The 42,514-nt window shown below is 75.9% G+C and carries 41 protein-coding genes and 1 pseudogene; 36 read left to right on the forward strand and 6 right to left on the reverse strand.

Annotated elements, in window-relative coordinates:
- The first annotated feature begins 139 nt into the window (after positions 1-139).
- The 6 genes from ftsY (at position 140) to J5O08_RS13710 (ending at position 7,757) form a co-directional block, all read left to right on the forward strand.
- Complete coding sequence (ftsY, locus tag J5O08_RS13685) at positions 140-1,339, forward strand: signal recognition particle-docking protein FtsY (protein ID WP_218707439.1); 1,200 nt, start codon at positions 140-142, stop codon at positions 1,337-1,339.
- Between the two features lie 201 nt (positions 1,340-1,540).
- Positions 1,541-2,848 carry an ammonium transporter gene (locus tag J5O08_RS13690; protein WP_218707441.1) on the forward strand — a complete coding sequence of 436 codons (1,308 nt, stop codon included), beginning with the start codon at positions 1,541-1,543 and terminating at the stop codon, positions 2,846-2,848.
- The gene (locus J5O08_RS13695) at positions 2,845-3,186 is read left to right on the forward strand and encodes a P-II family nitrogen regulator (RefSeq protein WP_147793882.1); all 342 of its coding nucleotides are present in this window, start codon (positions 2,845-2,847) and stop codon (positions 3,184-3,186) included. The genes J5O08_RS13690 and J5O08_RS13695 overlap by 4 nt, the downstream gene beginning before the upstream one ends.
- 19 nt (positions 3,187-3,205) lie before the next feature.
- Positions 3,206-5,002: a [protein-PII] uridylyltransferase gene (locus tag J5O08_RS13700; protein ID WP_218707443.1), complete on the forward strand. Its 1,797-nt coding sequence runs from the start codon at positions 3,206-3,208 to the stop codon at positions 5,000-5,002.
- A 27-nt stretch (positions 5,003-5,029) separates the two neighbouring features.
- The gene (ffh, locus tag J5O08_RS13705; RefSeq protein WP_217616047.1) at positions 5,030-6,634 is read left to right on the forward strand and encodes a signal recognition particle protein; all 1,605 of its coding nucleotides are present in this window, start codon (positions 5,030-5,032) and stop codon (positions 6,632-6,634) included.
- Between the two features lie 34 nt (positions 6,635-6,668).
- Complete coding sequence (locus J5O08_RS13710) at positions 6,669-7,757, forward strand: amidohydrolase family protein (RefSeq protein WP_218707444.1); 1,089 nt, start codon at positions 6,669-6,671, stop codon at positions 7,755-7,757.
- Positions 7,758-7,772: 15 nt separating this feature from the next.
- Here the strand turns inward: J5O08_RS13710 and J5O08_RS13715 are convergent, their stop codons facing one another.
- Positions 7,773-8,606, reverse strand: a complete 834-nt coding sequence (locus J5O08_RS13715; protein ID WP_218707445.1) for an alpha/beta fold hydrolase — start codon at positions 8,604-8,606, stop codon at positions 7,773-7,775.
- 357 nt (positions 8,607-8,963) lie between these two features.
- On the opposite strand from J5O08_RS13715, the gene rpsP reads away from it, so the two are divergent.
- The 13 genes from rpsP to whiG all read left to right on the forward strand — a co-directional run bounded on the left by rpsP (position 8,964) and on the right by whiG (position 19,571).
- Positions 8,964-9,395 carry a 30S ribosomal protein S16 gene (rpsP, locus tag J5O08_RS13720; protein WP_218707447.1) on the forward strand — a complete coding sequence of 144 codons (432 nt, stop codon included), beginning with the start codon at positions 8,964-8,966 and terminating at the stop codon, positions 9,393-9,395.
- Positions 9,395-9,634, forward strand: a complete 240-nt coding sequence (locus J5O08_RS13725) for an RNA-binding protein (protein ID WP_147793876.1) — start codon at positions 9,395-9,397, stop codon at positions 9,632-9,634. The genes rpsP and J5O08_RS13725 overlap by 1 nt, the downstream gene beginning before the upstream one ends.
- Before the next feature lie 136 nt (positions 9,635-9,770).
- Positions 9,771-10,346, forward strand: coding sequence for a ribosome maturation factor RimM (rimM, locus tag J5O08_RS13730; protein WP_218707449.1), 576 nt, complete (start codon positions 9,771-9,773; stop codon positions 10,344-10,346).
- A gap of 1 nt (position 10,347) precedes the next feature.
- Positions 10,348-11,130: a tRNA (guanosine(37)-N1)-methyltransferase TrmD gene (gene trmD / locus J5O08_RS13735; RefSeq protein WP_218707451.1), complete on the forward strand. Its 783-nt coding sequence runs from the start codon at positions 10,348-10,350 to the stop codon at positions 11,128-11,130.
- Between the two features lie 195 nt (positions 11,131-11,325).
- Positions 11,326-11,694, forward strand: coding sequence for a 50S ribosomal protein L19 (rplS, locus tag J5O08_RS13740; RefSeq protein ID WP_147793873.1), 369 nt, complete (start codon positions 11,326-11,328; stop codon positions 11,692-11,694).
- A gap of 130 nt (positions 11,695-11,824) precedes the next feature.
- Entirely contained in the window at positions 11,825-12,553 is a 729-nt protein-coding gene (gene lepB, locus J5O08_RS13745; protein WP_308281614.1) for a signal peptidase I, read from the forward strand.
- Positions 12,550-13,350 carry a ribonuclease HII gene (locus tag J5O08_RS13750; protein WP_217616042.1) on the forward strand — a complete coding sequence of 267 codons (801 nt, stop codon included), beginning with the start codon at positions 12,550-12,552 and terminating at the stop codon, positions 13,348-13,350. Before lepB ends, J5O08_RS13750 begins: the two co-directional genes overlap by 4 nt.
- A gap of 63 nt (positions 13,351-13,413) precedes the next feature.
- Complete coding sequence (locus tag J5O08_RS13755; protein ID WP_147793871.1) at positions 13,414-13,737, forward strand: DUF2469 domain-containing protein; 324 nt, start codon at positions 13,414-13,416, stop codon at positions 13,735-13,737.
- Between the two features lie 129 nt (positions 13,738-13,866).
- The gene (locus J5O08_RS13760) at positions 13,867-14,229 is read left to right on the forward strand and encodes a YraN family protein (RefSeq protein ID WP_218707455.1); all 363 of its coding nucleotides are present in this window, start codon (positions 13,867-13,869) and stop codon (positions 14,227-14,229) included.
- Positions 14,229-15,758, forward strand: coding sequence for a YifB family Mg chelatase-like AAA ATPase (locus tag J5O08_RS13765; RefSeq protein WP_218707457.1), 1,530 nt, complete (start codon positions 14,229-14,231; stop codon positions 15,756-15,758). Before J5O08_RS13760 ends, J5O08_RS13765 begins: the two co-directional genes overlap by 1 nt.
- Positions 15,755-17,122: a DNA-processing protein DprA gene (gene dprA, locus J5O08_RS13770; protein WP_218707459.1), complete on the forward strand. Its 1,368-nt coding sequence runs from the start codon at positions 15,755-15,757 to the stop codon at positions 17,120-17,122. The genes J5O08_RS13765 and dprA overlap by 4 nt, the downstream gene beginning before the upstream one ends.
- Before the next feature lie 512 nt (positions 17,123-17,634).
- Positions 17,635-18,522 carry a tyrosine recombinase XerC gene (locus J5O08_RS13775; RefSeq protein WP_308281615.1) on the forward strand — a complete coding sequence of 296 codons (888 nt, stop codon included), beginning with the start codon at positions 17,635-17,637 and terminating at the stop codon, positions 18,520-18,522.
- 20 nt (positions 18,523-18,542) lie between these two features.
- Positions 18,543-19,571, forward strand: a complete 1,029-nt coding sequence (gene whiG / locus J5O08_RS13780) for an RNA polymerase sigma factor WhiG (RefSeq protein ID WP_218707461.1) — start codon at positions 18,543-18,545, stop codon at positions 19,569-19,571.
- A gap of 60 nt (positions 19,572-19,631) precedes the next feature.
- On the opposite strand, the pseudogene J5O08_RS13785 reads toward whiG, so the two are convergent.
- Positions 19,632-20,150 (reverse strand): annotated as a pseudogene (locus tag J5O08_RS13785) (M23 family metallopeptidase); the annotation flags it as partial.
- Between the two features lie 461 nt (positions 20,151-20,611).
- Between J5O08_RS13785 and rpsB the strand changes: the two are divergent.
- The 8 genes from rpsB to dxr all read left to right on the forward strand — a co-directional run bounded on the left by rpsB (position 20,612) and on the right by dxr (position 27,725).
- The gene (gene rpsB / locus J5O08_RS13790) at positions 20,612-21,565 is read left to right on the forward strand and encodes a 30S ribosomal protein S2 (protein ID WP_218707462.1); all 954 of its coding nucleotides are present in this window, start codon (positions 20,612-20,614) and stop codon (positions 21,563-21,565) included.
- A gap of 43 nt (positions 21,566-21,608) precedes the next feature.
- Positions 21,609-22,454 carry a translation elongation factor Ts gene (gene tsf / locus J5O08_RS13795; RefSeq protein WP_147793865.1) on the forward strand — a complete coding sequence of 282 codons (846 nt, stop codon included), beginning with the start codon at positions 21,609-21,611 and terminating at the stop codon, positions 22,452-22,454.
- A 91-nt stretch (positions 22,455-22,545) separates the two neighbouring features.
- The gene (gene pyrH, locus J5O08_RS13800; RefSeq protein WP_147793864.1) at positions 22,546-23,265 is read left to right on the forward strand and encodes a UMP kinase; all 720 of its coding nucleotides are present in this window, start codon (positions 22,546-22,548) and stop codon (positions 23,263-23,265) included.
- Positions 23,266-23,331: 66 nt separating this feature from the next.
- Positions 23,332-23,889, forward strand: a complete 558-nt coding sequence (frr, locus tag J5O08_RS13805) for a ribosome recycling factor (RefSeq protein ID WP_218707463.1) — start codon at positions 23,332-23,334, stop codon at positions 23,887-23,889.
- The gene (locus J5O08_RS13810; RefSeq protein ID WP_218707464.1) at positions 23,889-24,746 is read left to right on the forward strand and encodes a phosphatidate cytidylyltransferase; all 858 of its coding nucleotides are present in this window, start codon (positions 23,889-23,891) and stop codon (positions 24,744-24,746) included. The genes frr and J5O08_RS13810 overlap by 1 nt, the downstream gene beginning before the upstream one ends.
- Positions 24,747-24,833: 87 nt before the next feature.
- Positions 24,834-25,958 (forward strand): 23S rRNA (adenine(2503)-C(2))-methyltransferase RlmN, encoded by a 1,125-nt coding sequence (rlmN, locus tag J5O08_RS13815; protein WP_217616031.1) that lies wholly within the window; start codon positions 24,834-24,836, stop codon positions 25,956-25,958.
- The gene (locus tag J5O08_RS13820) at positions 25,958-26,515 is read left to right on the forward strand and encodes a DivIVA domain-containing protein (protein WP_147793861.1); all 558 of its coding nucleotides are present in this window, start codon (positions 25,958-25,960) and stop codon (positions 26,513-26,515) included. Before rlmN ends, J5O08_RS13820 begins: the two co-directional genes overlap by 1 nt.
- Before the next feature lie 25 nt (positions 26,516-26,540).
- Positions 26,541-27,725 carry a 1-deoxy-D-xylulose-5-phosphate reductoisomerase gene (gene dxr, locus J5O08_RS13825; RefSeq protein ID WP_218707465.1) on the forward strand — a complete coding sequence of 395 codons (1,185 nt, stop codon included), beginning with the start codon at positions 26,541-26,543 and terminating at the stop codon, positions 27,723-27,725.
- A 122-nt stretch (positions 27,726-27,847) separates the two neighbouring features.
- Here the strand turns inward: dxr and J5O08_RS13830 are convergent, their stop codons facing one another.
- Positions 27,848-29,269, reverse strand: a complete 1,422-nt coding sequence (locus tag J5O08_RS13830; RefSeq protein ID WP_308281616.1) for an FAD-dependent oxidoreductase — start codon at positions 29,267-29,269, stop codon at positions 27,848-27,850.
- Positions 29,270-29,457: 188 nt separating this feature from the next.
- Here J5O08_RS13830 and J5O08_RS13835 point away from each other — a divergent pair, with 188 nt between their 5' ends.
- The 4 genes from J5O08_RS13835 (at position 29,458) to J5O08_RS13850 (ending at position 34,167) form a co-directional block, all read left to right on the forward strand.
- Positions 29,458-30,702 (forward strand): diguanylate cyclase, encoded by a 1,245-nt coding sequence (locus J5O08_RS13835; RefSeq protein ID WP_218707466.1) that lies wholly within the window; start codon positions 29,458-29,460, stop codon positions 30,700-30,702.
- Positions 30,703-30,716: 14 nt separating this feature from the next.
- A complete protein-coding gene (locus tag J5O08_RS13840; protein ID WP_218707467.1) occupies positions 30,717-32,033 on the forward strand; it encodes an RIP metalloprotease in 1,317 nt (438 codons plus the stop codon).
- Positions 32,034-32,116: 83 nt separating this feature from the next.
- On the forward strand, positions 32,117-33,253 hold the full coding sequence (gene ispG / locus J5O08_RS13845; protein WP_217616054.1) for a flavodoxin-dependent (E)-4-hydroxy-3-methylbut-2-enyl-diphosphate synthase: 1,137 nt from the start codon (positions 32,117-32,119) through the stop codon (positions 33,251-33,253).
- Between the two features lie 5 nt (positions 33,254-33,258).
- Entirely contained in the window at positions 33,259-34,167 is a 909-nt protein-coding gene (locus J5O08_RS13850) for a DUF4081 domain-containing protein (RefSeq protein WP_308281617.1), read from the forward strand.
- A 15-nt stretch (positions 34,168-34,182) separates the two neighbouring features.
- On the opposite strand, the gene J5O08_RS13855 is transcribed toward J5O08_RS13850, so the two are convergent.
- Entirely contained in the window at positions 34,183-35,364 is a 1,182-nt protein-coding gene (locus J5O08_RS13855) for an LCP family protein (protein WP_218707468.1), read from the reverse strand.
- Between the two features lie 91 nt (positions 35,365-35,455).
- Positions 35,456-36,361, reverse strand: coding sequence for an Fpg/Nei family DNA glycosylase (locus tag J5O08_RS13860; RefSeq protein ID WP_218707469.1), 906 nt, complete (start codon positions 36,359-36,361; stop codon positions 35,456-35,458).
- A 56-nt stretch (positions 36,362-36,417) separates the two neighbouring features.
- On the opposite strand from J5O08_RS13860, the gene J5O08_RS13865 reads away from it, so the two are divergent.
- Positions 36,418-38,229 carry a proline--tRNA ligase gene (locus J5O08_RS13865; RefSeq protein WP_218707470.1) on the forward strand — a complete coding sequence of 604 codons (1,812 nt, stop codon included), beginning with the start codon at positions 36,418-36,420 and terminating at the stop codon, positions 38,227-38,229.
- 331 nt (positions 38,230-38,560) lie between these two features.
- On the opposite strand, the gene J5O08_RS13870 is transcribed toward J5O08_RS13865, so the two are convergent.
- Positions 38,561-39,745, reverse strand: a complete 1,185-nt coding sequence (locus tag J5O08_RS13870) for a DUF4439 domain-containing protein (RefSeq protein WP_218707471.1) — start codon at positions 39,743-39,745, stop codon at positions 38,561-38,563.
- Positions 39,746-40,005: 260 nt separating this feature from the next.
- On the opposite strand from J5O08_RS13870, the gene rimP reads away from it, so the two are divergent.
- The 4 genes from rimP to J5O08_RS13890 form a co-directional block, all read left to right on the forward strand.
- The gene (gene rimP, locus J5O08_RS13875) at positions 40,006-40,584 is read left to right on the forward strand and encodes a ribosome maturation factor RimP (RefSeq protein ID WP_218707472.1); all 579 of its coding nucleotides are present in this window, start codon (positions 40,006-40,008) and stop codon (positions 40,582-40,584) included.
- 2 nt (positions 40,585-40,586) lie between these two features.
- Positions 40,587-41,708 (forward strand): transcription termination factor NusA, encoded by a 1,122-nt coding sequence (gene nusA, locus J5O08_RS13880; protein WP_218707473.1) that lies wholly within the window; start codon positions 40,587-40,589, stop codon positions 41,706-41,708.
- Positions 41,709-41,833: 125 nt separating this feature from the next.
- Positions 41,834-42,076 carry a YlxR family protein gene (locus J5O08_RS21680; RefSeq protein ID WP_374225980.1) on the forward strand — a complete coding sequence of 81 codons (243 nt, stop codon included), beginning with the start codon at positions 41,834-41,836 and terminating at the stop codon, positions 42,074-42,076.
- Between the two features lie 177 nt (positions 42,077-42,253).
- On the forward strand, positions 42,254-42,514 hold a 261-nt coding region (locus tag J5O08_RS13890), incomplete at its 3' end, for a translation initiation factor IF-2 N-terminal domain-containing protein (protein ID WP_218707476.1).

Raw genomic sequence — 42,514 nt, forward strand, 5'->3', positions numbered from 1 at the left:
GCCGCCGCCCGGCCGGCCCCGGCCGCGAGCGTCGCCGGTCCCGCGACGCCGCCGCCGACGGTCCCGCCGCAGCGCGGCGACGCCTGACCGGCGCCGCACCCGCGCCGCGCCCGGCCCGTCCGCCTGACAGACTGTCCCGGTGGACTCGAACGACCTCCTGAACCTGCTCCTCGTCGGCGTGCCGGCCCTGGCGATCCTCGGCGGCGGCGCGGCCGTCCTCCAGCGGCGCCGGAACGCGGGCGACCGCGACCGGACCGACGAGCGCCCCGCGGGGGGCTCCGGCACGGGCACCTCGACGCTCGAGCGGCCGGCCCCCGAGGCGACGGTCCCCGAGGCGCCGACCGCGCCCGGCGCCCCGGCGCCCGAGGACGCCGCGACCGCCCCCGCGCTCGAGGTCCCCGCCCCGACGGCCGGCCGGCTCACCCGGCTCCGAGACCGCCTGGCCCGCTCGGGCTCGCCGCTCGGCGCCCGCATGCTCCAGGTGCTGTCCCGCGACCACCTGACCGAGGACGACTGGGACGAGCTCGAGGAGACGCTCCTGCTCGCCGACGTCGGCGCCGGCCCGTCCGCCGACCTGGTCGAGTCGATCCGCACCCGGGCCCGCGTCCAGGGGCTCAAGGACCCGGCCCAGGTCCGCGCCCTGCTCCGCGAGCAGCTGCTGGCGCTGGTCGACCCGTCGCTCGACCGCACCCTGTCGACCGCCCCGCAGACCGGGGAGGACGGCGTGACCGTCCCCGCGGTCGTCCTGGTCGTCGGCGTCAACGGCACCGGCAAGACCACGACCGTGGGCAAGCTCTCCCGCGTGCTCGTCGCCGACGGCCGCACCGTGCTGCTCGGCGCAGCGGACACGTTCCGCGCCGCGGCCGCCGACCAGCTCGAGACCTGGGGCTCGCGTGTCGGCGTGCGCACGGTCCGCTCCGACCGCGACGGCGCCGACCCGGCGTCGGTCGCGTTCGAGGCGGTCCGGGAGGGCGCGGCCGAGGGCGTCGACGTGGTCCTGGTCGACACCGCCGGCCGGCTCCAGAACAAGGCCGGCCTCATGGACGAGCTCGGCAAGATCACCCGGGTCATCACGCGCACCGCGCCGCTGTCCGAGGTGCTGCTGGTGCTCGACGCCACCACCGGCCAGAACGGCATGAACCAGGCGCGCGTGTTCGCGGAGGTCGCCGGCGTGACCGGCATCGTGCTGACCAAGCTCGACGGCACCGCGAAGGGCGGCATCGTCGTCGCCGTGCAGCGCGAGCTGGGCGTGCCGGTGAAGCTCGTCGGGCTCGGCGAGGGTCCGGACGACCTCGCGCCGTTCGACCCGGAGGAGTTCGTGGACGGCATCCTGGGGTGACGTCCGCGGGCGCCCCGCCCCGCCCCCGCCGACCGGCCCGCGTCCCGCCCCCTGAGACGCGGGCCGTCCCGTAACACGATGTTGACGCGCGCGGACCGCTCGTCACACCGGTGTAACACCGGTGGCGCCGTCGCGAAACGGCCGCGCACGACTCTGGTCCCCGATCCGGCAGACCGGCCGGCGAGGGGAGAGGCGTTCCACATGGATCTGGACACCGGAGCGACAGCCTGGATGCTGACGTCAGCGTCCCTGGTGCTGCTCATGACGCCGGGACTGGCGTTCTTCTACGGCGGCATGGTGCGCGGCAAGTCCGTGCTCAACATGATGATGATGTCGTTCATCAGCATCGCGGTGGTCGCCGTGGTGTACGTGTTCTGGGGCTGGTCGATGTCCTACGGCTCGGACGTCGCGGGGATTTTCGGCAACCCGTTCGACCAGTTCGGGCTGTCGGGCGCGATCTGGGACGAGAACGGCGAGTACCTGATCGACGGGTACGGCGTGCCGGTCATCGTCGGCGTCGCCTTCCAGGTGACGTTCGCGATCATCACCGTCGCGCTGGTCTCCGGCGCGATCGCCGACCGTGTGAAGTTCGGCACCTGGGTCGCGTTCACCGCGCTGTTCGCGACGTTCAGCTACTTCCCGCTGGCGCACATGGTCTGGGGCGGCGGCGCGCTGTCCGGTTCGGAGAACGGCATCGCCGCGATGCTCTTCGGCACCACCGACGGGGCGGCCACGGTCGCGCCGATCGACTTCGCCGGCGGCACCGTCGTGCACATCAACGCCGGTATCGCGGGCCTGGTGCTCGCGCTGATCGTCGGCCGGCGCAAGGGCTTCGGCAAGGAGCCGATGCGCCCGCACAACCTGCCGTTCGTCATGCTGGGTGCCGCGCTGCTGTGGTTCGGCTGGTTCGGCTTCAACGCGGGCTCGGCGTTCACCGCCGACGGCACCGCGGGCCTCGCCTGGGTGAACACCACCGCCGCCACCGCCGCCGCGATGATCGGCTGGCTCATCACGGAGAAGATCCGCGACGGCCACGCCACCTCGCTCGGTGCCGCGTCCGGCGTCGTCGCGGGTCTGGTCGCCATCACCCCGGCCGCGGGTGCCCTGCGTCCGGTCACCGCCATCATCCTGGGTGTGGTCGCCGGTGCGCTGTGCGCCCTCGCGGTCGGCCTGAAGTACCGGTTCGGCTTCGACGACTCGCTCGACGTGGTCGGCGTCCACCTGGTGGGTGGCCTCGTCGGCACCATCGGCATCGGCTTCCTGGCCGCCGAGGGTGGCCTGTTCTTCGGCGACGGCGTCAAGCTGCTCGTGGTCCAGGTGGTCATCGCCCTGCTGGCGCTGATCTTCTCCGGCTCGGTGACCGCGGTCATCGGGTTCATCCTGAAGGCCACGATGGGCTGGCGGGTCAGCGAGGAGGCCGAGGTCGGCGGGATCGACCTGGCCGTGCACGGTGAGACGGGGTACGAGACGCTGGGCGGCGCCCGCGTGGTGACGGAGGTGAAGGCATGACGAAGCTCGTGACGGCGGTCATCCAGCCGCATCGGCTCGACGACGTGAAGTCCGCCCTCGAGGCGGCGGGGATCCGCGGCCTGACGGTGAGCGAGGCCAGCGGCTACGGCCGCCAGCGCGGTCACACCGAGGTCTACCGGGGGGCCGAGTACACGGTCGACCTGGTCCCGAAGGTCAAGATCGACGTGCTGGTCACGGACGAGGACACCCCCGGTGTCGTCGAGGTCATCGTGAAGGCCGCGCAGACCGGCAAGATCGGCGACGGCAAGGTCTGGGTCGTCCCGGTCGAGGACGTCGCCCGGGTCCGCACCGGCGAGCACGGGCCCGAGGCCCTGTGACCGGGCGGTCCGCCCGAGCATGATCGACGAACGGTCGTCAGGGGGCACGGCCGGCGGCGAGACCCCGGAGGTCCCGCACCCCCAGCACGTGGGGGTGCGGGACCTCCGGGTCGAGCGGCTCGACCTCGCGGCGCGGCTGTCCGGCCCGGACGGCGACGGCGCCGCGCGCCGGCAGGCGGTCTCGGACCTGGTGCTCCGGCGCCTGGCCGAGCTGTGGGAGGACGCCACCGAGGGGCGCGAGACGCCGGGCATCGGGCTCGGTGCGGTCGGCAGCGTGGGCCGCGGCGACGCGAGCCCGGCCAGCGACCTCGACCTGCTGCTGGTGCACGACGGCCGCGGTCACTCGGCCGAGGAGCTCGCGGCGCTCGCGGACCGGCTCTGGTACCCGATCTGGGACGCCGGGCTGGACCTCGACCACTCGGTGCGGTCGCTGGCCCAGTGCCGGCAGGTCGCGTCGAAGGACCTGCCCGCCGCGGTGGGCCTGCTCGACCTGCGCCCCGTCGCGGGCGACCCCGGCATCATCCACCGGGCCCGGTCCGCCCTGCTGGCGGACTGGCGGTCCGCCGCCCGGCGCCGGCTGCCCGAGCTGCTGGCGTCCACCCGGCAGCGCGCGGAGCGGCACGGCGAGCTCGCGTACCTGATCGAGCCGGACCTCAAGGAGGCCCGCGGCGGCATCCGGGACGCGGTGGTGCTGTCCGCGCTGGCCGCGACCTGGCTCACCGACCGCCCGCACGGCGCCGTCGACCGCGCGCACGCGCACCTGCTCGACGTGCGCGACGCCGTGCAGACCGTCAGCCGGCGGCACACGAACCGGCTGCTGCTCGCCGACCAGGACGAGGTCGCCGAGCTGCTGGGCGTGGGGGACCGCGACGACCTGCTGGCCGGCCTGGCCGAGGCCGGCCGCGTCGTGTCCTACGCGCTGGACAGCACCGCCCGGAACGCGCGCCAGGCCCTGGCCCGCCCGGCGCGGCGCCCGGTGCTGGTGCGCGGCCGGCGGACGGCCCCGCGGCTGCGCACCGTCGGCGAGGGCCTGGTCGAGCACGACGGCGAGCTGGTGCTCGCGGCCGACGCCCAGCCGGCGGCCGACCCGCTGCTGTCCCTGCGCGCCGCCGCGACCGCCGCGCGCACCGGGCTCACGCTGTCGCCCATCACCGTCACCAGCCTGGAGCGCACGCCGCCGTTGCCCGAGCCCTGGCCGAAGGCCGCGCGGACGCTCCTGGTGCAGCTGCTCGCCACCGGCCCGGCGCAGGTGCCGGTGTGGGAGGCGCTCGACCTCGCGGGCGTGGTCACCACCTGGATCCCCGAGTGGGCCGGCGTGCGGAACCGTCCCCAGCGTTCGCCCATCCACCGGCACACCGTCGACCGGCACCTCGTCGAGGCCGCCGCGCGCGCCGCCGGGCTGCGCCGGACCGTCGACCGGCCGGAGGTCCTGCTGGTCGCCGCGCTGCTGCACGACATCGGCAAGCGCGCCGGGGCGGGGGACCACTCCGTCGAGGGCGCGCGCCTGGCGGGCCCGGTCGTGGCCCGCATGGGGTTCGGCCCGGACGACGCCGCCGACGTCGCGCGCCTGGTGCGGGAGCACCTGACGCTGTCCGAGCTCGCCACCGGGTCCGACCCGGACGACCCGGCGACGGTCGACGCGCTGCTCGCGGCGGTCGACCACCGTCCCGACCTGCTCGCCCTGCTCCGGGCCCTCACCGAGGCCGACGCGTCGTCCGCCGGACCCACCGCGTGGACCGCGTGGCGCGCCCAGCTCGTCGACGACCTCGTGGCGCGGGCGTCGGCCCGGCTGGCGGGTACCCTGGGACGTCCCTGACCGCCGAGAGAGCGTGAGGATCGCGCGGTGTTCGCCACCCTGTCCGACCGACTGACGTCGACCTTCAAGAACCTGCGCTCCAAGGGGCGGCTGTCCGAGGCGGACATCGACGCCACCGTGCGCGAGATCCGCCGCGCCCTGCTGGACGCCGACGTCGCCGTCCCGGTGGTGCGCCAGTTCACCGGCGCCGTGCGGGAGCGCGCGCTCTCCGCCGAGGTCTCGGGCGCGCTCAACCCGGCGCAGCAGGTCGTCAAGATCGTCAACGACGAGCTGGTGTCGATCCTCGGCGGCCAGAACCGGCCGCTGCACCTCGCGAAGAACCCGCCGAGCGTCATCCTGCTCGCGGGCCTCCAGGGCGCGGGCAAGACCACGCTCGCCGGCAAGCTCGCGCTGCACCTGAAGTCGCAGGGCCACACGCCGCTGCTGGTCGCGGCCGACCTGCAGCGCCCCAACGCCGTCACCCAGCTCCAGGTCGTCGGCGAGCGGGCCGGCGTGCCGGTGTTCGCGCCGCACCCGGGCAACCAGGGCAGCGAGCTCGACGTCGTCGCCGGCGCCGACCCGGTCGCCGTCGCCCGCGAGGGCCTGGCGACCGCGCGGGCGCGCCAGCACGACGTGCTCATCGTCGACACCGCCGGCCGCCTCGGCGTGGACGCCGAGCTCATGCGACAGGCCGCGGACATCCGCGACGCCGTGAGCCCGGACGAGATCCTGTTCGTCATCGACGCGATGATCGGCCAGGACGCCGTCGCCACCGCCACGGCCTTCCAGGAGGGCGTCGGGTTCACCGGCGTCGTGCTGTCCAAGCTCGACGGCGACGCCCGCGGTGGCGCCGCGCTGTCGGTCGCGTCGGTCACCGGCCGGCCGATCCTGTTCGCGTCGACCGGTGAGAAGCTCACCGACTTCGAGGTGTTCCACCCCGACCGGATGGCCTCCCGCATCCTCGACATGGGTGACGTGCTCACCCTCATCGAGCAGGCGGAGCGGGCGTTCGACGCCGAGCAGGCCGAGGAGATGGCGGGCAAGCTTGCCTCCGGCCAGGGCTTCACGCTCGCGGACTTCCTGCAGCAGATGCAGCAGCTGAAGAACATGGGCTCGATGAAGAAGATGCTCGGCATGCTCCCCGGCATGGGGCAGATGCGCGAGGCCATCGAGAACTTCGACGAGCGCGAGGTCGACCGGGTCGAGGCGATCATCCGGTCGATGACCCCGGCCGAGCGCGACAACCCGAAGATCATCAACGGCTCCCGCCGCGCCCGCATCGCGCGCGGCTCCGGCGTCGAGGTCTCGGACGTCAACGGCCTGCTGGAGCGGTTCGCCGGGGCGCAGAAGATGATGCAGCAGATGGCCAAGGGCGGCGGCATGCCGATCCCCGGTATGGGCAACCTGCCGGGCACGGGCAAGAAGGGCCGCGGCCGCGTCGCCCCGTCCAAGAAGGCGAAGGGCAAGTCCGGCAACCCGGCCAAGCGCGCGCAGCAGGAGAAGGCCGCCGCCGACCGCGCCGCGGGCATCGCTCCGGCCGCCGCGCCCGCCGCGAAGGGCTCGGCGTTCGGCATCGGCGGCGGCGCGCCGCAGCAGCAGGACGCGTTCGACCCGTCGAGCATCGAGGACCTGCAGAAGTTCCTCGGCCGCTGACGGCCGCGGACCCGGATCGCGCGAGGGGGCGTGGATGGGGGACGTGCTGCACCTGACCGGCCCGGTCGTCCTGGACGACGACCGGGTCGTCGGCGAGGCGTGGGTCATCGGCGGGCGGCTGACGTTCGACCGGCCGGGCGGGGACTGGACGTCGGTCGACGGGTGGGTGGTCCCGGGCCTGGTGGACGTGCACTGCCACATCGGGCTCGCCGCAGAGGGGGCCGTCGACCGGGCGACCGCCGAGGCGCAGGCCGTGGCCGACCGGGACGCCGGGGTGCTGTTGGTCCGCGACGCGGGCTCGCCCGCCGACACCGGGTGGGTGCACGCCCGCGAGGACCTGCCGCGGCTGATCCGCGCCGGGCGGCACCTCGCGCTGCCCAAGCGGTACCTGCGGCACTACGGGCGGGAGCTCGCGTCCGCCGACGCGCTGCCGGGCGCCGTGGCGGAGGAGGCGGCGCGGGGCGACGGCTGGGTCAAGCTCGTCGCCGACTGGATCGACCGGGACCTCGGCGCCGACGGCGACCTGCGGCCGCTGTGGCCGGACGACGTGCTGGCGTCCGCGGTGCGGGTCGCGCACGAGGCGGGGGCCCGGGTCACGGCCCACACCTTCTCCGCCGAGGCGCTCGACGGGCTGCTGGACGCGGGCGTCGACTGCCTCGAGCACGCGACGGGGGCGGAGGACCGGCACATCGCGCGGATCGCCGCCGCGGGGATCCCGGTGACGGCGACGCTGCTGCAGGTGGCCCAGTTCGGGGAGATCGCCGGGCGGGCCGAGAGGTACCCGGCGTACGCGGCCCGGATGCGGCGGATGCACGCGCGCCGGTACGCGCACGTCCGCGACCTGCACGACGCCGGGGTGCCGATCCTGGTCGGCACCGACGCCGGCGGCACGATCGGGCACGGGCGGATCGCCGACGAGGCGGCCGAGCTGGTCGCGGCGGGGCTCCCCGCGCGCGAGGTGGTCGCGGCGGCGTCGTGGCGGACCCGGGCGTGGCTCGGGGTGCCGGGGCTCGCCGAGGGGGAGAGCGCGGACCTCGTGGTGTACGACGCGGACCCGCGGGAGGACATCGGGGTGCTCGCGGCACCGCGGGCGGTGGTGCTGCGCGGGGCGCGGGTGGCGTGAGGGGCTCGGCGCGGCTCAGGCCGGCGCGTCGCCCTGGGCCACCTGCAGGACCCGGGTCCGGGCGTGCGCCGCGGGGTCGTCCGTGATCGGCCGCCCGTCGAGCCAGCACCGCACCGCGTGCGCGAGCTCCTCGGGGTGGCTGTAGTTCATCGCGTGCGCGGCGCCCAGGATGACCACGACCGTGAGGTGCCCCGGCCCGAGGTGCGCGAGCTCCCGCACCCGGTGCGGCGGCGGCATCAGCGGGTCGCGCGACCCGACCACCGCGAGGGTCGGCACCGGGGTGCGCAGCAGCCGCTCCAGGGACGGGAACCGCACCATCTCCCGGAACGCCGCCAGCGCGGGCACCGCGCCGTAGTGCGCGTAGTCCGGCAGCGAGTACCGGCCCATCCGGACGTCCTCGCGGACCGAGTCGCGGAGCAGCTGGACCACGGCGCGCGCCAGCGGCTGGTTGTGCGCGCCGCCGGCGGGGGAGGCGAGCACGATCCCCGCGGCCCGGTCCGGCGCGCGGTGCGCGGCCTCCAGGCTCACCGGGCCGCCCATCGAGTTGCCGACGAGCACCACCCGGTCCAGGTCCAGCGCGTCGAGGGTGCCGAGCAGGGCGTCCGCGAGGTGGGGGATGGACAGCGGCGGCCTCGGCCCGGGGCTCGCGCCGTGGCCGGGGAGGTCGGGGACGTACGTCGTGCCGCGGTCGGCCAGCGCTGCGGCGGTCGGCAGCAGGTACCGGCCCGACACCGCGAACCCGTGCACGTGCACCAGGGGCGTGGACCCCGGGACCTCGGGGCCGACCCGCACCGTGACGGGGCGCCCGGCGACCTCCACCTCGCGCGTCTCCCAGTCCACGGCGGTCATGGCGCGATCGTGGCAGCGCGCGGTCGGCGGCGACGCACCCGGCGCGGGTGACCCGCGGGCGGGCGGGGTCGGCACGCTCGGGCGGCCGGGTCCCTCCCGATTCTCGCCAGCCCGCCCGATCCGGCGGGTGGTTCCGCGAGAATCGGTAGGGGTCGTGGAGCGGGAAGCAGCGTGACCCGGGGCACGCGCGCGCAGGGTCGCCCGCACCGGCGCCGGTCTGGCACAATGGCCTGCTGTACTCGGCGCGCGCGGCCCCTCTACCCGCTCGATGCCGTGTCCTCCAGGCCGGACCGGACCGCATGCCCCACGTGCGAACCGCGACGGCCGCCTCGCAGACATCCAGGAGAAGACCACACCGTGGCCACCAAGATCCGCCTCAAGCGTCTCGGCAAGATCCGGGCGCCGTACTACCGCGTCGTCGTCGCGGACTCCCGCACCAAGCGTGACGGTCGCGTCATCGAGGAGATCGGCAAGTACCACCCGACCGAGGAGCCGTCGCTCATCGACATCTCCTCGGAGCGCGCGCAGTACTGGCTGTCCGTCGGCGCCCAGCCGACCGAGCAGGTCCTGGCGCTCCTCAAGGTCACCGGCGACTGGCAGAAGTTCAAGGGCCTCCCGGGCGCCGAGGGCACCCTGCGCACCAAGGCCGCCCCGGCCGACGTGAAGGCCGCTGTCGACGCCGTCGCCGCGGACGCCGAGAAGGCCAAGGCCAAGGCGTCCGAGAAGAAGGCCGCCGCCGCCGAGGCCCCGGCCGCCGACGAGACGCCGGCCGAGGACGAGCAGGCCTGATGCTCGCCGACGCGCTGGAGCACCTGGTCCGGGGCATCGTCGACCACCCGGACGACGTGCGGGTCGACGCCCGCACGCTCCGCCGCGGTGACCTGCTCGAGGTCCGGGTGCACCCGGACGACCTCGGGCGGGTCATCGGCCGCGGCGGCCGGACCGCCCGCGCGCTGCGCACCGTCGTCGGCGCGCTGTCGTCCGAGGGTCCGGTCCGCGTGGACGTCGTGGACGTCGCCCGGCGGTGAGCCGCGCACCCGGTCGGCCTCGCGCCGGCCGGTGAGACACCGGCACAGGCCCGGTCCCGAGCAGGGGCCGGGCCTGCGTCGTGCCCGCACCCGTACGCTGGTCCGGCTTGGAGCCGGACACCCCGAGAGGAACCCCATGCTGCTGACGGTCGCCCGGATCGGCCGCGCGCACGGCCTGCGCGGCGAGGTCGCCCTCGACGTGCGCACCGACGACCCCGCGGCGCGCCTCGCGGCCGGTGCGGTGCTCGCGACGGAGCCCGCCGACCGCGGCCCGCTGACGGTCGCGCGCACCCGGGAGCAGCAGGGGCGCTGGTACGTCACGTTCGCGGAGGCGCCCGACCGCACCGCGGCCGAGGCGCTGCGGGGCGTCGACCTGGTCGTGGAGGTCGCGGACGACGCGAGCACCGCCGACGACGACGAGGACGCCTGGTACCCGCACGAGCTCGCCGGGCTGCGCGCCGAGCACGTCGACGGCCGGCTGCTCGGCGAAGTCGTCGGTCTGGAGCACCTGCCGGCGCAGGACGCCCTGGTGCTGCGGGAGCCCGACGGCGCGCGGACGCTGGTGCCGTTCGTGCGCGCGATCGTGCCGGTCGTGGACGTCCCCGGCGGCCGGGTCGTGCTGGACCCGCCCGGCGGGCTGCTGGCGTCGGACGCGGCGAACCTCGTGGTGAGCGACGAGACGCGCGGCGACGCGGCGGGGGACGACGACTGACGTGCGCATCGACATCGTCTCGATCTTCCCGGACTACCTGAGCCCGCTCGGCCTGTCGCTGGTGGGCAAGGCCCGCACGAGCGGCCTGGTCGACCTGCGCGTGCACGACCTGCGCGACTGGACCTCCGACCGGCACCGCACCGTCGACGACACCCCGTTCGGCGGCGGCGCCGGCATGGTGATGAAGCCCGACGTCTGGGGCGCGGCCCTCGACGACCTGGTGACCGAGGGCAGCCACCTGCTGCTGCCGACGCCGTCCGGCGCCCCGCTCACCCAGCGGCACGCGGAGGCGTGGGCCGCCGACGCGCACCTCGTGATCGCCTGCGGGCGGTACGAGGGCATCGACGCCCGGGTCGCGGCGCACTACGCGTCCCGGCCGGGCGTGCGGGTCAGCGAGTACTCCATCGGCGACTACGTGCTCAACGGCGGCGAGGTCGCGGCGATGGTGCTCGTCGAGGCCGTCGTCCGGCTGCTGCCGGGGGTCGTCGGCAACCCGCACTCGCTCGTCGAGGAGTCGCACGGCGCCGCGGGGCTGCTCGAGTACCCCGTGTACACCAAGCCGCCGGCCTGGCGGGACCTCGAGGTCCCCGAGGTGCTGCTGTCCGGGCACCACGGCCGCGTCGAGCGCTGGCGCCGCGACCAGGCGCTCACCCGCACCGCCGCGCGCCGGCCGGACCTGCTCGCGAGGCTCGCGCCGGGCGACCTCGACAAGGCCGACCGCGCGGTGCTGGCCGACCTCGGGTGGGTCGTGGGCGGCGACGGGCCGGTGCCGGCGGGGGAGTAGCGGCCCCGGTTTCGACCGCCGGGCCTCGTCTGTGGCACACTTGTCGGTCGGTGCCCGACGGCCCCGTCTCTGCCACAGGGGAGGCGACCACGGCCCGCCGAGCGATCGGCCGCGCACCGCACCTCATGCCACCCGGCGCCCCAGGCGCCGACGATGACGCGCGTGACCTGTGGCACGGCGGGAAAGCGACACACGATGTCCCACATCCTCGACTCGATCGACGCGGCTTCGCTGCGCACCGACGTCCCCGACTTCCGCCCCGGCGACACGCTGAAGGTGAACGTCAAGGTCGTCGAGGGCAACCGCTCCCGCGTCCAGGTCTTCCAGGGCGTCGTGATCGCCCGCCAGGGCGACGGCATCCGCGAGACCTTCACGGTCCGCAAGGTCTCGTTCGGCGTCGGCGTCGAGCGCACCTTCCCGGTGCACTCCCCGACCCTGGAGTCCATCGAGGTCTTCACCCGCGGTGACGTCCGTCGCGCGAAGCTGTACTACCTGCGCAACCTCCGCGGCAAGAAGGCCAAGATCAAGGAGAAGCGCGACGCGGTCCCGGCCAAGCAGGCCTGAGACCTCCGCAGCACGCCGACGGGCGGTCACCCCTCACAGGGGTGGCCGCCCGTCGGTCGTGCCGGGGAGGTTCGGTGCGCACCGGCGCGTGGGTGTGGGCGCGGGTCCGACGACGTGGGAGAGTGATCCGGTGACGGACCAGCACGCAGCACCTGCCGGCCACGAGGCGGCCGGCAGGTCCGAGGAGCGACGGCGCGGACCCGTCACCTCCTTCCTGCGGGAGACCGCGATCATCCTCGTCAGCGCGATCGTGCTGTCGTGGCTGGTCAAGACGTTCCTCGCGCAGGCCTTCTTCATCCCGAGCGCGTCGATGCACGACACCCTGCTCGAGGGCGACCGCGTGCTCGTGAGCAAGCTCGCGCCCGGGCCGCTCGACATCCACCGGGGCGACATCGTCGTGTTCTCGGACCCCGGCGGCTGGCTGGACCAGCAGACCGTCCCGGAGACCAACGTCGTCCAGGACGCCCTCATCGCGATCGGCCTCATGCCGCAGCAGTCCGAGGACCACCTCATCAAGCGCGTCATCGGCCTGCCCGGGGACCGGGTCGCCTCGACGGGTGACGGGTCGCCGCTCACCGTGAACGGCGAGCCGATCGACGAGTCCGAGTACCTCGCGCCCGGCGCCAGCCCGAGCCACATCGCGTTCGACGTCGTGGTGCCCTCCGGGTCCGTCTGGGTCATGGGCGACAACCGGCAGCAGTCCGCGGACTCGCGGTTCCACCTCGGCGACCCCGGCGGCGGCTCCGTGCCGATCGACGACGTCGTCGGCACCGCGTTCGTCAAGCTGTGGCCCCTCCACCGGATCGGGCTGCTGCGCAACCCGGGCGACGTGTTCGCCGACGTCCCGGACCCGTCGTGACCGCCGCCGGACGGGCGCGCACCGCCTGGAACCGGGCCGCGCCGACGCTCCGGGTGGAGCGCCAGATCATCCGGGACGGCGTCCCGGCCCTCGCGTGCGCCGACGAGGTCGGGCGCGGCAGCCTCAGCGGCCCCGTGACCGTCGGCGTCGTCGTGGTGACCGCGGAGAGCCGCGCCGTGCCGCAGGGCGTTCGGGACTCCAAGCTGCTGAGCTCCGCCGAGCGCGAGCGGCTCGCCCCGCTCATCCGCCGCTGGGCAGCCTGCTGGTCGGTCGGGCACGCCGAGCCCGCCGAGATCGACGCGTACGGCATCATCGCGGCCCTGCGCCTCGCCGCGCACCGCGCCCTCGCGGGGCTCGAGACCGCACCGGGCGCCCTGCTGCTCGACGGCAACCACGACTACGTGACCACCCCGGCGCAGGACGCGCTGATCGGGCCGCCGGCCGTGCTCGACGTCGTGCCGCCCGTGCGGACCATCGTCAAGGCGGACCTCCGGTGCGCCGCCGTCGCCGCCGCGAGCATCCTCGCGAAGACCGAGCGCGACGCGATCATGACCCGGCTGCACGACGACCACCCCGAGTACGGGTGGGCCGAGAACAAGGGCTACTCCGCGCCCGAGCACCTGGCGGCCCTGCGCCGGCTCGGGCCCACGCCGCACCACCGGACGTCCTGGCGGCTGCCGGGCGTCGAGGCGGGTGCGGGGGTGCGCGCGGACGCCGTCGCGGGCGTGCCGGGCGCCGCCGCGCTCGACGACGCGCTGCTCGCCGGCGAGCCGCTGACGCTCGACGTCGCGGGCTGACGTCGCGGCCCGGCGCGTGCGCCGGTTGCGGGCCGATGTGCCCGGATGGGGGATGATGGGTCGGTGAGCGCCGAGGACCTGGAGAACTACGAGACCGAGATGGAGCTCGCGCTGTACCGCGAGTACCGCGATGCCGTCGGCCTGTTCTCGTACGTCGTCGAGACCGAGCGCCGGTTCTACCTGGCGAACCACGTGGACCTGCAGGTCCGCTCCGCGGCGGGCGAGGTGTACTTCGAGCTGACGCTCGCCGACGCGTGGGTGTGGGACGTCTACCGCTCCGCGCGGTTCGTGAAGTCGGTGCGCGTGGTGACGTTCAAGGACGTCAACGTCGAGGAGCTGGTCAAGGCCGACCTGGATCTCGGCTCGGGCGGTGGCTTCGGGCGGTAGCCCCCCCGCTCGTGGGGCGGGCACCGAGTCCTCCACAGGCGCGGCTGCGCGCGTCGTCCCCAGCTCCGCCGGGGCGGAGCGGCGGGTCGCCTCCCGGCCCCGGCAGCCTCGGTGCCGGAGGTGGTGCCGATGCGCACGCGGAACGAGACGGGCCGGCTGGGTGAGGACCTGGCGGCGCGGCTGCTGGAGAACGAGGGCTGGACGGTCCTCGACCGGAACTGGTTCGGGCCGGGCGGCGAGCTCGACCTGGTGGCCCTCGACCCCGACGAGGACGCCGTCGTCGGCGTCGAGGTGAAGACGCGCCGGACGGCGACCTACGGGACGCCGCACGAGGCCGTGACACCGCGGAAGGTGCAGCGGCTGCGCGTGCTGCTCGGCGCCTGGCTCGCGGAGCACGACGTGCACGCCGGCTCGATCCGGCTCGATCTCGTGGCCGTCGAGCTGCGCGACGGACGCCCGCCCCGCGCCGAGCACCTCGCGGGCATCGGCTGATGGCGCTCGGGCGCACCCGGGCCGTCGGCCTCGTCGGGCTCACCGGGCACCTCGTCGAGGTCGAGGCGCACCTCGCGTCGTCGCTGCCCGCCTTCGCGCTCGTCGGGCTGCCGGACACCTCGCTCGCCGAGGCGCGGGACCGCGTGCGGGCGGCCGTCGGGTCGACGGGCCTCACCTGGCCGAACCGCCGCATCACGGTCAACCTGTCGCCCGCCGCGCTGCCCAAGTCGGGGCCGGGGTTCGACCTCGCGGTCGCCGTCGCCGTGCTCGCCGCGGCCGAGCTCCTGGAGGCGCCGCGGGCCGCGGGCGTCGTGCACCTCGGCGAGCTGGGCCTCGACGGGCGCCTCCGCCCGGTGCGGGGCGTCCTGCCGGCCGTCGCCGCCGCCGTCGCCGCCGGGCACCCCGACGTCGTCGTCCCGGAGGCCGACGCGCCCGAGGCCGCCCTGGTCCCGGGCGCGCGGGTCGTCGCCTGCCGGAGCCTTGCGGAGGTCGTCCGGCGGTACGGCGGGGCCGTCGCCGTCCCGGACGTGCCGGCCGTCCCGCCCGCACGGGTCGGCGGGGCGCGCCGCACCCCGTCCGGGGACCTCGCCGACGTGCTCGGGCAGGGCGAGGCCCGTGCGGCGGTCGAGGTCGCCGCGGCGGGCGGGCACCACCTGCTGCTCGTGGGGCCGCCCGGGGCGGGCAAGACCATGCTGGCCTCCCGGCTGCCGGGGCTGCTGCCCGACCTGGACGAGGCCGAGGCCGTCGAGGTCACCGCCGTGCACTCGGTGGCCGGCACGTTCGACCCCGACGGTGGGCTGCTGCGCCGGCCACCCTTCGAGGACCCGCACCACACCGCGACGCCCGCCAGCATCGTCGGCGGCGGCTCCGGGATGCCGCGGCCGGGCGCGGCGTCCCGGGCGCACCGCGGAGTGCTGTTCCTCGACGAGGCCCCCGAGTTCCCGACGGCCGTCCTGCAGACGCTCCGGCAGCCGCTCGAGCACGGCGAGGTCGTCGTGCACCGCGCGGCCGGCGCCGCCCGCTACCCGGCGCGGTTCCAGCTCGTCCTCGCAGCCAACCCCTGCCCGTGCGGTCGGGCCGTCGGCACCGGGATCGCGTGCACCTGCCGCTCGCTCGAGCGGCGGCGGTACTTCGGCAAGATCTCCGGGCCGCTGCTCGACCGCGTCGACGTCCAGGTCGAGGTCCCCGCGGTCCGGAGGGCCGAGCTCGGCGAACCCGCGGAGAGCACCGCCATCGTCGCCGCGCGCGTGGCCGCCGCCCGGACCGCCCAGGCCGGCCGGTGGGCGGGGACGCCCTGGCGGCTCAACGGCGACGTGCCGGGGCGGGTGCTCCGTGACCGGCTGGGACCGGGCCGCGCGCTGCTCGGTCTCGTCGACCGGGGGGTCGACCGGGGCACGCTCACGCTCCGCGGCGCCGACCGGGTGCTGCGCCTGGCCTGGACCGTCGCCGACCTCGCGGGCCGCGCGGCCCCCTCGACGGACGACGTCGGACGCGCCGTCGCGCTGCGGACCCGGGGGCAGGGGGCGTGAGCGCGGGTGAGGGTGCGGCCGCCGAGCGGGGCGGCGACGCCTGGGCGCGGGCCGCGTGGAGCATCGTCGCGGAGCCCGGCGACACCACGGCGGGTGCCGTCGTGGCGGCCCTGGGCGCCTCGGCGGCGCTCGCCTGGGCGCTCTGGGCGGTGACGGCGACCCCGACGGAGGCTGCGCGCCGGCTGCGCGACCTGGCACGCGCCGACGCCGGGACACCCGCCTCGGTCGAGACCGGCGCGGGACCCGGACCGGTCGGTGCGGGTGCCGCCGACCCCTGGCCGGCGGGCACCCACCGCGTGCTCGGACGGGCGGTTCCCCGCTGGGCTCCGCGGCTGGCGGACCTGGACCCGCGACCGGCGCTGGACGACCTCGCGGCGCGGGGTGGGGCCCTCCTGGTGCCGGGCGACCCGGCCTGGCCGCGCGCGCTCGACGACCTCGGCCCTGCCGCGCCGCTCTGCCTCTGGCTCCGCGGCGACCCCGACCTCGCGGGCGCGGCGGCGCGGTCGGCGGCCGTCGTCGGGGCCCGGGCGGCCACGGCCTACGGCGAGCGCGTCGCGGGAGACCTCGGCGCCGGGCTGGCCGACCGCGGCGTCACCGTGGTCTCGGGCGGGGCGTTCGGCGTCGACGTCGCCGCCCACCGCGGCGCCCTGGCGGTGGGAGGGCAGACGGTCGCCCTCCTCGCGGGTGGCATCGACCGCCCGTCGCCGTCGGGCAACCTCGCCGTCCTGGAGCGGATCGTCGACGCCGGGGGCGCCCTCGTCGCCGAGAGCCCGCCCGGCACGCCGCCGAGCCGCGCCCGGTTCCTCCAGCGCAACCGCGTCATCGCGGCGCTCGCGAGGGCGACCGTGGTCGTCGAGGCCGCCTGGCGCAGCGGGGCGCTGAGCACCGCCGCGCGCGCGGGCGAGCTGATGCGTCCCGTCGGCGCCGTGCCCGGCCCCGTCACGTCCGCCGCGTCCGCCGGGTGCCACCGGCTGCTCCGGGACGGGGCGGCCGTGTGCGTGACCGACGCGGCGGAGGTCGTCGAGCTGCTCGACCCGCCCGACGCGGGCGGCGAGGCGGACGGCAGCGTGGCGTCGGGGTCGGGGTCGGGGTCGGTGTCGGGGTTGGAACCCTCGGGCGCGGGTCGGCCGCCGGGGCCCGCCGACCGGTCGGACAGCCCGGCGGCCCGCACCCTCGACGCGCTCGACCGCCGGCGGGCCCGCACGGTGGCCGAGATCGCCCGGCGCGCCGGTCTCGGCGAGGGCGAGGTGATCGCGGCGCTCGGCTTGCTCGAGCTCGCGGGGGACGCGATCCCGGTGGCCGGGCGGTGGCGCCGGAGTGGTGAACGGCGGCGAGGTGGCGGGGCGGTGGCGCCGGGATGGTGAGCGGCGGCGGGGTGGCGGGGCGGTGGCGTCGGGGCGGTGACCCGCCGTGGGGGTGGCGCCGTGTCGGTGCGCCGTCCGCCCGCCGCACGCCAGCGGTGGTGCTCGCACGTCGTGCCGAGCCGCGCGGGCACGACCGGGAAGCAAAACCACACATTCGGTCGGTGATGCGTGCGTTCTCGCGATCGCGGCCCGCGCGGCGTCCGTGGTTCACCCGTGCGGCCCCTCGTCAGCAGGCCGCGGCTGCGCTCCGGCGATTTCGCGCGTGGGAAAACGCATTCACCCGCCCGGCGCACATCCTGGGCCGCCGCCCGGTGTCCGACAGGTGGACGCGATCACCCCGGAACCGCTGCCGAACGGTAGGAAATTGCGTCGTGGAATCGGACATTTGACCGTGATTCGTACAGGGGTGGGTGAAACGCGCCACAGACCGCTTGTCGCCCGGAGGTGTGACAGGTGACCGTAGTGCCGTGCACACGGGGGCTGCAGCGGGACCGGGCCGGGGGACATCCCCGGTGACCGACGCGTTCGCGCTCCACCTGCGCACCCAGCGCGGCCTCTCCGACAACACCGTGCGCGCTTACCTCGGCGACCTGGAGCACCTCGCGGGTTACGCGCGGCGCCACGGCGTGGCCGACCTGCTCGCCGTCGACCTCACGGTCCTGCGCGGCTGGCTCGCCTCGATGGCGACCGCCGAGCGCAGCCGGGCCACGCTGGCTCGGCGCGGCGCCGCCGCCCGCACGTTCTTCGCCTGGGCGGCGCGGACCGGCCGCGTCGCGCAGGACCCGGCGCTGCGTCTGGCGAGCGCCCGCCCGGCGTCGCACCTGCCGACCGTGCTCGACCAGGGCGCGGCCGCCGCGCTGCTCGACACCGCCCGGGTGCGGGCGGACGACGGCGACCCGGTGCACCTGCGGGACTGGGCGGCGCTCGAGCTGCTGTACGCGACCGGTGCGCGCGTCGGCGAGCTGTGCGGCGCGGACGTCGACGACCTGGACCTGGCGACGCGCACGATGCGCCTCACCGGCAAGGGTGACAAGCAGCGCGTCGTCCCGGTCGGGGAGCTGGCGGTCGAGGCGGTCGAGGCCTGGCTGGCCCGCGGCCGGCCGGCCCTCGCCACGGAGACCTCCGGCCCGGCGCTCCTGCTCGGCCGCCGCGGCGCCCGTGCGGACCAGCGCCAGCTGCGCCGGGCGGTGCACGACGTGTCGGCCGCCGCCGGGGTGAGCGACGTGGCCCCCCACGCGCTCCGGCACTCGGCCGCGACGCACCTGCTGGAGGGCGGTTCCGACCTCCGCAGCGTGCAAGAGGTGCTGGGGCACGCGAGCCTCGCCACCACCCAGCGCTACACCCACGTGACCGCGGACCGCCTCCGCGCGTCCTTCGAGCAGGCTCACCCCCGCGCATGACGTCCGAGATGGAGAGGCCCATGTCAGTTCCGGCTGAGGACACCGTCCCGCTGGCTGCCTCGTCGCGCCGTGCGCCGGGTGCGCCGTCCGCGCCCCTCGGGGTGATCCCGCGGCAGCAGTCGCTGGGCACCGACGAGCTCGAGCTGGACGCCGCCGGCGCGGTCGCCGTCGCCGCCGAGGTCGCGGAGGCGGAGCTCGAGGACGTCGACCTCGAGGCGGTCGTCACGCTCACCGCGGTCGACGACCCGGAGCTGGACGACCTCGAGGCGCTCGCGGGTGCGGCGGCGGACCCGGTCGCCCTGGACTGGCAGCTCTTCAAGGCGGGCGGCGACCGCCTGGTGCGCGAGCGGCTGATCCTGCACTACGCCCCGCTGGTCACCGCCGTGGCCGGTCGCGTGGGCATGCGCCTGCCGGCGATGGTCGAGCAGGCCGACCTGGTGTCCTACGGCATGTTCGGCCTGATCGACGCGATCGAGAAGTACGAGCCCGGTCGGTCGGTCAAGTTCGAGACGTACGCGAGCGCCCGCATCCGCGGGGCGATCATCGACGAGCTGCGCGCGATGGACTGGATCCCGCGCTCGGTGCGGACCAAGGCCCGGGCGGTGGACCGCGCGTACGCCGAGCTCGAGAGCAGTCTGCACCGGGTGCCGACGGAGTCCGAGGTGGCCGCCCGGCTGCAGATGGACATCCGCGAGCTGCGGGCGCTGTTCACGCAGCTGTCGACGGTGAACGTGGCGGCGCTGGACGAGCTGCTCGGCGCGGGGGAGGACCGAGGCGACCGGCTGTCGCTGCTCGACACCCTCGGCGACGACCGCACGCCGGACCCCGAGAACTCCTTCGAGGCCCAGGAGACGAAGTTCCTGCTGGCCCGGGCGATCGACCAGCTCGGCGAGCGGGAGAAGCTCGTGCTGGTCCTCTACTACTACGAGGGCATGACCCTCGCCGAGATCGGCCGCGTCCTCGGCGTGACGGAGTCGCGCATCTCGCAGATGCACACCGCCGCGATGCTGCGCCTGCGCGCGCGGCTGACGGAGGCCGACCGCGGCTGACCCGCCGCGGGCGAGCAGGACGACCGGCCCGCCCCGGAGCAGGAGCATCGGGTCGAGGTAGACGTCGCCGTCGCGCACGCCCCAGTGCAGGCAGGCCGGCTCGCAGTGGCTGCGGTCGGCGCCGACGGTGCCGACCACCGACCCCGCCGCCACGCGGTCGCCCACCGCGACGGTCGCGGTGACCGGCTCGACGGAGCTGCGCAGCCCGTCGTCGTGCCTGACCGTCAGCACGGGCCGGTCGACCACGACCCCGGCGAACGCCACCACGCCGGCGCGCGGCGCCAGCACGGGCGTGCCGACGGGCGCGTCGAGGTCGACGCCGCGGTGGCCCGCGGCCCACGGCACCGCCGGGCCGTCGAACGGCTCGACGACCGCGACCGGGTCGACCGGCGCCCGCCACGCGTCGGCCGCGCGCGCGACGACCGCACGCGGCGGGCCGGCACCGAGCACGGTGCGGGCGACCGCCAGCGGCGCGGCGGCGAGCGCGAGCAGCACGACGGTGGCGAGGACGCGGCGGGGGAGCGGGACGACGGGCACGTCCCGAGCGTCCGGGAACCGGCGACCCGCGCGCGGGGCCACCGCCGGCGGCTTGGGGACGCGACACGGTCGTGGCCCCTGTGGAGGGTTCGGTGCCCGCTCGGGGCGCGGTACCGCTCCGGTCGAGGCCCGGCGCGGGTGGCACCCGCCGCCTGCGCGCCGCGCCCCCGTCGAGCGGCGTCGCGCACGTCACGCGGTCGCGTGCCCGCACCGGTCCGGGCCCTCGTGCCCGTCCGGTAGACTCCTCCTTGCGACCGGTACGTGCCGGTCGACATCGCGCGTCATCACCGACGCTCACACCCCCACCGCCCCGGCGGGAGAGGTGCGTGCGGAGGGCCGGCGCCGGCAGCGGTCCGGGACCCCCAGGGGCCCGGTGTCGGCAAGGGCGTGGCGCCAGGGGTGCTTCCCGCTCGGGAGGCGCCGACAACCGGACGAGCGGGTGCGCCGAGGCGGGCCCGCGATCACTGTGCGCGCCCCCGACGCGGGCGCGCGGAAGGACCACCATGGCCGTCGTGACCATGCGCCAGCTGCTCGAGAGCGGTGTCCACTTCGGGCACCAGACCCGCCGCTGGAACCCCAAGATGAAGCGCTTCATCTTCACCGAGCGCAACGGCATCTACATCGTCGACCTGCAGCAGTCGCTGTCCTACATCGACCGCGCGTACGACTTCGTCAAGGAGACGGTCGCCCACGGCGGCACCATCCTGTTCGTCGGCACGAAGAAGCAGGCGCAGGAGCCGGTGGCCGAGCAGGCCGCCCGCGTCGGGATGCCCTACGTCAACCAGCGCTGGCTGGGCGGCATGCTCACCAACTTCCAGACGGTGAACAAGCGCCTGCAGCGCCTCAAGGAGCTCGAGCTCATCGACTTCGACGACGTCGCGGGGAGCGCGTACACGAAGAAGGAGCTCCTCATCATGCGTCGCGAGAAGGACAAGCTCGCGAAGACGCTGGGCGGCATCCGCGACATGACCCGGACCCCGTCCGCGGTCTGGATCGTCGACACCAACAAGGAGCACCTGGCCGTCGACGAGGCGCGCAAGCTGGGCATCCCGATCGTCGCGATCCTCGACACCAACTGCGACCCGGACGTCGTCGACTACCCGATCCCGGGCAACGACGACGCGATCCGCGCCGTGCAGCTGCTGACCCGCGTGATCGCGGACGCGGCCGCCGAGGGCACGCTGCAGCGCCACTCGGGCCGCCAGGGTGGCGCCGAGGCCGCGTCGGCCGAGTCCGAGCCGCTGGCCGAGTGGGAGCGCGAGCTCCTGGCCGGTGCCGAGGAGTCGCTGGCCGCCACGCAGGCGACCGCCGACGAGGCCCCCGCGGGCGAGGCCGGCGCCGCCGAGGGTGCTGCCACCCCGGGTCAGGACGCCGCTCCGGCCGTCGAGGCCGCTGCCGAGGCCGCCGCCACGGAGACCGCCGCCGCCGAGTCCGAGGGCGACGCCGAGTCCAAGTGACCCGGTCCGCCGATCGCACGTACTGACGAGAAGGACGGAACAGATGGCCAACTACTCCATGGCCGACATCAAGGCGCTCCGCGAGAAGACCGGCGCGGGCATGATGGACGTCAAGAAGGCGCTCGAGGAGGCGGAGGGCGACGCCGACAAGGCGCTCGAGATCATCCGCGTCAAGGGCCTGAAGGGCGTCTCCAAGCGTGAGGGCCGCTCGGCCTCCGACGGCCTGGTCGCGGCCGAGGTCGTCACCGCCGGCGACGGCGAGGACGAGGTCGGCGTGATCGTCGAGGTGAACTCGGAGACGGACTTCGTCGCCAAGAACGCCACGTTCATCACCCTGTCGGAGAAGGTGCTCGCCACGGCGGTCGCCTCCGGCGCCCGCGACGCCGACGCGCTGCTCTCGGCCGACGTCGACGGCAAGTCGCTGCAGGAGGTCGTCGACGAGACGGCCGCCGTTCTCGGCGAGAAGGTCGTCGTGCGCCGCGTGGCCCGCGTCGCCGGCGAGAAGGTCTCCGTCTACCTGCACAAGGTGAACAAGGACCTCCCCCCGCAGGTCGGCGTGCTCGTCGCGACCGACGCCAAGGGTGCCGAGGTGGCCCGCGACATCGCGACGCACATCGCCGCGTTCTCGCCGTCCTACCTGACTCGCGACGAGGTCCCGGCCGAGACGGTCGAGAACGAGCGCCGCATCGCCGAGGAGACCGCCCGCAACGAGGGCAAGCCCGAGGCCGCGCTGCCGAAGATCGTCGAGGGCCGCCTGACCGGCTACTTCAAGGACGTCGTCCTCCTGGACCAGCCGTTCGCGAAGGACTCGAAGAAGTCGATCGCCCAGGTGCTCGCCGAGGTCGGCGGCACGGTGACCGGCTTCGTGCGGTTCCGCGTCGGCGCCTGACGACGCCACACCCGGTGGCCCCGGCCCTGATGGGCCGGGGCCACCGGCGCGAGATCCCCGCAGCACCCCGCCGACACCCTGGAGGTACCCCATGACCGAGACCGATCCGCGGCGGGTGCTGCTGAAGCTGTCGGGCGAGGCGTTCGGGGGCGGGTCGATCGGCCTGGACGCCGGCGTGGTGCGCCGCGTGGCCGCCGAGATCGCGGCCGCGGTCGCCGACGGCGTGCAGGTGGCCATCGTGTGCGGCGGCGGCAACTTCTTCCGCGGGGCCGAGCTGGCCCAGAACGGCCTGGACCGGGCCCGCGCGGACTACATGGGCATGCTGGGCACGGTCATGAACTGCCTGGCGCTGCAGGACTTCCTGGAGCAGGCCGGCGTGGACACGCGCGTGCAGACCGCCATCACGATGGGCCAGGTCGCCGAGCCGTACATCCCGCTGCGCGCCATCCGGCACATGGAGAAGGGCCGCGTCGTGATCTTCGGCGCCGGCGCCGGCATGCCGTACTTCTCGACCGACACCGTCTGCGTGCAGCGCGCCCTCGAGACGCACTGCGACGAGGTGCTGATGGGCAAGAACGGTGTCGACGGGGTCTACACCGCGGACCCGCGCACGGACCCCACGGCCACGAAGCTCGACCACCTGACGTACACCGAGGCGATCGTGCAGGAGCTCGGCGTCATGGACTCGACCGCGCTGTCGATGTGCCGCGACAACGGCGTGCGCATGCGCGTCTTCGGGCTGGAGGAGCCGGGCAACGTCACCCGGGTGCTCCGGGGTGAGAAGATCGGGACGCTGGTCACCGAGGACTGACCGCGTCGTCGCCGGCGCCCCGACCGGCAGCACGCCACCAGCACGACCATGACTGAAGGAGCAACCGTGATCGACGAGATCCTCCTCGAGGCCGAGGAGAAGATGGACAAGGCCGTCGAGGTCGCCAAGGAGGACTTCGCCGCGATCCGCACGGGTCGTGCCAACGCGGCGATGTTCAACAAGATCACGGTCGACTACTACGGCAGCCCGACGCCGCTGCAGCAGCTGGCGTCGTTCAACGTCACCGAGGCGCGCACGATCCTCATCTCCCCGTTCGACAAGTCGTCGATGCAGGGGATCGAGAAGGCGCTGCGCGACTCGGACCTGGGTGTGAACCCGACCAACGACGGCAACGTCATCCGCGTGACCCTGCCCGCGCTGACCACCGAGCGCCGCAAGGAGTTCGTCAAGCTCGCCAAGACCAAGGCCGAGGACGCGCGCATCTCCCTGCGCAACATCCGCCGCCGCGCCAAGGACGAGCTGGACCGCCTGGTCAAGGACGGCGACGCCGGCGAGGACGAGGTCGTGCGCGCGGAGAAGGAGCTGGAGGCCGTCACGAAGCGGCACGTCGACCTGGTCGACCAGCTCCTGTCCTCCAAGGAGTCCGAGCTCCTCGAGGTCTGATGTCGTCCCACCCCGCCGTCGCCCCGGCGCCCGGCACCTCGCGTGCCGGGCGCGACCTGCCCGTCGCCGTCGCCGTCGGCCTCGGGCTGCTGGTCCTCGTCGCGGCGTCGCTGTTCATCCGCCGCGAGGCCTTCGGGCTCATCGCGGTCGCCGCGGTGGGCGCCGGCCTCTGGGAGCTCGCGCAGGCGTTCGCCCGGCGCGGCGTGCACATCCCCGTGCTGCCGCTGCTCGTCGGCGACGTCGGCATCCTCGTCTCCGCGTACGTCGCGGGGATGGAGGCCCTGTTCGTCGCGTTCGTGCTGACCGTCGGGGGCATCGTCGTCTGGCGGGTGCTCGACGGCAGCGGCCCGCGGGCGGTGCGGGACGCGACGTCGGGCGTGTTCGCGGCGGCGTACCTGCCGCTCATGGCCGGCTTCGTCATGCTGATGCTGGCGGCCGAGGACGGCGCGATGCGGGTGGCCCTGTTCATCCTGCTCTGCGTCGCGAACGACACCGGCGGCTACGTCGTCGGCGTGCTGATCGGCCGGCACCCGCTGGCGCCGTCGGTCAGCCCCAAGAAGACCTGGGAGGGCCTGCTCGGCTCGGTCGTGCTGGCCTCGGTGGTCGGCGTCCTGGGCGTGCACCTCATGTTCGACGGGGACCCCGCCGTGGGCGCGCTGCTGGGCGTGGCCACGGTCGTGGTCGCGACGCTGGGCGACCTGGGCGAGTCGCTCATCAAGCGCGACCTCGAGCTCAAGGACATGGGCACCCTGCTGCCGGGGCACGGCGGCATCCTGGACCGGATCGACTCGATGCTGCTGGCCGCCCCGGTGGTCTACCTGCTGCTCGAGGCGCTCCAGCCCGTCGCCGGCGCCTGACGCCGCACGGCCGGGGCCCGACCGGCTCCCAGCCCGCACCCAGCACCACCCGACACCCTGACCACGACACCCCCCGAGGAGGACCGCGTGAGCGCCACGCCCGTCGCACTCAACCTGTCGGCCCCGACCCGCGGGGCCCGCGGCAAGCCGCCGAAGCACTTCGTCGACCTGACGCCCGAGGAGCGCGTCGAGGCCGTCACGGCCCTCGGCGAGAAGCCGCTGCGCGCGAAGCAGCTCGCGACGCACTACTTCAGCCACCTGACGGTCGACCCCGCCGCGATGACCGACCTGCCGGCCGCGAGCCGCGACAAGCTGGTCGAGGCCCTGTTCCCGCAGCTGCTGACCGCCGCGCGGACCATGCAGGCCGACGGCGGCACCACGGTCAAGACCCTGTGGCACCTGTTCGACGGCGCCAAGGTCGAGTCGGTGCTCATGAGGTACGCGCACCGGTCCACGCTCTGCGTGTCCAGCCAGGCGGGCTGCGGCATGGCCTGCCCGTTCTGCGCCACCGGCCAGCTCGGGCTGACCCGCAACCTGTCGACCGCGGAGGTCGTCGAGCAGGTGCGCGCCGCGGCTGCCGCGCTGGAGGCCGGCGAGGTCCCCGGCGGTCCGACCCGGCTGTCGAACGTCGTGTTCATGGGCATGGGCGAGCCGCTCGCGAACTACAAGACCGTCATGGAGACCGTGCGGCGCATGATCGCGCCGGTCCCGGACGGCCTGGGCATGTCGGCCCGCAACATCACCGTCTCGACGGTCGGCCTGGTGCCCGCGATGCGCAAGCTCGCGAAGGAGGGCATCCCGGTGACGCTCGCGCTGTCGCTGCACGCCCCCGACGACGAGCTGCGCAACGAGCTCGTGCCGATCAACACCCGGTGGAGCGTCGCGGAGACCATCGACGCCGCCTACGAGTACTTCCAGGCGACCGGCCGGCGGGTGTCCATCGAGTACGCGCTGATGCGCGACATCAACGACCAGGCGTGGCGCGCCGACCTGCTGGGCACCGAGCTCAACCGGCGGGGCCGCGGCTGGGTGCACTGCAACCCCATCCCGCTGAACCCGACGCCCGGTTCGAAGTGGACGGCGAGCGATCCCGCGGTCGAGCAGGAGTTCGTGGCACGCTTGCGCGCACACGGCATCCCGACCACCGTCCGGGACACCCGTGGGTCCGACATCGACGGTGCGTGCGGCCAGCTGGCGGCTGAGGAGGACTGATGAGCGGCGGCGCCATGTTCCGGCGGGTCACCGGGATGCGGACGGGGTACCACCCCGAGGAGGTCGACGACTTCTTCACCCACGCCCGGACGGTCTACGAGCAGGGCCCCGCCGGCGCGCTGTCCAGCCGTGACGTGCGGACCGTCGCGTTCGACCTCGTCCGGCACGGCTACTCCACCACCGCCGTCGACGCCGCGCTCGACCGGCTCGAGGCCGCGTTCGTCGCGCGGTCCCGCGCCGACTTCATCGCCGACCGCGGGCGCCAGGCGTGGATGGAGACGCTCGCCGAGCAGGCGCGCTCGCTGTACGGCCGGCTGACCCGCCCCGAGGGCGAGCGGTTCGGGCACCCGAAGGGCCGCCAGCCCGGGTACGACGCGGCCGAGGTCGACGCGCTGTGCGACCGCCTCGTCGCCTACTTCGACACCAACGCGCCGCTGACCGCGCAGGAGGTGCGCTCCGCGGTGTTCACCCGCCGCAAGGGCGCCCGCGCGTACGCCGAGGGCCCCGTCGACGCGTTCCTCGAGCGCGCCGTGGACGTGCTGCTCGCCGCGGAGTGAGTCCCGCTCGGGCAGGATGGGGCGGATGAACGCGCGTACCGTCGTCCTGCTCGGCTCCACCGGATCGATCGGCACCCAGGCCGCCGACGTCATCACGCGGAACCCGGAGCGGTTCCGGGTCACCGGGATCAGCGCCGGGGGCTCGGACCCCGTCGCGCTGGCGCGGCAGGCGGTGTCGCTCGGCGCGCAGACGGTCGCCGTCGCCGACCCGGACGTCGCGGGGACCGTGTTCGCCGAGGTCGTGCGCGCCTCCGCCGAGGCGGGGCTCCGCCAGGTCGGCGTCGAGGTGCTGACCGGCCGGGACGCGGCGTCCCAGCTCGCCGCCCGGGGCGCCGACGTCGTGCTCAACGGCATCACCGGGTCCGTCGGGCTCGGGCCCACCCTCGCCGCGCTCGGCTCCGGCAGCGTGCTGGCCCTCGCGAACAAGGAGTCGCTGGTGGCCGGCGGGCCGCTCGTGCGGGCCGCGGTCCAGCGCCCCGGGCAGGTGGTCCCCGTCGACTCGGAGCACTCCGCGATCGCGCAGTGCCTGCGCGGCGGGCGGCGGTCCGAGGTCCGGCGGCTGGTGCTCACCGCGTCCGGCGGCCCGTTCCGCGGCCGCACCCGGGCCGAGCTCGCCGACGTGACCCCCGAGCAGGCGCTCGCGCACCCGACGTGGTCGATGGGTCCGGTCGTCACGATCAACTCGGCCACCCTGGTCAACAAGGGGCTCGAGCTCATCGAGGCGCACCTGCTGTTCGACGTGCCGGTGGCCGACATCCAGGTGGTCGTGCACCCGCAGTCGGTCGTGCACTCGATGGTGGAGTTCGCGGACGGCTCGACGATCGCGCAGGCGTCCCCGCCGGACATGCGGCTGCCGATCGCCCTCGGGCTGGCCTGGCCGGACCGGCTGCCGGACGCCGCGGCGCCCGTCGACTGGACGCGGTCCGGCCGGTGGGAGTTCGAGCCGCTGGACGAGGACACGTTCGGCGCCGTGGCGCTCGCCCGGGCCGCGGTCGCCGCATCCGCCACGCACCCGGCCGTGTACAACGCGGCCAACGAGGAGGCCGTCGCGGCGTTCCTCGCCGGGCGGCTCGGGTTCCTCGGCATCGTGCAGACCGTGGAGGAGGTGCTGGCCGCGCACGACGGCGGCCCGGTGCGCGACGTCGCGGACGTGCAGGCGGCGGAGGACTGGGCCCGCGCCCGCGCCCGGGAGCGGGTCGCGGCGGCCTGAGCCCGGCCGCCGGGCCGTCGGGTCGTCGAGATCGGTGGTTCGCGTCGAGAACGGTGGTTCCAAGCACCGATCTCGGGCGGGAGCACCGATCTCGGCGGGGCCGCCGGGTCGCGCGCGCCGGGTCAGCAATCGCCGGCGAGACCTGTGAGCCGGCTCGGGCGGCCCGTGGCGCGCTCCTCCCGGTCGGCCAGGGCTGCCGCGCCGTCCCGGAGCGTCCCCGCGACCCGGTCCGTGAACCGCCGCGTGGCCGCGCCGTCCAACTCGCGCGACCCGCGGCGCGCCGGCCCGCGCCCCGCCGGCCCGCGCACCACCCACGGCAGCCGCGTCAGCGCCCCGTCGCCCCCGGTCAGCAGCTCCGCCAGCGTCCGCCCCGCGATGTTCCCCGCGGCGACGCCGTCGTCCCCGCCGCCGTCCGCCCAGGCGAGCCCCGCGTCGGCGTCGAACCCGAGCGCCGGCAGCGGCCCGCCGGCGAGCGCGACGCCCCACGCGTGGGTGGTCCGCCCCTCGGCGCCGGGGGGCAGCAGCCCCGCCAGAGCCCGCTGGAGGCGCAGCACGGCGGCGAGGTCCTGGCCGGACGGGGCGGCGGGGGTGCGCGCGCTCCGCAGGCTGAGCACGAGCCGGTCGTCGGCGGTCCGCAGGGCCCGGACGGGCCGGTGGCCGGCGTCGGCGAGCACGACCCCGCGCCGCAGGCCCAGCGCCGCCCACACGTCCTCGCCGAGCGGCGCGGTGGCGACGGCGTGCCGGGCGCCCGCCGGGGCCCCGTCGCCGGTGGCCCGGACGACGAGGGGCGCGCGCACCGTGCCCTGGTCGGTGACGACGGCGCCGGGGGAGAGCCGCAGCGCCCGGGTGCCCTCGGTGACGCGGGCGCCGTGCGCGGTCAGCACGTCGACGAGCCCCCGGACGAGCGCCACGGGCTGGAGCCGGCCCACGTCGGGCGCGAGGGTGCCGCCCAGCGCCCCGGGCGCCCGCACGAGGCGGGCCACGTCGTCCGGCCCGAGCAGCTCCACCTCGTCGCCCCAGGCCCGGGCGGCCCCGGTGCCGGCGGTGAGCCGCGCCAGCTGCGCCGGCGTGCGCGCGACGGTGAGCAGGCCGCCGACCGCCACGTCGGCGTCGATCTGCTCGGCCGCGGCGACGCCGCCCACCTCGACGACGGCGTCGCGCAGGGCGGCACGCGCGCTGCGGGCCGCCTCGGGTCCGTGCGCGGCGGCGACCCGGGCGGCGGCGGACGCGGGTCCGGCGCCGTACCAGCCGCCGGTCCGCCCGCTGGCTCCGGCCCCGGCGACGTCCCGCTCGACGACGAGGACGTCGAGGGCAGGGTCCGCCTCGAGGAGGTAGTACGCGGTCCACAGCCCGGTGAGCCCCGCGCCCACGACGACGACGTCGGCGGTGGTGTCCCCGTCGAGCGGCTCGCGCGGCGGGCGGGGGTCCACCGCCTCGGCCTGGTCGAACCACAGGGACCGCGCCGACGGGTCGCCCCCGGTGCTCCACCGCAGGACGAGGGCGGAGCCGTCGTGGCCGGGCCCCACCTCGTGCACGTCCTCCACGCCACCTCCCGGGGTCGTCGGGCGTCGGACCGATCGTCACGGTTCGCCCCCGGCGGCGCAAGGCGGTCGCCGGACGGGTGATCCGGCGGGTGACCGGGCCCCTGCGCCCCTCCGGCCCGCGACCTGCGGGGTACCGTGCCACGACGAGTCCCTCCCCGGCAGCACCGGGCCGCCCGGAACGAGGAGCGATGTCCGCACCCACACCACCGCCGCGGGACCTGCCGGTCGCCCGGCGGTCCGGCGACCCGACGCTGGGTCTCATCCGGCGGGTGCTGCTGGTCTGCCTGCTGTTCGGTGCGGTGTCGGTCGTCGCGGTGGCGGTGCTGCGCTGGGACGACGTGCTGCTGCGGGCGGCGTCGCCGGTGCTGCTGGTCGTCGTGCTGCTGTTCGCCTGGCTGGTGCTGCGGCGCCCCGCGGCCACGGTGCCGGTGTCGCGGGTCGTGCTGCTCGGGCTGGACGCGCTGTGGCTCGTGACGATGGGCAGCCGGCTGGGCTCGGCCGGGGGCGGGGGCTGGGACGCGCTGTTCCCGACGACGTTCATGGGCCTCGCGCTGTTCGTGGTGATCGGCTACCTGGTGTTCCCGACCCGGTTCGCGGCGCTGCACGCGGCCGCGGTGGTCCTCGCGACGCTGGCGGTCGGCTGGGTCGCTCTCGCGCTCGGCCCGTCCGACGGTGACGCGCGCGGGCACGCGGTCGACCTGGCGCGGTACGCGGTGTACCTGGCCGTGCTGGCGGCGATGGTCTGGGTGCTGTCCCGCACAAAGGAGCACGCCGCCCGGGCGTTCCAGGTCGCGGAGCACGCCAGCGCGGAGGCGGCGTCCATGCGGGAGATGGCCTACCGCGACCCGCTGACCGGCGCGGCGAACCGCCGTCGGCTCGAGGACGAGCTGGCATACCAGGCGCGGGTCGTCGGGTCGGGGCTGGACGTGGCGCTGGTCTACCTGGACCTGGACCGGTTCAAGGCGGTGAACGACGTGCACGGCCACGCCGTCGGCGACCGGGTGCTGGTGGCGGTGGCGCGGGCGCTGGAGCAGCACGTGCGGTCCGGGGACCTGGTCGCGCGGCTGGGCGGCGAGGAGTTCCTCGTGGTCGCGCCCGGGACGGGGGCCGACGACGCGCGGGCGCTGGCCGAGCGGCTGCGCGCGGCGGTCCCGGGCGCGGTGCGGGGGCAGGCGCCGGTGGACGTGACGGCGAGCCTCGGGGTCACCGCCCTGCGGGCGGGCGAGGAGCCGGCCGCCGCGCTCGGCCGCGTCGACGCGCTGATGTACCGGGCCAAGCGCGCGGGCCGGGACCGGGTGGTCGTCGACGGCGACCCGGACCACGACGCGGACCCCGGCACGGCCGACGTCCAGCCCGCCCCCAGGAATCCGGGGCAGGATGGGGGGTCGTCCCACCCCCGCCGAGCCGACCCGCTCGGCGGGTCGCCGCACTGAACGGAGACCCCCGCATGGCCTACGCGATCGGCGTCGTGGTGCTCGTGGTGGGCATCCTCGTGTCCATCGCGCTGCACGAGGTCGGGCACATGGTGCCGGCCAAGAAGTTCGGCGTGCGCGTGAGCCAGTACATGGTCGGCTTCGGCCCGACCCTGTGGTCCCGGACGAAGGGCGAGACGGAGTACGGGGTCAAGGCCATCCCGCTCGGCGGCTACGTCCGGCTGATCGGCATGTACCCGACCCCCGACGCGGTGGGGAACCCGCCGGTGCGCGGGTTCTTCAGCCGGATCGCCGCCGACGCCCGCGAGGCCAGCGCGGAGGAGATCCGCCCGGGGGAGGACCACCGGGCGTTCTACCGGCTCTCGACGCCGAAGAAGCTCGTGGTCATGCTCGGCGGGCCGGTGATGAACCTGATCATCGCCGTGGTGCTGCTGGCGGTCGTGCTCGTCGGCATCGGCGTGCAGGGCGCCAGCACGACGCTGTCCTCGGTGAGCCAGTGCGTGCTCCCGGCGGGGTCGACCGCGACGGAGTGCTCGGCCGACGACCCGGCTGCCCCGGGCGCGGAGGCCGGCCTGCAGCCCGGCGACACCGTGGTGTCGTACGACGGCGTGGCGATCACGTCCTGGGACCAGCTCAGCGGCCTGATCCGCGGCTCGGGCGACCAGGCCGTGCCGGTCGTCGTCGAGCGCGACGGCGAGCGCGTCGAGCTCACGGTGACCCCGGTGGTCGCCGAGCGGCCGGTGACGGACGACGCGGGGCAGGCGGTCCTCGACGACGACGGCGACCCGGTGACGCGCCCGGTCGGGTTCCTCGGCGTGAGCCCCGGGACGGAGCTGCAGCGGCAGCCGGTGTCCGAGGTGGTGGAGCTGACCGGCGACGCCGTGTGGCAGACCATGCGGGCCGTCGTCACGCTGCCGGCGAACCTGGTCGGCATCGCGGAGAGCGCGTTCGGGGACGGGGAGCGGAGCGCCGAGGGCGTGCTCGGCCCGGTCGGCGTGGCGCGGCTGGCCGGCGAGGTCGCCTCGTCGGACGCGACGGGCGTCGGGGTCGCGGAGCGGGTGTCCGGGATGCTCAGCCTGCTCGCGTCGCTGAACATCGCGCTGTTCGTGTTCAACCTCATCCCGCTCGTCCCGCTGGACGGCGGGCACGTCGCGGCGGCGCTCTGGGAGGGCCTCAAGCGCCAGGTCGCCCGGCTGCGGAAGCTGCCCCGGCCGCGCCCCGCGGACGCCGCCCGGCTGCAGCCCGTGGCGCTCGCGGTGTTCGTCGTGCTCGGCGGGATGGGCCTGCTGCTCGCCTACGCGGACATCGTCGCGCCGATCACGTTCGGCTGAGCGGCGACCGGCCGGCCCTGCTCGGGCGCGGTGCGGCCCCGCGGTGCGATGATGGCCCGGTGAGCACCCCCATCAGCCTGGGCATGCCGGAGGCTCCTCCGCCGGTGCTGGCCCCGCGCCGCCCGACCCGGAAGATCCGCGTGGGCAAGGTCGAGGTCGGGGGCGACGCCCCGGTCAGCGTGCAGTCGATGACGACGACCCTGACCTCCGACGTGAACGCGACCCTGCAGCAGATCGCCGAGCTGACCGCGGCGGGCTGCGACATCGTCCGCGTGGCGGTGCCGACGCAGGACGACGCGGACGCGTTGCCGGCCATCGCGCGCAAGTCGCAGATCCCGGTGGTCGCCGACATCCACTTCCAGCCGCGGTACGTGTTCGCCGCGATCGACGCCGGCTGCGCGGCCGTGCGGGTCAACCCGGGCAACATCCGGAAGTTCGACGACCAGGTCAAGGAGATCGCCCGCGCCGCGCAGGACGCCGGGGTGTCGCTGCGGATCGGCGTCAACGCCGGCTCGCTCGACCCGCGGCTGCTCGCGAAGTACGGCAAGGCGACGCCGGAGGCCCTGGTCGAGTCGGCCGTGTGGGAGGCGTCGCTGTTCGAGGAGCACGACTTCCACGACTTCAAGATCTCGGTGAAGCACAACGACCCGGTCGTGATGGTGCGCGCCTACGAGCTGCTGTCCGAGCGCGGCGACTGGCCGCTGCACCTCGGGGTGACCGAGGCCGGCCCGGCGTTCCAGGGCACGATCAAGTCGGCGACCGCGTTCGGCGCGCTGCTGAGCAAGGGCATCGGCGACACGATCCGGGTCTCGCTGTCGGCGCCTCCGGTCGAGGAGGTCAAGGTCGGGATCCAGATCCTGCAGTCGCTGAACCTCCGGCCGCGCAAGCTCGAGATCGTGTCCTGCCCGTCGTGCGGGCGCGCGCAGGTGGACGTGTACACGCTGGCCGAGCGGGTCACCGCCGGCCTGGAGGGCCTCGAGGTGCCGCTGCGGGTCGCGGTGATGGGCTGCGTGGTGAACGGCCCGGGCGAGGCGCGCGAGGCGGACCTCGGCGTGGCGTCGGGCAACGGCAAGGGGCAGATCTTCGTGCGCGGCGAGGTCGTGCGCACGGTCCCGGAGTCGGCGATCGTCGAGACGCTCATCGACGAGGCGATGCGGATCGCCGAGGGCATGGAGCCGGCCGGCGACGGACCCGGCGGCCCCGTGGTGACGGTGGGCTGACGCCGGTGCGGGGGCTCTGGGAGGACCTGGCGGCGGGGCGGCCGCCGGCGGGCGCCGACGGTGCGCGGGTGCTGGCCGACGCGGACCTGCCGCGCGCGCTCGCGCTGTGCGCGCAGGACCCGGTGGCGGCGGTGCTCGCGACCACCCGGCTCGAGCAGGCGGCGGTCGTCGGGCTGCGCCGCTCCGGCGGGCAGCTGTGGGGGTACGAGGTCGACGGCGCGCTCGTCGCGCTCGCCTGGGCCGGCGCCAACCTGGTGCCCGTCGTCCCGGACCCCGCGGTACGGGTGGCGGCGCTCGACGCGTTCGCGGCGATGGGCCGGGCCCAGGGGCGGCGGTGCTCGTCGGTGGTCGGGGACGCCGAGGCGGTGCTGCCGCTCTGGGAGCGGCTGGCGCCCGCGTGGGGCGTGGTCCGGGAGGTCCGTGCGGAGCAGCCGTCGATGGTGATCGACGGCGACCCGGTGGTCGCGCCCGACCCGGCCGTGCGGCGCTCGGTGCCGGAGGAGTACGACCTGGTCCTGCCGGCCTGCGTGCGGATGTTCACCGAGGAGGTCGGCTACTCGCCGATCGGCGGCACCGGCGGGGCGTACGAGGCCCGGGTGCGCTCGCTCGTGCGCGAGGGCCGGTCGTTCGTCCGGATCGACCCCGGCGACGACGGGGCGCCGCAGGTGGTCTTCAAGGCCGAGCTGGGCGCCGTCGCCGGCGGGGTGGCCCAGGTGCAGGGCGTGTGGGTCGAGCCCACGCGGCGCGGCGAGCGGCTGTCCGAGGCCGGGATGGCGGCGGTGGTGGCCGCGACCCGGCGGGACGTGGCGCCGACGGTGTCGCTGTACGCGAACCACTACAACGAGCGGGCGCTCGCGGCGTACCGCGCGGTGGGCTTCCGCCGCGTGGGCACGTACGCGACGGTGCTGTTCTAGGCGCCCGGCCCGGCGTCAGGCGCCGGTGGTCGTGGTCGCGCCCGCCGTCGGGGTGCCCGCCGCGTCCGTCAGCGGCTGGTCGGCCGCCAGCCGGTCCCAGAGGTCCTGCGCCTGCGACGTCCACACCACGCGGTACCGGTCCTGCGGCGCCTCGGCGACCGGCACGGTCACCGGCTGCAGCGTGGCCGGGTCGACGTCGCGCAGCGTCAGCGCCAGGCCGGCGAGGTCCCGCACGTCCGCCAGGCCCTCGCTGATCGACAGCGACCGCGTGACGGAGGTGAGCACCGGCATCAGCGTCGTCGGGTCGGAGAGCAGTCCCGCGCCCTGCACCTGGGCGGCCAGCGCGTCGACGAGCTGCTGCTGCCGCTCGATGCGCGCCAGGTCCGAGCCCATCTCGAGCCCGTTGCCGGTCCCGGTGCGGGCGCGCAGGAACTGCAGCGCGGTTGTGCCGTCGAACGTCTGCGGCCCGGCGGGGACGTGCAGGCCGGCCTTGGGGGAGTCCATCGCCTCCGGCAGGTCCATGGGCACGCCGCCGAGCGCGTCGATGACGTCCCGGACCCCGTCCATCTTCACGACGATGCTCTCGTCGGTGCGCAGCCCGCTGTTCTGCTCGAAGGTGCGCCGCGTGCAGGCCGCCGCCGCGGCGAGGTTCTCGGTGTCGCCGCCGCCGATGTGGAACGCGTCGTTGAACATCGCGTCCGACTGCGGGTCGGTGGTGCTGCCGTCCTCGAGCGTGCAGGACGGGATGTCGACCAGGGAGTCGCGCGGGATCGAGACGACGTCCACCCGGCTCCGGTCGGCGGACAGGTGCACGAGCATCGTGGTGTCCGAGCGCATGCCGTCGACCTCGCCGGCGATCTCGGCGTTCTCGCCGTCCCGGAGGTCGGTGCCCATCACCAGGATGTTGAGCGGCCGGCCGGCGTAGCCGTCGACGGGGTCCTCCTCCGCGGGGGCCGTCGGCCGGTCGTCGCCCAGGAACTGGTCCACGTCGGCGGCGTCGATGCTGCCCTGCACCTGGGCGTACAGCGCGACGGCACCGGTGGTGCCGCCCAGCGCGAGCACGCCGGCGGTCGCAGCGGCGACGCGGGCGACGCGGCGGCCGACGCCCCCGCGGGCGCGGCGGACGTGCCGGGCGGGGCGCTGCACGGCGCGGCTGTGCCGGACGGGGCGGTCGCTCCTGAGGGTGGTCTCGGGCATGGCTCCCACGCTAGGGAGGGTCGCGCGGGGGCCGCTCGGCGAGCGCGGAGAGCCCTCGGAGGGATCCTGTGCGGGACGTGTGAAGCCCGCCTCAGCGCAGCAGCCGGGACATCCGCCGGTCGGCCAGCGGCTTGCCGCCGGTCTGGCAGGTCGGGCAGTACTGCAGCGACGAGTCGGCGAACGACACCTCGTGCACGGTGTCCCCGCAGGGGACGCCGTCCCAGCCGGGGCAGGGCTCGCCCGTGCGGCCGTGCACCCGCATGCCGCGGCGCTTGGCGTCCTTGAGCTCGGCGGCGGGCCGGCCGGCGGCGGTCGCGACGGCCTCCCGCAGCACGCCCACCGTGGCGGCGTGCAGCCGGGCGACGGCGTCGGCGTCGAACGACCGGGTGAGCGCGAACGGGCTGGTGCGGGCGACGAGCAGGATCTCGTCCGAGTAGGCGTTGCCGATGCCCGCGATCGTGCCCTGGTCGCGCAGCAGCCCCTTGACCTGCTGGTTGCGCGCGGCCATGAGCTCCCCGAGCCGCTCGGGCGTGAACTCCTCGGACAGCGGCTCGACGCCGAGCGTGGCGACCTGCGGCACCTCGGCCGGGTCGGCGACCACGTGCACCGCCAGCCGCTTGCGGGTGCCCGCCTCGGTGAGGTCGAAGCCCGACCCGTCGTCCAGCCGCACCCGCAGCGCGAGCGGCGACTTCCCGGGCCGGACCGGCGTCGCGGGCAGCTGCTCGGACCAGCGCAGCCAGCCCGCGCGCGCGAGGTGGAACACCAGGTGCAGGGGCTCGCCGAGGCCGCCGCCCGCGGCCGGGGGCGCGACGCCGAGGTCGAGCCACTTGCCGTGCCGGCCTGCGGACACGACGGTGCCGCCGGTGAGGTCGGTGGGCGCGGGGCGGAACGTCTTGAGGGCGCTGATCGCCCCGACCTCGACCCCCGCGACGGTGCGCCCCACGGCGCGCTCGCGCAGGAACTCGGCCAGCGACTCGACCTCGGGCAGCTCGGGCATGCCACCCATGGTGGCCCAGGCGTCCGGCACCCGGCACTCCCACTAGGCTGCGGCCCATGCTGCTACGCCTGTCCACGCTCTTCGTCCGCACCCTGCGCGAGGACCCGGCCGACGCGGAGGTGGCCAGCCACAAGCTGCTCGTCCGCGCCGGCTACATCCGCCGCGCCGCCCCCGGCATCTACACCTGGCTGCCGCTGGGTCTGCGGGTGCTGGGCAAGGTCGAGCAGGTCGTGCGCGAGGAGATGGCCGCCGCGGGCGCGCAGGAGGTGCACTTCCCGGCGCTGCTGCCGCGCGAGCCCTACGAGGCGACCGGCCGGTGGACCGAGTACGGCCCGAACCTGTTCCGGCTGCAGGACCGCCGCGAGAACGACTACCTGCTCGCGCCGACGCACGAGGAGATGTTCACGCTCCTGGTCAAGGACCTGTACTCGTCGTACAAGGACCTGCCGCTGACGCTGTTCCAGATCCAGACCAAGTACCGCGACGAGGCCCGCCCGCGGGCCGGCCTGATCCGCGGCCGCGAGTTCATCATGAAGGACGCCTACTCCTTCGACGTGGACGACGCGGGGCTGGACGCGTCGTACGCCGCGCAGCGAGCCGCGTACCAGCGTGTGTTCGAGCGGCTCGGGCTGGAGTACGTGATCGTGGCGGCGACGTCCGGCGCGATGGGCGGCTCGCGGTCCGAGGAGTTCCTCAACCCGACCGCGATCGGCGAGGACACGTTCGTGCGCTCGCCGGGCGGCTACGCGGCCAACGTCGAGGCCGTCACGACGGTCGCGCCGCCGGCCCTGCCGTACGACGACGCCCCCGCCGCGCACGTCGAGGACACCCCGGACACCCCGACGATCGACTCGCTGGTCGCGGTGTCGAACGAGCGGTTCCCGCGCGCCGACCGCCCCTGGACGGCCGCGGACACGCTGAAGAACGTCGTGCTCGCCCTGGTGCAGCCGACCGGCGAGCGCGAGCTGCTCGTCGTCGGCCTGCCCGGCGACCGCGAGGTCGACCTCAAGCGCCTCGAGGCCGCCGTGGCCCCGGCCGAGGTCGAGCCGGCCGTCGAGGCGGACTTCGCCGCGCACCCCGAGCTGGTCAAGGGCTACATCGGCCCGCTCGCGCTCGGCCCGAACCGCGAGGGCCTGGCCGCCGACGCCGAGGGTCGCACCGCGGTGCGGTACCTGCTGGACCCGCGCGTCGTCCCCGGCACCCGCTGGATCACCGGCGCGAACGAGCCCGGCAAGCACGTGTTCGACCTCGTGGCCGGCCGCGACTTCACCGCGGACGGCACCGTCGAGGCGGCCGAGGTGCGCGCCGGCGACGAGGCCCCCGACGGCTCCGGCCCGCTGGAGCTCGCGCGCGGCATCGAGATCGGCCACATCTTCCAGCTGGGCCGCAAGTACGCGCAGGCGCTCGGCCTGACCGTGCTCGACCAGAACGGCAAGTCCCAGGTCGTCACGATGGGCTCGTACGGCATCGGCGTGTCCCGGGTGCTCGCGGCGCTGGCCGAGGCGAACCACGACGACCGCGGCCTCGCCTGGCCCGCCGGCGTGGCCCCGGCGCACGTGCAGATCGTCGCGACCGGCAAGGACGCCACGGTGTTCGAGGCCGCGGAGTCCCTGGCGCAGACCCTGGACGCGCGCGGCATCGAGGTGCTGTACGACGACCGGTTCAAGGTCTCGCCCGGCGTGAAGTTCGCGGACGCCGAGCTCCTGGGCGTGCCCTTGACCGTCGTCGTGGGCCGCGGGCTCGCGGACGGGCTGGTCGAGGTGCGGCCGCGCGTGGTCGTCGAGGGCGGCCCGCAGGCCGAGCAGGTCCCGGTCGCCGAGGCCGCGGACCGCGTGGCGGAGCTGGTGGACGCGCTGCTGGCGCGCTGACCCCCCGGCGCCGCGACGGCCCCGCCCCCTGCCCGACGGCAGGGCGCGGGGCCGTCGCCGCGTGGGGCGCCCGGCGGCGCCGGGCGCGACGCGGCCTACGCCTTCTGGCCCCGCCACGTCGATCTGCGGTGGCGGGGCCGCGAGGCGTAGGCGCCGCGGCCGCGGCCGCGACGCCGGGGCCGCGTGGCCGGGAGTGCCCCACGCGGCCCGGGGTGTACGCGGGGGCGCCCGGGGCGCGACGCGGCCTACGCCTTCCGGCCCCGCCCACGCCGATCTGCGGTGGCGGGGCCGGAAGGCGTAGGCGTCGACCGCCCGGCCTCCGTGGGCCGGGTCAGCCCGCGGCGGCGGTCGGCGTCGGGGACGCCGTGGGGGCGGCGGCCGGCAGGCCCGGCAGCGCCGTCGGGGTCGCGCCCCAGGAGAGCGCCTCCACGGCCGAGGTGCGCAGCCCGTCGACGGCCGCGGTGCGGTCGGCGGTCGACGCGCCGGTGTCGAGCACGGCGTCGGCGTGCACGGCGGCCAGGTCGGTCAGCAGCCCCGCCGCGAACGCCCGCACGGCCTCGGCGGTCGACACGTCGGCGTCCAGCTCGTAGGCCACCCGCCGCGGGTCCTCCGCGGTGCCCGCGACGCCGACGGCCTCGGCCCAGGCGGTCGCCGCGGCGCGGTGCGCGGCGGCGGCGGAGCGGGCCCGGGCGCGCGCGTCGTCGGACAGCCGGGCGGCGGCGACCTCGAAGCCGTAGCCCGCCTGGTCCTCCGCGAGCACGAGCGCGAGGGCGTCGGCGCGGTCGAGGTCCGCACCGAGCGCGTCGGCGGGGCCGGTCGCGGTGGGCGAGGGAGCCGGGGTCGCCGACCCCGACGCGGACGCCGACGGCAGCGCCGCCGACCCGTCGCCCGACCCCGACCCGTCCGCCGACCCGCCCGCCGTGAAGCCGCCCTCCGGCTCGGCGTCGACCGCGGGCGCCTCGGTGTCGAGCGCGGCGGCGAGCCGGTCGGTCAGCTGGGCGCGCGACGCGGCGACGGACGCGAGCAGCCGGGCCAGGCCCGGGTCGTCGGTGGCGCGCGCGTCGGCGCGGGCCTCGGACGCGGCGCCGCCGAGCAGCGCCAGGACGTCGGCGGGCGTGGCGGCCGGGTCGGTGGCGGACGGCGTGGGCGAGGGGGTCGCGTCGGGGTCCTCGGCGAGCCCCGACTCGTACACTCCGCCCAGCGCCTCGACCTGGACCTCCGCCGTCGACGCGACCAGGCCCAGCACGGCGCCGACGCCCTCGTCGGCGCCCGCGGTGGCGGCCTCGGCGGCGGACGCGAGGGCGAGCGCGTCGTCCACGGCGTCCCGCCGCACCTGCTCCGTGGCGTCCGGCACCGGCTCGGCGGGCGGGTCGGTCTCGAGGCGCAGGCCGCAGCCCGCCAGCAGCGCCGCGGTGCCGAGCGCGAGCACCCCGGCGAGGGCGCGGGCGCGCCGGGACCGGGCGGGCGCGGGGTGCGGGGCGGGGCGCGACGGGCGGCGCGAGGCGGTGCGGGGCATCGCGGGCGATCCTGCCACGGCCACCCGGCCCCGCACCGGACCCGAGGTCCCCACCCGGGCCGGTGTCGCGCACGTCGCACCCGGTCCGGGCCCCGTCCGGCGGGTGCGGAGCCCGGGAGTCAGTACCCTGGTGGCAGCACGCGGTCCGCCGCGCGCCGCTCCACCGTGCAGGACCGACAACCACACAGCGTCGACGTCCCCGGTGTCGGCGTGCGCGCGACGAGGCCGCACCCCGCCGAGGACCGACACAGGAGGTCAACATGCCCGCGCCCGCCAGCGCGCAGCGCATCCGGGAGACCATCGAGCCGGTGGTGACCGCCGCCGGCCTGTGGCTGGAGGACGTCGAGCTGGGCCGCGAGGGCGGCCAGGCCGTGGTGCGCGTCGTGCTCGACGCGCCCGAGGACGTCGAGGACCAGGTCGACCTGGACGGCGTCGCCGACGTGTCCCGCGCCGTCTCCGCGGCGCTCGACGACCTGGACGGCCTGCCCGACCGGTACACCCTCGAGGTGTCGAGCCGCGGGGCCACCGCGCCGCTCGTCGCCCGCCGGCACTACGCGCGGGCCATCGGCCGCCTCGTGGTGCTCCGCCTGGAGGACGGGGGGTCGCTGACCGGCCGCCTCGTGGACGTGGAGCGCGGGGCGACCGACGCGGAGGACGCGGTGGTCGTGACGCCCGAGACGCCGGGCGTCAAGGGCCGGCCGGCCAAGATCGGCGAGCCCGTCCGGCTGCCCCTGGCGCGGGTCCGCGAGGGCCACGTCGAGGTGGAGCTGGTCCGGGACAAGGACGACGCACGGGGCGGCGACTCCGCCCCCGACGGGCCGCAGGGCCGGGAGGACTGATCGTGGACATCGACATGCAGGCGCTGCGGCTCATCGAGCGCGAGCGCGAGATCAGCCTGGACGTGCTCGTCTCGGCCATCGAGCAGGCGCTCCTGTCCGCGTACCACCGGACGCCGGACGCGCACGCCGACGCGCGGGTCGAGCTCGACCGCCGGTCCGGCCACGTCACCGTGTGGGCGCGCGAGCGCACCGTGGTGCCCGCGCCGGACGCTCCGGAGCCGGCCGAGGACGAGGACGGCACGGTGACCGCGGTCCCGCCGACCACGACGTCGCTGGGCCCGGAGTTCGACGACACCCCGGCCGGCTTCGGGCGGATCGCGACCGCGACCGCGCGCCAGGTGATCGTGCAGCGGCTGCGCGACGCCGAGGACGACCAGGTGCTCGGGCAGTTCCGCGGCAAGGAGGGCGAGGTCCTCGGCGGCGTCATCCAGCAGGGTCGCGACCCGCGCGTCGTGCTCGTCGACGTGGGCGGCACGGAGGCCGTGCTGCCCGCGCACGAGCAGGTGCCGACGGAGAAGTACGTCCACGGCGAGCGGATCCGCGCGCTGGTGCTCGACGTGTCGCGCGGCTCGAAGGGCCCGCAGATCACGCTGTCCCGCACGCACCCGAACCTGGTCCGCAAGCTGTTCGAGCTCGAGGTCCCGGAGATCGCCGACGGCCACGTGGAGATCACCGCGCTGGCCCGCGAGGCGGGGCACCGCACCAAGATGGCCGTGCGGTCCCGCGTGCAGGGCCTCGGCGCGAAGGGCGCATGCATCGGCCCGCTCGGTGCTCGCGTGCGCGCCGTGATGGCCGAGCTGCACGGCGAGAAGATCGACATCGTCGACCACTCGGACGACCCGGCGGAGATGGTCGCGCACGCGCTGTCGCCGGCGCGCGTGCTGTCCGTCACGGTCGTCGACCCGGCGGCGCGCGCCGCGCGGGTGGTCGTGCCCGACTACCAGCTGTCGCTCGCGATCGGCAAGGAGGGCCAGAACGCCCGCCTCGCCGCGAAGCTGACGGGCTGGCGCATCGACATCCGGTCCGACGCGCAGGGCGCCGACGGCAGCCACGAGGGGACGCCCGAGGCCGCGGGTTCGCCCTCGGCCGACGGTGACGGAAGCGCCGCCGGTCGAGTCGGGTGACGTCGCGCGCTAGACTGAGGTCGGCTGGGCCGGTGGCCCGGCTCTCCTCGCCGAGCAGGCGCCACCCCGACACCCACGCAGCGGACGACGTTGCGGAGGTCGTCGTGGGCCCGGTGCGCACGTGCGTGGGGTGCCGGAACGCCGGTCCGAGGTCGGTCCTGCTGCGCGTGGTCGCGGCGACGACGGACGCGGGAGACCCCGCGGTCGTGGTCGACGTGCGCCGGGCGCTGCCGGGCCGGGGTGCCTGGCTGCACCCCGATCCTCACTGCCTCGAGCTCGCCGAGCGCCGTCGTGCGTTCCCGCGGGCCCTGCGTCTCGCGGGGCCGCTGGACACGTCCGCGGTGCGGGAGCACCTCGGGGTCGTGTGAGGAGGACCGTCGCCGCCCGGGCAACCCGCCGGGGTGGCATGTGCACCGTCGAACAGGGAAAGCGGGTCGAAGAGCCGATGGCTGCCCGATGAGCACGCACCGATGAGTACCCAGCGATGAGTACCCAGCACTAACGACGGTCCGACCCTGTCCGGGCGGACCGAGACAGGGAGAGATGTGGCCAAGGTCCGCGTCTACGAGCTCGCCAAGGAGCTCGGAGTCGACAGCAAGTCCCTCATGACCAAGCTGAACGAGCTCGGTGAGTTCGTGCGCTCGGCGTCCTCGACGATCGAGCCCCCGGTGGTCCGCAAGCTGCGGGACACCTACCCCGCCGGTGGTGGCGCCAAGCCCGCCGCGAGCCGGCCCGCCAGCGCCCCGGCCGCCGCGCCGGCCCCGTCGGCGACCCCCGCCGCCCCCGCGCCGTCGGCCCCGGCCGCC

Source organism: Cellulomonas sp. PS-H5 (genome assembly GCF_019265565.1).
GTDB lineage: Bacteria > Actinomycetota > Actinomycetes > Actinomycetales > Cellulomonadaceae > Cellulomonas.

Excerpts from the sequence above, each read along its gene's own strand:
- J5O08_RS13690 (WP_218707441.1), top strand. The coding sequence starts at position 1,541 with ATGGATCTGGACACCGGAGCGACAGCCTGGATGCTGACGTCAGCGTCC.
- J5O08_RS13860 (WP_218707469.1), bottom strand. The coding sequence starts at position 36,361 with ATGCCCGAGCTGCCCGAGGTCGAGTCGCTGGCCGAGTTCCTGCGCGAG.
- J5O08_RS13810 (WP_218707464.1), top strand. The coding sequence starts at position 23,889 with ATGTCGTCCCACCCCGCCGTCGCCCCGGCGCCCGGCACCTCGCGTGCC.
- rplS (WP_147793873.1), top strand. The coding sequence starts at position 11,326 with ATGTCCCACATCCTCGACTCGATCGACGCGGCTTCGCTGCGCACCGAC.
- J5O08_RS13835 (WP_218707466.1), top strand. The coding sequence starts at position 29,458 with ATGTCCGCACCCACACCACCGCCGCGGGACCTGCCGGTCGCCCGGCGG.
- ispG (WP_217616054.1), top strand. The coding sequence starts at position 32,117 with ATGCCGGAGGCTCCTCCGCCGGTGCTGGCCCCGCGCCGCCCGACCCGG.
- pyrH (WP_147793864.1), top strand. The coding sequence starts at position 22,546 with ATGACCGAGACCGATCCGCGGCGGGTGCTGCTGAAGCTGTCGGGCGAG.
- J5O08_RS13765 (WP_218707457.1), top strand. The coding sequence starts at position 14,229 with ATGGCGCTCGGGCGCACCCGGGCCGTCGGCCTCGTCGGGCTCACCGGG.
- J5O08_RS13865 (WP_218707470.1), top strand. The coding sequence starts at position 36,418 with ATGCTGCTACGCCTGTCCACGCTCTTCGTCCGCACCCTGCGCGAGGAC.
- J5O08_RS13695 (WP_147793882.1), top strand. The coding sequence starts at position 2,845 with ATGACGAAGCTCGTGACGGCGGTCATCCAGCCGCATCGGCTCGACGAC.
- J5O08_RS13760 (WP_218707455.1), top strand. The coding sequence starts at position 13,867 with ATGCGCACGCGGAACGAGACGGGCCGGCTGGGTGAGGACCTGGCGGCG.
- J5O08_RS13700 (WP_218707443.1), top strand. The coding sequence starts at position 3,206 with ATGATCGACGAACGGTCGTCAGGGGGCACGGCCGGCGGCGAGACCCCG.
- tsf (WP_147793865.1), top strand. The coding sequence starts at position 21,609 with ATGGCCAACTACTCCATGGCCGACATCAAGGCGCTCCGCGAGAAGACC.
- J5O08_RS13820 (WP_147793861.1), top strand. The coding sequence starts at position 25,958 with ATGAGCGGCGGCGCCATGTTCCGGCGGGTCACCGGGATGCGGACGGGG.
- rpsB (WP_218707462.1), top strand. The coding sequence starts at position 20,612 with ATGGCCGTCGTGACCATGCGCCAGCTGCTCGAGAGCGGTGTCCACTTC.
- J5O08_RS13840 (WP_218707467.1), top strand. The coding sequence starts at position 30,717 with ATGGCCTACGCGATCGGCGTCGTGGTGCTCGTGGTGGGCATCCTCGTG.
- J5O08_RS13715 (WP_218707445.1), bottom strand. The coding sequence starts at position 8,606 with ATGACCGCCGTGGACTGGGAGACGCGCGAGGTGGAGGTCGCCGGGCGC.
- J5O08_RS13855 (WP_218707468.1), bottom strand. The coding sequence starts at position 35,364 with ATGCCCGAGACCACCCTCAGGAGCGACCGCCCCGTCCGGCACAGCCGC.
- dxr (WP_218707465.1), top strand. The coding sequence starts at position 26,541 with ATGAACGCGCGTACCGTCGTCCTGCTCGGCTCCACCGGATCGATCGGC.
- J5O08_RS13710 (WP_218707444.1), top strand. The coding sequence starts at position 6,669 with ATGGGGGACGTGCTGCACCTGACCGGCCCGGTCGTCCTGGACGACGAC.
- J5O08_RS13870 (WP_218707471.1), bottom strand. The coding sequence starts at position 39,745 with ATGCCCCGCACCGCCTCGCGCCGCCCGTCGCGCCCCGCCCCGCACCCC.
- whiG (WP_218707461.1), top strand. The coding sequence starts at position 18,543 with ATGTCAGTTCCGGCTGAGGACACCGTCCCGCTGGCTGCCTCGTCGCGC.
- rimP (WP_218707472.1), top strand. The coding sequence starts at position 40,006 with ATGCCCGCGCCCGCCAGCGCGCAGCGCATCCGGGAGACCATCGAGCCG.
- J5O08_RS13725 (WP_147793876.1), top strand. The coding sequence starts at position 9,395 with ATGCTCGCCGACGCGCTGGAGCACCTGGTCCGGGGCATCGTCGACCAC.
- rimM (WP_218707449.1), top strand. The coding sequence starts at position 9,771 with ATGCTGCTGACGGTCGCCCGGATCGGCCGCGCGCACGGCCTGCGCGGC.